The organism is Candidatus Fusobacterium pullicola, from assembly GCA_018883725.1.
In the GTDB taxonomy this organism is placed as follows: Bacteria; Fusobacteriota; Fusobacteriia; order Fusobacteriales; family Fusobacteriaceae; genus Fusobacterium_A; species Fusobacterium_A pullicola.
On sequence record JAHLFN010000068.1, the window covers coordinates 1 to 57671 of the forward strand.

50 protein-coding genes (1 of these 50 running past the window's edge) are annotated in these 57671 nt (G+C 29.9%); 45 read left to right on the forward strand and 5 right to left on the reverse strand.

What is annotated here, in order from left to right; translation table 11 throughout:
• Positions 1-350: septum site-determining protein MinC (locus tag IAA47_07215; GenBank protein MBU3842753.1), on the reverse strand; the 350-nt coding region annotated here is incomplete at its 3' end.
• Positions 351-489: 139 nt separating this feature from the next.
• On the opposite strand from IAA47_07215, the gene IAA47_07220 reads away from it, so the two are divergent.
• From IAA47_07220 to IAA47_07405, 38 genes are all read left to right on the forward strand, one after another.
• The gene (locus IAA47_07220) at positions 490-1155 is read left to right on the forward strand and encodes a flavin reductase family protein (GenBank protein MBU3842754.1); all 666 of its coding nucleotides are present in this window, start codon (positions 490-492) and stop codon (positions 1153-1155) included.
• Entirely contained in the window at positions 1155-1469 is a 315-nt protein-coding gene (locus tag IAA47_07225; GenBank protein MBU3842755.1) for a hypothetical protein, read from the forward strand. The genes IAA47_07220 and IAA47_07225 overlap by 1 nt, the downstream gene beginning before the upstream one ends.
• Before the next feature lie 275 nt (positions 1470-1744).
• Positions 1745-2071 (forward strand): hypothetical protein, encoded by a 327-nt coding sequence (locus tag IAA47_07230; GenBank protein MBU3842756.1) that lies wholly within the window; start codon positions 1745-1747, stop codon positions 2069-2071.
• Between the two features lie 54 nt (positions 2072-2125).
• Positions 2126-5644, forward strand: a complete 3519-nt coding sequence (gene smc / locus IAA47_07235; protein MBU3842757.1) for a chromosome segregation protein SMC — start codon at positions 2126-2128, stop codon at positions 5642-5644.
• Positions 5645-5779: 135 nt separating this feature from the next.
• Positions 5780-6802: a tetraacyldisaccharide 4'-kinase gene (gene lpxK, locus IAA47_07240; GenBank protein ID MBU3842758.1), complete on the forward strand. Its 1023-nt coding sequence runs from the start codon at positions 5780-5782 to the stop codon at positions 6800-6802.
• Positions 6792-7586, forward strand: coding sequence for a hypothetical protein (locus IAA47_07245; GenBank protein MBU3842759.1), 795 nt, complete (start codon positions 6792-6794; stop codon positions 7584-7586). The genes lpxK and IAA47_07245 overlap by 11 nt, the downstream gene beginning before the upstream one ends.
• A gap of 8 nt (positions 7587-7594) precedes the next feature.
• On the forward strand, positions 7595-8044 hold the full coding sequence (locus tag IAA47_07250; GenBank protein ID MBU3842760.1) for a PTS sugar transporter subunit IIA: 450 nt from the start codon (positions 7595-7597) through the stop codon (positions 8042-8044).
• Entirely contained in the window at positions 8041-8607 is a 567-nt protein-coding gene (gene nadD / locus IAA47_07255) for a nicotinate-nucleotide adenylyltransferase (protein MBU3842761.1), read from the forward strand. Before IAA47_07250 ends, nadD begins: the two co-directional genes overlap by 4 nt.
• 52 nt (positions 8608-8659) lie before the next feature.
• Positions 8660-9205 (forward strand): phosphodiesterase, encoded by a 546-nt coding sequence (yfcE, locus tag IAA47_07260; protein MBU3842762.1) that lies wholly within the window; start codon positions 8660-8662, stop codon positions 9203-9205.
• Positions 9206-9486: 281 nt separating this feature from the next.
• Positions 9487-11133, forward strand: coding sequence for a DEAD/DEAH box helicase (locus IAA47_07265; protein MBU3842763.1), 1647 nt, complete (start codon positions 9487-9489; stop codon positions 11131-11133).
• A 97-nt stretch (positions 11134-11230) separates the two neighbouring features.
• Positions 11231-11794, forward strand: coding sequence for a bifunctional adenosylcobinamide kinase/adenosylcobinamide-phosphate guanylyltransferase (gene cobU / locus IAA47_07270; protein ID MBU3842764.1), 564 nt, complete (start codon positions 11231-11233; stop codon positions 11792-11794).
• An 18-nt stretch (positions 11795-11812) separates the two neighbouring features.
• On the forward strand, positions 11813-12586 hold the full coding sequence (cobS, locus tag IAA47_07275; protein ID MBU3842765.1) for an adenosylcobinamide-GDP ribazoletransferase: 774 nt from the start codon (positions 11813-11815) through the stop codon (positions 12584-12586).
• Positions 12587-12593: 7 nt separating this feature from the next.
• Positions 12594-13175, forward strand: coding sequence for a histidine phosphatase family protein (locus tag IAA47_07280; protein MBU3842766.1), 582 nt, complete (start codon positions 12594-12596; stop codon positions 13173-13175).
• A gap of 5 nt (positions 13176-13180) precedes the next feature.
• A complete protein-coding gene (gene cobT, locus IAA47_07285; protein MBU3842767.1) occupies positions 13181-14233 on the forward strand; it encodes a nicotinate-nucleotide--dimethylbenzimidazole phosphoribosyltransferase in 1053 nt (350 codons plus the stop codon).
• A gap of 18 nt (positions 14234-14251) precedes the next feature.
• A complete protein-coding gene (gene radC, locus IAA47_07290) occupies positions 14252-14929 on the forward strand; it encodes a DNA repair protein RadC (GenBank protein ID MBU3842768.1) in 678 nt (225 codons plus the stop codon).
• 65 nt (positions 14930-14994) lie between these two features.
• Positions 14995-15918 carry a stage 0 sporulation family protein gene (locus IAA47_07295; protein ID MBU3842769.1) on the forward strand — a complete coding sequence of 308 codons (924 nt, stop codon included), beginning with the start codon at positions 14995-14997 and terminating at the stop codon, positions 15916-15918.
• Between the two features lie 2 nt (positions 15919-15920).
• Complete coding sequence (locus IAA47_07300; GenBank protein MBU3842770.1) at positions 15921-16601, forward strand: methyltransferase; 681 nt, start codon at positions 15921-15923, stop codon at positions 16599-16601.
• A 78-nt stretch (positions 16602-16679) separates the two neighbouring features.
• A complete protein-coding gene (locus IAA47_07305) occupies positions 16680-17105 on the forward strand; it encodes an ankyrin repeat domain-containing protein (protein MBU3842771.1) in 426 nt (141 codons plus the stop codon).
• A gap of 195 nt (positions 17106-17300) precedes the next feature.
• Positions 17301-18671 carry a PTS transporter subunit EIIC gene (locus tag IAA47_07310; GenBank protein ID MBU3842772.1) on the forward strand — a complete coding sequence of 457 codons (1371 nt, stop codon included), beginning with the start codon at positions 17301-17303 and terminating at the stop codon, positions 18669-18671.
• An 18-nt stretch (positions 18672-18689) separates the two neighbouring features.
• On the forward strand, positions 18690-20114 hold the full coding sequence (locus IAA47_07315) for a glycoside hydrolase family 1 protein (GenBank protein ID MBU3842773.1): 1425 nt from the start codon (positions 18690-18692) through the stop codon (positions 20112-20114).
• Positions 20115-20326: 212 nt separating this feature from the next.
• Positions 20327-21706 (forward strand): alkaline phosphatase, encoded by a 1380-nt coding sequence (locus IAA47_07320; GenBank protein MBU3842774.1) that lies wholly within the window; start codon positions 20327-20329, stop codon positions 21704-21706.
• A 19-nt stretch (positions 21707-21725) separates the two neighbouring features.
• On the forward strand, positions 21726-22877 hold the full coding sequence (locus IAA47_07325; GenBank protein MBU3842775.1) for a YibE/F family protein: 1152 nt from the start codon (positions 21726-21728) through the stop codon (positions 22875-22877).
• A gap of 158 nt (positions 22878-23035) precedes the next feature.
• Positions 23036-25018 carry an excinuclease ABC subunit UvrB gene (gene uvrB / locus IAA47_07330; GenBank protein MBU3842776.1) on the forward strand — a complete coding sequence of 661 codons (1983 nt, stop codon included), beginning with the start codon at positions 23036-23038 and terminating at the stop codon, positions 25016-25018.
• Between the two features lie 12 nt (positions 25019-25030).
• Positions 25031-26239, forward strand: a complete 1209-nt coding sequence (gene xseA, locus IAA47_07335) for an exodeoxyribonuclease VII large subunit (GenBank protein MBU3842777.1) — start codon at positions 25031-25033, stop codon at positions 26237-26239.
• An 18-nt stretch (positions 26240-26257) separates the two neighbouring features.
• Entirely contained in the window at positions 26258-26953 is a 696-nt protein-coding gene (locus tag IAA47_07340) for a tetratricopeptide repeat protein (protein ID MBU3842778.1), read from the forward strand.
• A gap of 48 nt (positions 26954-27001) precedes the next feature.
• Positions 27002-28063: a DNA-processing protein DprA gene (gene dprA, locus IAA47_07345; protein MBU3842779.1), complete on the forward strand. Its 1062-nt coding sequence runs from the start codon at positions 27002-27004 to the stop codon at positions 28061-28063.
• A 79-nt stretch (positions 28064-28142) separates the two neighbouring features.
• On the forward strand, positions 28143-30413 hold the full coding sequence (gene topA, locus IAA47_07350) for a type I DNA topoisomerase (protein MBU3842780.1): 2271 nt from the start codon (positions 28143-28145) through the stop codon (positions 30411-30413).
• A gap of 10 nt (positions 30414-30423) precedes the next feature.
• Entirely contained in the window at positions 30424-31737 is a 1314-nt protein-coding gene (gene trmFO / locus IAA47_07355) for a methylenetetrahydrofolate--tRNA-(uracil(54)-C(5))-methyltransferase (FADH(2)-oxidizing) TrmFO (protein MBU3842781.1), read from the forward strand.
• Between the two features lie 54 nt (positions 31738-31791).
• A complete protein-coding gene (locus IAA47_07360; protein ID MBU3842782.1) occupies positions 31792-32661 on the forward strand; it encodes a tyrosine-type recombinase/integrase in 870 nt (289 codons plus the stop codon).
• Positions 32662-32684: 23 nt separating this feature from the next.
• Entirely contained in the window at positions 32685-33215 is a 531-nt protein-coding gene (gene hslV, locus IAA47_07365; GenBank protein ID MBU3842783.1) for an ATP-dependent protease subunit HslV, read from the forward strand.
• Between the two features lie 17 nt (positions 33216-33232).
• Positions 33233-34348, forward strand: a complete 1116-nt coding sequence (yqeH, locus tag IAA47_07370) for a ribosome biogenesis GTPase YqeH (GenBank protein MBU3842784.1) — start codon at positions 33233-33235, stop codon at positions 34346-34348.
• A 1-nt stretch (position 34349) separates the two neighbouring features.
• On the forward strand, positions 34350-34835 hold the full coding sequence (locus IAA47_07375; protein ID MBU3842785.1) for a hypothetical protein: 486 nt from the start codon (positions 34350-34352) through the stop codon (positions 34833-34835).
• 36 nt (positions 34836-34871) lie between these two features.
• Positions 34872-36260 carry an FAD-binding protein gene (locus IAA47_07380; GenBank protein ID MBU3842786.1) on the forward strand — a complete coding sequence of 463 codons (1389 nt, stop codon included), beginning with the start codon at positions 34872-34874 and terminating at the stop codon, positions 36258-36260.
• 123 nt (positions 36261-36383) lie between these two features.
• Entirely contained in the window at positions 36384-37553 is a 1170-nt protein-coding gene (gene ftsY, locus IAA47_07385; protein MBU3842787.1) for a signal recognition particle-docking protein FtsY, read from the forward strand.
• Positions 37554-37699: 146 nt separating this feature from the next.
• Positions 37700-38698: a phosphate acetyltransferase gene (gene pta / locus IAA47_07390; GenBank protein MBU3842788.1), complete on the forward strand. Its 999-nt coding sequence runs from the start codon at positions 37700-37702 to the stop codon at positions 38696-38698.
• Positions 38699-38748: 50 nt separating this feature from the next.
• Entirely contained in the window at positions 38749-39951 is a 1203-nt protein-coding gene (locus tag IAA47_07395; GenBank protein ID MBU3842789.1) for an acetate kinase, read from the forward strand.
• A gap of 126 nt (positions 39952-40077) precedes the next feature.
• Positions 40078-43653 carry a pyruvate:ferredoxin (flavodoxin) oxidoreductase gene (gene nifJ, locus IAA47_07400; GenBank protein ID MBU3842790.1) on the forward strand — a complete coding sequence of 1192 codons (3576 nt, stop codon included), beginning with the start codon at positions 40078-40080 and terminating at the stop codon, positions 43651-43653.
• Positions 43654-43824: 171 nt separating this feature from the next.
• Entirely contained in the window at positions 43825-45165 is a 1341-nt protein-coding gene (locus IAA47_07405; protein ID MBU3842791.1) for a hemolysin family protein, read from the forward strand.
• Positions 45166-45213: 48 nt separating this feature from the next.
• On the opposite strand, the gene IAA47_07410 is transcribed toward IAA47_07405, so the two are convergent.
• Complete coding sequence (locus IAA47_07410; protein ID MBU3842792.1) at positions 45214-45630, reverse strand: single-stranded DNA-binding protein; 417 nt, start codon at positions 45628-45630, stop codon at positions 45214-45216.
• 158 nt (positions 45631-45788) lie between these two features.
• Here IAA47_07410 and polA point away from each other — a divergent pair, with 158 nt between their 5' ends.
• Genes polA through corA form a run of 7 tightly spaced genes read left to right on the forward strand, consistent with a single transcriptional unit; the run spans position 45789 to position 55134 of the window.
• Complete coding sequence (polA, locus tag IAA47_07415) at positions 45789-48506, forward strand: DNA polymerase I (protein MBU3842793.1); 2718 nt, start codon at positions 45789-45791, stop codon at positions 48504-48506.
• A gap of 39 nt (positions 48507-48545) precedes the next feature.
• The gene (gene whiA, locus IAA47_07420; GenBank protein ID MBU3842794.1) at positions 48546-49448 is read left to right on the forward strand and encodes a DNA-binding protein WhiA; all 903 of its coding nucleotides are present in this window, start codon (positions 48546-48548) and stop codon (positions 49446-49448) included.
• A 3-nt stretch (positions 49449-49451) separates the two neighbouring features.
• Entirely contained in the window at positions 49452-50408 is a 957-nt protein-coding gene (locus IAA47_07425) for a bifunctional riboflavin kinase/FAD synthetase (GenBank protein MBU3842795.1), read from the forward strand.
• On the forward strand, positions 50383-51060 hold the full coding sequence (locus IAA47_07430) for a segregation/condensation protein A (protein ID MBU3842796.1): 678 nt from the start codon (positions 50383-50385) through the stop codon (positions 51058-51060). Before IAA47_07425 ends, IAA47_07430 begins: the two co-directional genes overlap by 26 nt.
• Positions 51061-51069: 9 nt before the next feature.
• Entirely contained in the window at positions 51070-52530 is a 1461-nt protein-coding gene (gene murJ / locus IAA47_07435; protein MBU3842797.1) for a murein biosynthesis integral membrane protein MurJ, read from the forward strand.
• Positions 52530-54056 carry an Eco57I restriction-modification methylase domain-containing protein gene (locus IAA47_07440; GenBank protein MBU3842798.1) on the forward strand — a complete coding sequence of 509 codons (1527 nt, stop codon included), beginning with the start codon at positions 52530-52532 and terminating at the stop codon, positions 54054-54056. Before murJ ends, IAA47_07440 begins: the two co-directional genes overlap by 1 nt.
• 10 nt (positions 54057-54066) lie before the next feature.
• On the forward strand, positions 54067-55134 hold the full coding sequence (gene corA, locus IAA47_07445; protein ID MBU3842799.1) for a magnesium/cobalt transporter CorA: 1068 nt from the start codon (positions 54067-54069) through the stop codon (positions 55132-55134).
• Between the two features lie 118 nt (positions 55135-55252).
• Here the strand turns inward: corA and IAA47_07450 are convergent, their stop codons facing one another.
• The 3 genes from IAA47_07450 to sppA all read right to left on the reverse strand — a co-directional run.
• Positions 55253-56353, reverse strand: coding sequence for a choloylglycine hydrolase family protein (locus IAA47_07450; GenBank protein ID MBU3842800.1), 1101 nt, complete (start codon positions 56351-56353; stop codon positions 55253-55255).
• Positions 56354-56458: 105 nt separating this feature from the next.
• Positions 56459-56815: a YbaB/EbfC family nucleoid-associated protein gene (locus tag IAA47_07455; GenBank protein MBU3842801.1), complete on the reverse strand. Its 357-nt coding sequence runs from the start codon at positions 56813-56815 to the stop codon at positions 56459-56461.
• A 75-nt stretch (positions 56816-56890) separates the two neighbouring features.
• A protein-coding gene (sppA, locus tag IAA47_07460) for a signal peptide peptidase SppA (GenBank protein MBU3842802.1) crosses the window boundary here: on the reverse strand, positions 56891-57671 show its 3' portion. The gene runs 944 nt beyond the window's last position; the window shows 781 of its 1725 coding nt (coding positions 945-1725); the start codon falls outside the window, past its right edge; the stop codon is at positions 56891-56893.

The following is a 57671-nucleotide window of genomic DNA, read 5'->3' on the forward strand; positions in this document are numbered from 1 at the left end:
TACTCTAATTTATTTCCAGAACGTAGAGTACCTCTGTAAAATTTTGTAAATCCTTCTTCAGTAATAGCCTTTATAAACTTTATTTTTTCTGGCTCTTCACTATGTTCAGAAAACACATAAGTTATATTTAAATCACTATTAGATTTTATCAGATCAATTAGTACATTTTCTTCCAATTCACTTAATTTTCTATTAGTAAACTCAATAGCCATCTGTCCATGACCAATAAAACTTCTGGCCTCTTTAATTTTTTCAACTAAACTATCTCTTATAGCTAAAAAATCTACTTCATTATTTAGGTGAATGGATAATCTATCTTTTTTACCTTTTAAAATGACATAATTACTCATAAAGTATCACCTTTTTTTATCCTTATACAGTGAGTATACCACATGTTCAACATTTAATCAATACTATAGCTTATTATTATTGTAAGAATTATGAAAAAATGTTATAATTTTAAATGAAATAAAAAAAGGAGCTAAGAGTATGAGTAAAAATTATTTTAAAGGAAGTGTTGTTTTAAATCCTGTTCCAGTAGTTATGGTAACAAGTAGAAATAGTGAGGGAAAGGATAATGTTTTTACAGTTGCATGGACTGGAACTGTGTGTACAAAACCACCAATGTTATCAATTTCAATAAGGCCAGAAAGATTATCTTATGAGTATATAAAAGAGAGTATGGAGTTTACTATAAATCTTCCAACTAGAAGATTAACAAAAGAAACTGATTTCTGTGGAGTTCGTTCTGGGAGAGTTGTAGATAAAATAAGTGAGATGAAATTTACCATGAAAGAGGGAAAAGAGGTAAATAGCCCCTATATAGATGAGTGTCCTGTAAATATTGAATGTAAAGTAAAATCAATAATTCCATTAGGAACACATGACTTATTTATAGCAGAAGTACTTTGCTCACATATAGATAAAAAACTGATTGATGAAAATGGAAAAATCCATTTTGAATGGGCAAATCTTATAACTTATTCTCATGGGGAGTATTTTCCTGTTCCAAAGACACCAATAGGAAGTTTTGGATATTCAGTAGCTAAAAAAGCAACAGTAGAAAGAAAAAAATCTGAAATTAAAACAGAAGTGAAACCTAAAAAGAAAAAGAATAAATCAATAGAAAAATCAAAAAAGAAAGGAAAAAGATAATGTCAGATAGATTAAATGCTTTAGGACAATATATTGTTGAACAAACTAAGAAAAATTTTAATTTTAAACAGATAAAGAATGATCCTATTTACTATAATATTTTATTTACTGTAGGAACAGATGATTATTTAGTAGCAGATGATAAAGGCGAGATAGAATCTACAATTAGATTAATGGAGTTCAGAGCATATCATAAGGATTACCCACCAAAGCAACTAAAGAGATATACACATAGAAAGTTTGAAAAGGTTCATAAAAAGAAAGAGGAGTATATTACAGTAAAGGGAAAAAGATATATAATAATTAAATTATAATTTTATCAAGCTCAATTTTTATGTAATATAAATTTTATTAAAATTAAAACAATAAAATAATTTAAAGTTATAAAAAAGGGAAAAAACTTACTTTAGTTTTTAGAGTAAATTTTTTCCTTTTTATTTGCAGTAAGTTTTATGATTGTTTATTTTAAATAAAATATAAAGAGTTTTCTTTTTATGAGAATATAACTTATAATCTAATTTATATAACAAAAAAATTAAAACTGTGTTATAATTTTTAATGTTAAAGATAGATAAAGAGGAGTATAGAGATGAGTAAAGAGTTAAAAGATATAGATATAAAAGTTATAAAGTTCCTATTGTCAGCTGGAGTTTACAGTGATTTGGCAATAGTTAAAAATTTAGGAATAACTTATGAGGAATTAGAAGAGTCATACACAAGACTTTTAAAAGAGGGGTACCTAGAGAGTTATGAGGAGTATAAAAAAAGAGAGCAGGAGGATTGTCATTCAGGTTCTAATTGTGGAGAATGTTCTAAAAATGATGGAACATGTAGGGCGTGTTGCTCAAATAATAAACAGGAGTATTCAGATGTAAAAGTAATTACTTGGAAAGCAATAGATAGATTTCAAGAGTAAGAGAGTTTAAATAGTTAGAGGAGAAGAAGGTATTAAAAATTACTAGGAGGAGAAATGTTTTTAAAGGCAGTTGAGATTTTTGGTTTTAAGTCTTTTGGAGAGAGAGTATATATAGAATTTAATAGAGGATTAACTTCGATAGTGGGACCAAATGGAAGTGGAAAATCTAACATACTAGATGCTGTACTTTGGGTATTAGGAGAGCAATCATATAAAAATATTAGAGCTAAAGAGAGTGCGGATATAATATTTTCTGGAGGAAAAGATAAAAAGGCAATGAGTTTTGCTGAGGTTTCATTGTATATAGATAATGGAGATTCTTTTTTACAAATTGAAAGTGAAGAGGTAAAAATAACTAGAAAGTTATATTCATCTGGAGAAAATGAGTACTATATTAATGATTCAAAAGCTAGATTAAAAGATATTGGAAATCTTTTCTTAGATACAGGAGTGGGAAAGAGTGCATACTCTGTAATAGGACAAGGAAAGGTAGAGAGAATAATAGGTTCTTCATCAAAAGAGATAAAGGGAATAATTGAGGAAGCAGCAGGGATAAAAAAATTCCAGGGACAGAAAAATGAAGCAGTAAAGAATCTTGAAAATGTAGATGGAGAGTTAGAAAAGATAGATTTAGTACTTAGAGAGGTAGGAGAAAATAGAGAAAAAGTAGAGAAACAAGCTGAAAAAGCACAGGAGTATTTAAAACTAAAAGATAATAGAGATTCATTAGCTAAGGGGATATATCTTTGTGAGTATGAAAGTAAAGATAAAGAGTTAGAAAAGAATAGTGTAGATAAAGAGAACTTAGTTAAAGAGACAGAAGGACTTCAAAGTGAATTCAAAAGTATAGAGTTAAGATTAGAGGAGATAGATAAAAATAAAGTTGAATTAAAAACTTATATAGAAGAGAGTGGAAATAAGAATCAAGAGCTAAAGCAGGAGATTGGTGAAAAAGAAAAGGAAAAAGTGAGGGTTAGTGAAAGATGTTCTAGCTATAAAAGAGATATAATTGATAGAGAGAATAGATTGAAACAGGGAGAAATAAAGATTGAAGAGAAGAGAAAAGCTCTATCTGAATTAGAAAAAGAAGCTACGACAATAGCAGAAAAAATAGAGACTCTTTCAAAGGAAAACCAAGAGTTTGAAAAAGAGATAAAGGAACTGGAGAAAGAAAAGGAGGATTTTAATACTGCAAGAGAGATAAAGAAGAGAAAGGTTATGGAGTTAGAGATCGAAAGAATGAAGCTTATTAACGAGATTGAAAACTCTAATAGAAGGGTAAAAGGAAGTAGTAATAAAATAAACTCTTTAAAAGAAGAGTTAGAAATAACTAATAAAAAGATGATCGATGCTGAAACTGAGAGGGATAAGTCAAAGAAAGCATTAGATGAAAAAAATAAAAATCTTGAAGAGATAAAGGTAAGAGGGGAGTTTTTAGAGCAAGAGATTAGTAAATCAAGCCAAAGAATGAATAAGCTTTCTGAGATCATAAGAACTTCAGATTATGATGAAAAGAGATATTCATCAAAACTACAGGCCTTACTTAGATTAGAAGAGAATAATGAGGGATTTTTTAAAGGGGTAAAAGAGGTACTAAATAGTAAAATTGAAGGAGTTGAAGGAGTATTTATCTCCCTTGTAAACATTCCAGAGAGATATATGAAAGCAGTAGAAGCTGGAGTACCTGGAAATATTCAAGATATCATAGTATCTACAAGTGAGGTAGCTAAAAGGGCAATAAATTTATTGAAAGAGAAGAAAGTAGGAAGAGCATCTTTCTTAGCTTTAGATACAATAAAAGTAGGAGCCAAAAAAGATATCAAATTGAATATAGATGGAGTAATTGGACTTGCATCAGAGCTAGTTGAAACATCTGAGAGATATAAAATAGTAGTGGATTTTATCCTTGGAAATCTACTTGTTGTTGAAAATATGGACGTAGCTTTAAAAATTATAAAAAATTCGATGTTTTCTGGAAATGTTGTAACCTTAGGTGGAGAATTACTTAGCTCAAGAGGAAGAATTACAGGGGGAGATTCAGGAAACTCTACAGCTAGCCAACTTTTTGAAAGAAAAAGAGAGATTAAACATCTAAAGGAAAAGGTTGAAGAGTTAAAAGAGGTTATTTCAAAAGGTGTGGATGAACAAAATAGATTAAGTAAAGAGTTAGAAAACTTTGAGAATGAGATTGATAAGATAGATAGTGCAGAAGAGGAATTAAGAAAGCAGGTAAGAGTAGCCAAAGAGTATCATGAGGATAATGGAGCTAAGGTAGAGAGAATAAGTAAAGAGATAAGAACCATAAAGATAGAGTTAGAGGAAGAGATAAAATACAATGAAGAGTTTGAAAAGAAAATAAATACCTCTAATGATGAGATGGAAAAAATAGTTTTAATAGTCGAAAAATTAAAACAAGAGGAAGAGGGAGATATAGTAAAAGCTCAGGAGATAAATGGAGTTATAACTCAAAAAAGAGCAGAGTTTTCAGATAAGAAAATAGTATATCTAAATGTACAAGATAGAGTAAATCAAATAGAAAGAGAGAGAGAAAGAGAGAAAAAAGATTTTGAGATATTGAATTTTGAGAGAGAGGAGTTAACTCAAAAGATATCTTTCTTACAAAAAGAGATTGAAAAGCTAGAGAATTTAGAGCAAACTTTAATAAAAGAGATAGATGAAAAAGTTCAGAAATATGAAAGTGAAAATATAGAGATTGTTGAAAAGAAAAAACTGAACGAAGAGCTTGGAGTTGAGGAGAGAGAACTTCTTAAAAAGAGAAAAGAGGTAGAGAGCTATCTTTTACATAAAAGAGACAGTTTAAACAAAGTTGATGAATTGCTTATAAGATTGAATGGGGACCTAGAGAGATTAAAAGAGGGCTTAGAAAATCTTAAAAAGATAGAAGCAATTACTATTGAAGTGGAGAATTTAAAAGAGAGTAAAGAGAGATTTAAAACATTAGATAGTAGATTAAAAAATTTCCAAGCGGTGAATTTACTTGCTATTGAAGAGTTTAAAGAGTTAAATGAGAAATATAACTTTTTAGCAACTCAAAGAGAGGACTTAACAAAGGGAAAAAATGTACTTTTAGAACTTATAAAAGAGATTGACGAAACTATACATAGTAGATTTTTTACAGCATATAAGGCTATAGATGAAAACTTTAATAAAATGTGTATGGAAACTATAAATAATGCTGAGGGGAAATTGATACTAAATAATCCAGATAATTTTGATGAGTGTGGAGTAGAGATATTTGTTAAGTTTAAAAATAAGAAAAGACAATCTCTTTCACTACTTTCTGGTGGAGAAAAATCAATGGTTGCTATTGCATTTATAATGGGGATATTTATGTTTAAACCAAGTCCATTTACTTTCCTAGATGAGATAGAAGCGGCTTTAGATGAAAAAAATACTAGAAAGTTAATAGGAAAATTAAAGGAGTTCACAGATAAATCTCAATTTATTTTAATCACTCACAATAAGGATACTATGAGAGAATCAGAGAGTATCTTTGGAGTAACTATGAATAAAGAGATAGGAATATCAAAAATTGTACCAGTAAAATTTTAAAATGAAAGTCCTTATTAAAATATAGATATATAAAGCTTTAATAAATATAAAGAAAATTCTTTGGGAAAATTCCTTGACTTTTTACTTTTTCTAAGGTTAAAATATAAAGTAGAACATTTTATTTGAGGAGTAATAATGAGAATATTAGCATATATATATTACCTCATAACTTCCCTTAGAAATTTTCTTTATGATAAGAGAATTTTACCAATAAGGAGAGTAGAGGGAGTAGAGATTATCTGTATAGGTAATATAACTGTAGGTGGAACAGGAAAGACACCAGCTGTACAATATTTTGTAAAAAAGTTGCAAAAAATGGGAAGAAAAGTGGCTGTTGTTTCAAGAGGGTATAGAGGAAAAAGAAAAAGAGAACCTCTATTAGTGAGTGATGGTTATGAAATTTTTGCAACTGCTAGGGAGAGTGGAGATGAGCCATTCATTCATGCCTTGAATTTAAAAGTTCCTATAGTTGTCAGCTCAAATAGATACAAAGGGTGTCTTTTTGCTAAAAAACATTTTGATATAGATACTATTGTTCTAGATGATGGATTTCAACACAGAAAGCTTTATAGAGATAGAGATATAGTTTTGATAGATGCAACTAATCCATTTGGGTGGGGAGAGGTTCTACCTAAAGGTATGTTGAGAGAAGATTTTAAAAAGGGAGCTAAGAGAGCTACAGAGTTTATCATAACAAAATCAGATTTGGTAAGTGAAAGAGAAGTAGAGAGAATAAAAAAATATTTAAAAAAGAAGAGTGGAAAAGAGGTTTCTACAGCAAAGCATGGAGTAACTTCTCTATGTGATTTAAAAGGAAATCAAAAACCTCTTTTCTGGGTAAAAGGAAAGAGGGTACTTCTTTTTTCAGGATTAGCTAATCCACTAAATTTTGAAAAAACAGTAATATCTTTGGAGCCCTCATATATAGAAAGAGTTGATTTTATGGATCATCATAATTTTAAAAGAAAAGATATAGAGCTGATACAAAGACGTGCTGAAAGTATGAAGGCATCATTTATAATTATGACAGAAAAAGATCTTGTAAAATTACCTACAGATATGAATATGGAGAACTTTTTCGTTTTAAAAATAGAGTTTACTATTTTAGAGGATAATTGTTTAAAAGGAATTGGAGGAAATGTAAATAATGCAGTATAATATGCTTGATATAATAAGAGAAAAAGATGAGAAAAATCTTAGATCTTATTTAAAAGAAAGTGGAAAAATAGAAGTTTTGAGTGAAAGTGCTCAGTTTTTAGATAAAAGATCGTATTTAACTATTGATACAAAGGGAGATATAAAAAGAAAGAAGGGTAATTTTGCTTTACCTGTTTTTTCTTTTTTAAAGACAGAAGATGATTATGTAGAGGTATTATTGAACTCTTGTGATATTAAAGAGAGACAAAACTTAGATAAGATAGAGAGATATTCTAATTTAGATATTGAAAAGGTAAAGTTAAATTATATAAAGACACTTTTTAATGGTAATTTAGAGTTTTCAAAAAGATATGGAAAGGAACTATTTTTAAGAGATAGAGAAACATTCTTTAAAATTTCTTCTAACTTTGCCCTAATAGGTGATGATAATATAAAACCATTAATGGTTTTAAGCCTAAAAGAATTAATGAAAGAGTACAATGAAAATATTTTCTATATTTTTATATCATATATGACAAAATCAAGGGATAATACAGCTTTTTATGAGAATGCAGAAAGTTATTTAGGAAGTGTGGAGGAGTTAAGGTCAGAACTTTTTTTAAATAAAGAATTATTAGAAAGTTTAGAAGGGTTACAAATTCTTACTTCTTTAGCACTTATTGATGTTGTAGAGGTTGATAATAGGGAAAAGATACTTGGAAAATTAAAAGCTATGATAGAGAGTAAAAAATTATACACTCCTCTTAAAAATATAGAGAAAAGAGTTTTAAATGTTTTTTTATAGGAGGATAGATGTTGAAATATTTTAATAGTAAGCTAATTACCTATATAAAAGGAAAACATAGTAAGAATGAAGCTTTGAAAATTTTAGTTGATTTAATAAGAGAGAATAGTGATGCTCTGAAAGATGAAAACCACTTTTATGAAAATATATTAGCTAGAGAAGAATTAGGTAGTACTGGTATAGGGCAGGGAATTGCCATTCCTCATGCAAGAAGTGAAAAAATAGACAAAATAGTAGTAGCTATAGGGTTATTAGAGCATAGAGTAGATTTTAAATCTCCTGATGGTGAAGGTGTAAAGATAGTAATTTTAGTTGGTGCACCAAAGGGACAAAATAAAGAGTATCTACACTTAGTTTCTGAACTAGTTAGAACTTTTAGAGATAAGAAATTGAGAGAAGCTGTAACATGTGCAACAAATTATCAAGAACTTCTTGAGGCTATTGCGGAGTTAAAATGAGAATAGGAATATATGGTGGGAGTTTTAACCCAATACATAGAGCTCATGTGGAGATAGTAAAATTTATTCTAGAAAAGATGAACTTAGATAAGATAATAATAATTCCAGTTGGAAAAGCATCACATAGGGCAGACATTATGTTGAGTGGTGAACTAAGAAAAAAGATGTGTGAATTAGCTTTTGAAGGTGAAGATAAAATAGTAGTTTCAGATATTGAGATAAAGAGTAAAAAAACTTCTTATACAGTTGACACCTTGAAAAAAATAATCTCTTATTATGGTGGACATAATGAATTTTATGAGATAATAGGAGAGGATTCAGCATATAATTTTTCGAAATGGAAGGATTATAAAAAGATATTAGAGTTAAGTAAAGTTATTGTTTTTCGTAGAGAAGGATATGTGGGTGGAGTTGAAGATAGAAATATAATTTATCTAGATACACCACTATATAATATATCGTCGACGATGATAAGAGAAAGAATAAAAAATGGTGAAGATATATCTGAGCTAGTTCCAGAGAAAGTAGAAGAGTTTATAAAAAAAAATGAGTTATATAATTAAAAATGTAAAGGACTGTTAATCTATGACAGTCCTATTTTCAAAAGGAGGAGTTATGAGATTATTTATTATTTCTGATATTCATGGGTCACTTTATTACTTGAAAAAAGCGATAGAGATATTTGAAAAGGGAGGGTATGATAAATTAGTAATATTAGGAGATGAATTATATCATGGACCTAGAAATCCTTTACCAAAGGATTACTCTCCTAAGGATGTAATAGAGATTTTGAATAGCTATAAAGACAGGATTATAGCAATAAGAGGGAATTGTGATAGTGAAGTTGATCAAATGGTTTTAAAGTATCCGATTATGAGTGACTATACTATGATATATTTAGGTGGAAGAAGAGTCTATCTAACACATGGTCATATATATAATATGGACAATCCTCTTCATATGTCAGAAGGAGATATTATGCTATATGGTCATTTTCATATACCAATGTTAGAAAAAAAAGATGGAAAATACTTTTTAAATCCAGGTTCGATCTCATTACCTAAAAATGGAAGTAAAAATAGTTTTGCTATTTTAGATGAAGAGAAATTTGAAATTAGAGATTTAGAGGAAAATATCTTATTTCAGGGGTATTTTAATTAGTAGATAAACGGTTTTAAAACATATTTTTAATAAAAATTTTGAGAAATAAATAAAAAGACTTACAATTATTTGAAAAGTATGTTACAATATATCATACTGTATAAAAAAATATAGGATTATTCTCTGAATTATAAATTAATAAAAAATTTATTAATCTTTTTATCCGCTAAATGCTTATATAAAATTTGAACAGAGGGGATTCCTATAATAAAACAGTTATCATTATATTATAGGACACTGCGGTGTTTAATGATGAATTTTAGATTATAAGGACGTGAATAATGGAAAAATTAGAAAAGTTTAGAGAATTAGGGTTGAGTGAAAAAACATTAAAGGCTTTGGCAAAAAAGGGATATGAGCAACCAACTCCAATACAAGCTTTAACAATACCAGCTCTTTTAAATGGAGATAAAGATATAATAGGACAGGCTCAAACTGGAACAGGAAAAACAGCTGCTTTTTCTTTACCAATTTTAGAAAACTTTGAAGCTGATAAGAATATTCAAGCAATTGTATTAGCTCCAACTAGAGAGCTTGCACTACAAGTAGCAGAGGAGATGAACAGTCTAGCTCATGGTAAAAAAATAAGAATAACTCCTGTTTATGGTGGGCAATCTATAGAGTTTCAAATCAGACAATTAAAAAAGGGAACTGATATAATAGTAGGAACTCCTGGAAGAGTTATGGATTTAATGGATAGAAAGTTAATAAAACTTCGAAATCTTAAATACTTTATTCTAGACGAAGCTGATGAGATGTTAAATATGGGATTCGTAGAGGATATAGAGAAAATTTTAGAAGCTACAAATGAGGATAAGAGAATGTTATTTTTCTCAGCAACTATGCCTAATGAGATAATGAAAATAGCAAAAAATCATATGAAAGATTATGAGGTATTAGCTGTAAAAGCAAGAGAGCTAACTACAGATTTAACTGACCAGATATACTTCGAGGTACAGGAGAAAGATAAGTTTGAAGCACTATGTAGAATAATAGATTTAACTAGAGATTTCTATGGAATAGTATTCTGTCGTACAAAAAATGATGCTAATGATTTAGTTGGAAAATTAAATGATAGAGGGTATGATGCTGAAGGACTACATGGTGATATCAGCCAAAACTATAGAGAGGTTACATTAAAAAGATTTAAAGCTAAGAAGATAAATGTTCTTGTAGCTACAGATGTAGCAGCAAGAGGAATAGATGTAAACGATCTATCACATGTTATCAACTATTCTATACCACAAGAGGCTGAAAGCTATGTACATAGAATAGGAAGAACTGGAAGAGCTGGAAAAGAGGGAACAGCAATAACTTTTATAACTCCACAAGAGTATAGAAAATTACTTCAAATTCAAAGAATAGTAAAAACTGAGATAAGAAAAGAGAGAGTTCCTGAGATAAAAGATGTAATTCAAGCTAAAAAGTTTAGATTAATGGAAGAGTTAAATATGATTTTAGCTGAGGGAAATTATGATAACTTTAAAGATTTTGCAAAAGAGTTATTAAATGGAGAGCAAGCTTTAGATATAGTAGCTGCACTATTAAAACATGCTTATGATGATATATTAGATGAAAATAATTACAATGAGATAAGTGAAGTTAAATTAGAAAAATCTGGAAAAGTTAGATTATTTATAGCTTTAGGAAGAAAAAATGCAATGACTCCTAAAAAACTTGTTGATTATGTAATAAAGAGATCTAAAGTTGATGATAGAAAGATAAAAAATGTAGAGGTATTTGAAAACTTCTCATTTATGTCTGTTCCTTTTACAGAAGCTGAGATAATATTAGAAGCTTTCCAAAAAGAAAAAAATGGTAAAAAACCTCTTGTTGAAAAAGCAAAGGATAAATCTGAAGAGGGAAGTAGCAAATCAAAATCTGGAAAAGATAGAGCTAAAAAAAGAAAAAAAGATAATCAAGAGTAGTCTTAAGAACGGTTAGAAATAGCCGTTCTTTTTTCTTTAAAAAGTTTCATATTTATGCTATAATTAGAGCATTAAGAAAGTTTTGGGAAGTGAAATTATGGGAAAAGTAATATACTTCACTGGGGGAGCTAGGAGTGGGAAAAGTCTACAGGCAGAGAGATATATTCTCAATAACAATTATATCTCAAAAATATATGTAGCAACTTCTATTCCCTTTGATGAAGAGATGAGAGCAAGAGTAGAAAAACATAGAGAGCAGAGGGGAGAAGATTGGATAACTATAGAAGCTTATAGGGAATTAATTAAAAAACTTACTCCATTTTCAAAAAAAGGAGGAGTTGTATTATTAGATTGTTTAACCAATATGGTTAGTAATTTGATGATTCTAGAAAAAGAGTATGATTGGGATACAATATCTATGAGTGAGATAAAAAACATAGAGAATGGAATAGAAAAAGAGGTGAGAGAACTTCTTGAATTTGTAAAGAGAGAGCCTATAGATATGGTAATTGTATCCAATGAGATAGGAATGGGGATAATACCAGCTTATCCTTTGGGGAGATATTTTAGAGATATTTGTGGAAAGATAAATCAATTAGCAGCAGAATATTCTGATGAAGCATATATGGCTGTATCAGGATTACAATTACAATTAAAATAGAAATAATGGAGGAAATATATGAATGGAATAGCATTACTTTTTAAATTTATGACAAGATTACCAATAGGATTTGAACCAAAGTTTGAATCAGACTCACTAGGAAAAAGTATGAAGTTTTTTCCAGTAGTTGGAATGGTAATGGGAATTATACTTTTTATTTTCTTTTGGCTTTTTAGTCATTTTATATACTCTTCAATGTTAATGGCAGTACTTTTAGTTATAATAGAAGTTGTACTTACTGGAGGATTACACTTAGATGGTTTAGCTGATACCTTTGACGGAATATTTAGTTATAGAAGTAAGCAAAAGATGTTAGAAATAATGAAGGATTCTAGATTAGGAACAAATGGAGGATTAGTTTTAATTCTTTATTTTATTTTAAAAGTAGCACTTTTATACGACTTAGATGTAACATTTGGTGTACCAAGTGGAATAGTGTTTTTATTAACACCAGCTTTTGCAAGATTAAATAGTGTTGTAAACTGTTATGCCGCTCCTTATGCTAGGGCAACTGGTATGGGAAAAACTTTTGTTGATAATACAAATGGAATAAGTTTAGTGATTGCAACACTACTTACACTTATCTATGGCTTTATCATATGCAAAGTATTTTTCCTACCATATATTTTATTAGGAATTATACCTGTATTAATGATATTAGGGTATATATTTGCTAAACTTATGACAAGAAAAATCGGAGGAGTTACTGGAGATACACTTGGTGCTATAGTTGAGATATCAGAAATTTTAGTTATTTTTATGATATATCTATGTGCTTCTCTATTTGTATAGGTAAAAAATGGGAAAATTAATATTAGTAAGACATGGACAAACTGATATGAATATAGAGAACATATATTTTGGTTGGTTAGATCCAGAGCTTAATTCAAATGGAATAGAGCAGGGAAAAAGGGCTAGAGATATATTGAAAAATATACCATATGATAAAATCTATTCAAGTGATTTAAAAAGAACTAGAGAAACCGCAATATTGATTAACTATTTAGAGAGATATATAATCTTAGATAAAAGAATTAGGGAGTTAAACTTTGGAATATTTGAAGGATTAAGCTATCAGGAGATTCAAGAGAGATATCCGTTAGAGGCTAAAGAGAGTGCAGAAAATTGGAAAAACTTTAATTTTATTACTGGTGAGAGTCCAAGAGATTTACAAAAACGTGCTATTGATTTTGTAGAGAGTTTAGATCTATCAAAAGATAACTTGGTAGTAACTCATTGGGGAGTGATAAACTGTATATTGAGTTGGTATTTTTCAAATGAGTTAGATAGTTATTGGAAATATTCTGTTGAAAATGGTGGAGTCTGTATAATAGAGTTTGTAGATAATTTTCCAATATTAAAAGGCTTAAATATAGGGTGAGTGCTATGACTGAGATAAAAGATATTTTAGGGAATATAAAAGGATTAGATTTAGAGAGTATGAAGATGGCTCAAGAGGAGCTAGATAGTAAAATGAAACCCCAAGGAAGTTTAGGGATTTTAGAAAAAATAGCAAAAAATATGGCTGGAATTTACGGTTATCCAATAGAAAAAATTAGTAAGAGATGTCATATAGTAGCTTCAGCAGATAATGGGGTCATAGAGGAAGGGGTATCCTCTTGCCCTGTAGAATATACAAGAATAGTATCAGAGGCTATGTTGAATAAGATAGCTTGTATTGGTATTTTTACTCAAAGATTGGGAGTCGAGTTCAATTTGATAGATGTGGGAATGAAAACGCCTATTCCAAGAGCATATGGAAATCTTTATGAAAAAAATATAAGGCGAGGAACAGAAAACTTTTATAAAATGCCTGCCATGAACAGAGATGAGTGTATTAGAGCTATAAAAGTTGGTATAGATATAATAGCTGAAAAATCTGATGGAGTGACAGTCTTTTCTAATGGAGAGATGGGAATAGGGAATACAACTACAAGTTCTGCAATATTATACTCTTTTACAAAATTTGATTTGGATAAAATTGTTGGAAGAGGTGGAGGATTAAGTGATTTAGCTCTTATAAAGAAGAAAACGATAATTAAAGAGGCATGTAAAAGATATAATACTTTTAATATGCAACCTATAGATATAATATCCCATGTTGGAGGTTTAGATATAGCTTGTATGGTTGGAATGTATCTAGGAGCTGTTAAACATAGAAAGCTTATGTTAGTTGATGGCTTTATCTCTGCTGTTGCAGCTTTTACAGCATATAGAATAGAACCAAAAGTAAAAGATTTTATTTTATTTACCCATATGAGTGAAGAACCAGGAATGAAAGTAATTCTTGATCTTTTTGAAGAGAAAGCTTTTTTAAATCTAAATATGAGATTGGGTGAGGGAACTGGAGCTGTTTTGGCATATCCAATTTTAGATTGTGCTTTGGATATGTTAAATGGAATGAAAACTCCAACAGCTGTATATAATCTTTTTAAATAGGAATAAAGAGGGCGGAATATGGAGAAAAAGTATGAGGGACATAGAGAAAGACTTAGAAAAAAATATCTACAGGGAGGGTATTTTGCTTTTCATGAGTATGAGGTACTAGAGCTTCTTTTAACATATGTGATACCTAGAAAAGATACAAAACCAATAGCAAAAGATTTAATTGAGAAATTTGGAAGTTTAGATGAAGTTGTAACAGCTAGTATAGAGGAGTTATGTAGTATCTCTGGAATAAAAGAGAATAGTGCAATATTTGTAAAGCTTCTAGGGGATCTTTCTAAAAATCTCTATAAAGGGGAGATAAAAAAAGAGGGAATACAATTAAAAGATAAAAACTCTCTGATAAGATATTTGAGAAGTGAGATTGGATTCTCTTCAAGAGAGGAGTTTCGTGTTATATTCTTAAATAATTATAATATGCTAGTTGGAAGTGAAACTCTTTTCATAGGAACTATAGATAAAAGTGCTGTTTATCCAAGAGAGATAGTTGAAAAAGTTTTATATTATAAAGCTAAAGGTATAATTTTTGCACATAATCATCCTTCTGGAAATTTGAGACCTTCAAAGCAGGATATTCAAATAACAGAGCATATGCAAGAGGCATTAGATCTGATAGATGTAAAGTTATTAGAACATATAATTATAACACAAGATGGATATTTTAGTTTTCTAGAAGAGGGACTAATCTAAAAGCTTGTATTGAATTCAAAAGTATGATAAGATGATATAGACAGAAATAAAGTTTGGAGGAGTTAATGGAAGAGATAAATAGAGAAGAACTTGAAAATATTAACCAAGAACCAAAATTTTATAAAGTTTTAGGTGTTATGTTTGAAGTTACTAAAAAAAGATATTATTTTGAAGTTATAGATAATGAAGTATATAAAAAGGGAGATAAGGTAATAGTAGATACTGTTAGAGGAAAAGAGATAGGTGTTGTATATGGGGAAGCTAGAATGCTACCAGAATCTCAAGTTATATTACCTTTAAAACCTGTTTTAAAAAGAGCTAGTAAGGAAGAGGAAGAGAGATATTTAGAGATAAAAACTGATTCTTTAAAAGCTAAAGAGGTTTGTAGAGAGAGAATAACTCATCATAAATTACCAATGAAGTTAGTAGAGACTGAATATACTTTTGATAAAACAAAGCTTATATTCTACTTCACTGCTGAGGGAAGAATCGACTTTAGAGATCTAGTAAAGGATTTAGCTAATATTTTTAGAGTAAGAATTGAATTAAGACAGATAGGAGTTAGAGATGAAGCTAGAATTTTAGGAACTGTAGGAGTTTGTGGAAAAGAGCTTTGTTGTAGAACTTTTATAAATAAATTTGATTCTGTTTCTATAAAAATGGCTAGAGATCAAGGGTTGGTAATAAATCCAGCAAAGATTTCTGGAGTTTGTGGAAGATTACTTTGTTGTATAAATTATGAATACCATCAATATGAAGAAGCTTTAAGAAATTACCCAGCAGTAAACCAATTAGTAAAAACACCAAAGGGTGAGGGAAAAGTAATAAGTATTAGTCCACTAAATGGATATCTTTTTGTAGATATTGAAAATAAGGGAATGATGAAGTTTGGTGTCGAAGAGGTAAGATTTAATAGAAAAGAAGCAAATAAGCTTAAAAATGAAAAAACTGCTGAAGAGCTTGCACACAAGGAGCTAGAAAAGGAATAGTTATGTTACATAAAGATGAAGATATAACATTGTTAAAAGATAACTATAAACTTATTCAAAAGAAAGATGGATTTAGATTTTCAGTTGATGCTATCATATTAGCAGATTTTTTTCATTCTAATAAGATTGGAAAAATTTTAGATATTGGAACAGGAAATGGAATAATACCAGTGTTATTGTATTCTAAAGGAAAAGGAAAAGATATTATTGGTATTGATATTCAAGAGGAAAATGTATCTTTAGCAAAAAGAAATATGGAGCTAAATCAACTTGAAGAGAGTATAAAAATAGAAAGTGCAGATATCAAAGAGTATCCATATGGAAATACTTTTGATTATATAGTTTCAAATCCACCCTATATGAAAGCAGATGGTAAGAAACAAAATGACTTGAATAGTAAGGCTATAGCAAGACATGAAATAAAGTTAACTCTGAAAGAATTAATAGAGAATGCTAAAAGAGTTCTAAAACCTATTGGAAGTTTTACCTTAGTTCATAGAAGCTATAGATTTACAGAGATATCAAGAATCTTAGAGGAGAATGGTTTTTCTCTAAAGAGAGTTAGATTTGTTTATTTTTCTAAAGAGAGAAGTTCAAATCTTGTTTTAATTGAAGCTTGGAAGGGAAAAAAATTCCAGTTGGAGATAGAACCACCTCTTTTCCTTGAGGAGAGTGGTTATTAAAGGGTAAAGAAAAGTAAAGAGCTAAATAAAATTTTTTAATTGTTTAATAAAATAGAAGGAGAAAAATTAAAGAAAAAAATGGAACTTTTAAGATTTGTGGAACAAAATGATTTAGAGAAATTTAAAGAGAATTTGGATATGGATGCAATTGAAGAGTTAGATGAGAAAAAAAATACAATTCTTCATCACTGTGTGGATATGGACAAGTACGAATTTGTAGATGCCCTATTATACAATGGAGCAGATCCTAATACTAAAAATAAAGAAGGAAATACTCCACTTCACATAGCCGCTCAAAAAAATTATGGAAAAATAATGGAGCTATTATTAGAGTTTGGTGGAGATTTAGAGATAAAAAATAATCATCAAAGAACAGCTGTAAATTTAGCAATAGCTTCTAAAGCAAATAGTGTTTTAAAAACAATTGAAAACAGTGGAGCTGACTATAAAGGTTTAGGGGCTGGATTTGAAAAGATGGGACACCACAGAAAATTAGAAGATTAATAATCCAAAGTTGATAAAGATGATCATTGTTGACAAAAATACTTGCCTTTTTTCGAGATATATGTTAAGATAGAACTGAGTTAGAAAGTAAGGCACTAGTGATATATTTAGGTCGAGTTAGATAGATTTTGAAAAATTTTCAAAGTTTTTAGCTTGACCTTTTTTTATTGAAAAATTAAAGGGAGGTTGTCAAGAATGAATTATAATCTTATAGCTAGGAATATTTTAGAAGCAGTAGGAGGAAATGAGAACATAATAAATTTTTCTCATTGTTTTACAAGGCTTAGATTTACATTGAAAGAGAGTGAAAAAGCTGATAAAAAAAGAATAGAGAAATTAGAAGGAGTGATATCAGTAGTTGAAAGTGGAGGTCAGTTTCAAATTGTAATAGGAACAAAGGTAGGTAAAGTATATGAAAAACTATTAGAATTAATAGATGTTACTAAAGAGCAAAAAAAGGAAAGTAGAGAAAATATCTGGAATAAACTACTGATATCTATTTCAACGATATTTACTCCAATTGTACCAGCAATAGCAGCTTCTGGATTGCTAAAGGGATTCTTAACTATGGCTAAGATATTAGTAGCAAATAGAGGTGGAGATATAACGACAAGTAGTACATATAGTATTATGTTAGCTTCAACAGATGCAATATTTTATTTTATGCCAATCATATTAGCTTATACAAGTTCTAAGGTTTTTAAAGCTAATGAGTTTGTAGCTATGGCTTTAGGAGGAACAATGTGTTATCCTATGATAATATCTCTAATGACAGGAGTAAATAGTGTATCTATGTTTGGAATAGAGATTACAAAGGCAAGTTATACATCTTCAGTAATTCCAATAATATTAGGTGTTTTTATCTTATCCTATATACAAAAATTTTTAGAGAAGATAATACCAGAGGTTTTAAAAATCATTTTAGTACCAGGATTTTCATTATTAATTATGGTTCCAGCTACATTCATAATCTTTGGACCTATTGGTATCTATATAGGAGATCTTATAAGTTTTGCTTATAGAGGAATGATGAGTTTAAGCCCTATCTTATGCGGGGGATTTATAGGAGGAATGTGGTGTGTATTTGTAATATTTGGGGCACACAGAGCTTTGATACCTATTGGAATAAATGATGTTGCTCTATATGGTCAACAAAATCTTTTAGCATTTGCTGGAGCAGCTAATTTTTCACAAGGTGGAGCAGCTTTAGGAGTAATGTTAAAAACAAAAAATAAAAATTTAAAAACAATAGCAGCTTCAGCAAGTTTACCGGCAATACTTTGTGGAATAACAGAACCAGCTATCTATGGATGCAATCTTCGTTTAAAAAGACCGATGATATATGCTGTTATATCAGGGGCAATAGGAGGAGCTATAATGGGAGCAGCTGGAGTTTATGGAGATGCTTTTGCTAATAATGGGGTTCTAACACTTGCCACATATGCAGCTTTTGGATTAAAGAAATTTATGTTTTACCTATTAGGAATAGGGGTTTCATTTTTTGGAGCAACTATTTTGACTATTATATTTGGATTTGAAGATATAGAGGAAAAAAGTAGAATTTAATTAAATAGAGGAGGATTTATGAAAAGAGAGAGAGTAAAGTTTCCAAAGGATTTTTTATGGGGGGCATCATCTTCAGCCTTTCAGATAGAAGGTGGATGGAATGAAGATGGAAAAGGAAAAACAGTAGCAGATTTCAACTCTTTTAAACGTTCACATAAGCAAGCTGATTCAAAAATTGCAAGTGATTTTTATCATAATTGGAGAAGTGATATAGATTTAATGAAAGAGTTGGGAATGAAGGTATATAGATTTTCTATATCTTGGGCAAGAATAATTCCTACTGGTGATGGTGAAATAAATTTAAAAGGAATAGAGTTCTATAATAATGTTATAAATTATTTGTTAGAAAATGGAATAATACCTATGATAACTCTTTATCATTTTGATTTACCATATGCCTTAGTTGAAAAGTATAATGGGTGGGAGGCAAGGGAGAGTATATATGCCTTTGAACGTTATGCAAAGATATGTTTTGAGAATTTTGGGAATAGAGTAAAGTATTGGCAAGTTCATAATGAGCAAAATCTTATGGTAAGAGTGGACGAAAGGGTAAATATAGTTACAGAGGATAAATTAGAGGCAGATAGAATGAGAGCTCAAATGGATTATCATATGTTCTTAGCACATGCCTTAGCTGTAAAAGCTTTCCATGAGATAGTAAAAGATGGAAAGATAGGGCCAGCTGTTTCTTCAACTTGCTCATATCCAGCAACTAATAAACCAGAGGATGTATTAGCAGCTAAGATGAATGATTATTTTAAAACTGAGTATGCTCTTGATATACATATATATGGTGAGTATCCGGGATATTATATGCGTTATTTAAAAGAGCGTGGAATAGTACCTAAAATGGAAGGGGAAGATAAAGAGATTTTAAAAGGGGCTAAAATAGATTATATAGCTGTTAACTACTATAGAACTTTATGTGTAGAGTATCTTCCAGTTGATGAAAATCATTCAATAGGAGAGAGAGAAGCTATAATGAATGAGGTTGATTTTAATCAGTATGGATATTTTAAACACCTTAAAAATCCTAATTTAAAGGCTAGCGAATATGGAGCTCAGATAGATCCATCTGGTTTAAGATTAGTTTTAAATAATTATTACCAAAAATATCGTCTACCTCTAATAATTACAGAAAATGGATTTGGTACAGCTGATACTCTAACAGAAGATGGAAGAGTTCATGATGACTATAGAATTGACTATTTAAGACAACATATAGAGGCGTGTAGATTGGCGATAGAAGATGGAGTTGAACTATTTGGTTACTGTCCATGGTCTTTTATGGATCTATTAAGTTCACATCAAGGTTTTAAAAAGAGATATGGTTTTGTTTATGTAGACAGAGATGACTTTGATATAAAAGAGTTAAAACGTATAAAAAAAGATAGCTATTATTGGTATCAAAAAGTCATTGAGACAAATGGAGAAGAGTTATAAATATATAAAGAAATTTAATTAAAAAGAAAGAGTTTTATCTTTAGTTGGTAATTGAGAGAATAATTACCATTGGAAAAACTCTTTTTTTATTTCATCATTATAGAATTGAATATAAAATTTTACATATCTTTTACAAAAAGTAAATATTATTTTAACATAAGAGAAATATAATTAAAGTGTAAAAAGAAGTAAAAAAGTTTTGGAGGGATAAGATGTTAAGTAGAAAGAAAGTAATGTTAGCAGGAATGGCTTTAATGGCGGCAACAAGTTTTGCTCAAGCTAAGTATGTATTCTATTTTATAGGAGATGGAATGGGAGCGGGACAAAGACAGATTGCTGAAGAGTTTAAAAAAGGTGTGTTAAAAAAAGATGAGAAACTATTATTAAACTCACTACCATTTGCAGGAATAACAACTACATATTCAGCGGATACATTAATAACAGATTCGGCTGCTGCTGGAACGGCTTTAGCAACAGGATATAAAACTAATAATGGATATATAGCTAAAGATGTAAATGGAAAAAATCTTCAAACGTTATTAGAGTTAGCACAAGATAAAGGTATGGCAACAGGACTTGTTTCTACAACAAGAATAACTCATGCAACACCAGCTGTATTTGCAGCTCATAACTTAGATAGAGATGATGAAAATGGAATAGCAGAGGATTATGTAAATAGTAATGTAGATTACTTTGCTGGTGGAGGATATAGACACTTTGTTGGAAAAGATAGTGGTCTTTCAAGTAAAAGAAAAGATAATAGAGATCTAGTAAAAGAGTTTCAAAATAAAGGGTATAAAACATTTATAGGAGAAGATTCAACAAAGGCTTTTGAAAAGTGGACTCCAAAGGATGGAGAAAAGGTATTTGCAGCTTTTAGAGCCTCTCATATGCCATATACTGTAGATGATATAAATGATAAGTTACCTACTTTAAGTGAGATGACACAAAAGGGAATAGAGTTATTATCACAAGATGAGGAAGGATTCTTTATAATGGTAGAGGGTGGAAGAATAGACCACGCTTCTCATGCTCAAGATGTTGTAGGTTCAATATATGATACTCTAGCCTTTGATGAAGCAATAAAATCAGCATATGAATTTTATCAAAAACACCCACAAGATACTTTAATAGTTATTGCAGCTGACCATGAAACAGGTGGTATGGGATTAGGATTCGGAAATAACTATTTTATGAATTTAGAAAATTTAAAAGATGTAAAAATTTCAGTTGAGGATACTTTACAAAAAGCATATAAGGGAAATAGAGATGAATATTTCAAATATATAGCTAAAAATATGGGATTAAATAATTTAACAGCTAAAGAGAAAGAGCGTATCTTAAAAGCGATGGATATAGAGGATAGTGGAGCAGATACAAAAGATGAATTTGGAGGATATAGTCCAACAGCCATAGCTGTAGCTCATATAGTATCAGAGAGAGCAGGGATGCAATGGACAACTTTTGCTCACACTGGAATACAAGTACCTTTAGCAGCTGTAGGAGTAGATTCAGAAAAGTTTACAGGATTTAAAGATAATACAGATGTAGCTAGATTAATAGCTGAAAGTATGGGAAAGAAAATAAAATAACCTCAGGGGGATAATTAAGTTGAAAAAAATAGGGATTATTATATTTATAATCTTCCTAGCCCTTCTAGTTTTTTCTAAAAAACTAGAAGGGTATATTTTTAAAAAAGAAAATATAGGGAGAGTTTTAGTAGTTGATAATAGTAATACAATAGTTCAAGGAGTTTCTAAAGTAGGGAGTCAAGCTTTGACAGTTGAGATACTTACAGGAAAGAATAAAGGAAAAATATTAAAAATAAATAATCTATTAAATGGTAGTATGGAGTATGATGAGTTTTATCAAAGAAATGATAAGGTCCTCATGTATGTAATGGAAAAGGATGGAGAGTTGTTTGGAAAAGTTTTATCTTTATTGAGAGTTGATAAAATTATAGGATTAGGTCTTTTATTTGTTACATTATTATTAGTTTATGCTAGAAAAGTTGGCTTTCAATCTCTACTTTCATTTATAGGAAGTGTAGTAATAATTTGGGAATTTTTAATACCAGCTTTAAAAAATGGAGAAAATATTTTTCTGGTGACAATTTTAACTCTAATTTTTTTATCAGCTTTAATTATCTTTTTAGTGGCAGGTTTTACAAGAAAAGGATTTACAGCGTTTTTGGGGACAATGTTTGGACTGTTTGTAACAGCAAGTCTAACATTTATATTTGGGGATATATTTAGAATAGATGGAATGAGTCAGCCCTTTGCTCAAAGTGTTGTTTTTTCAAGTGCTATGAGATTGGATATTTTAAAGATATTTTATGCAGCTATTGTGATTGGTGCCAGTGGGGCAGCTATGGATATAGCAATGGATATGTCAGCAACAATAGAGGAATTAAAATATCATAATCCAGCTTTGAATGGAAAAGAGTTGATAAAATCTGGATTCAATGTGGGGAGATCTGTTATAGGAACTATGACTACAACTCTTTTATTGGCTTATTCTGGGGGCTTTTTAACTTTATTAATACTTTTTTTAGAAAGAGATATGACATTGCTACAGATCTTGAATATGAAAATGATTACTTCTGAGATTATAAAGATAATAATAGGAAGTATAGGATTAGTTGTGGTAGCACCAATGACTACATATATAGGTGCAATAATATATTCTTTAGATGATGAGAAGGTAAGAAAAATAAATAGTAATTTTCAACTAAAAAGAATTATCAATATGATTTTAAAATAAAAATTTATTCTAAGAAAAATAGTTTAATTAAAGAAGAGTATAGAGATTATTTTAGTAATATTTACTCTTCTTTTTATTTTGCCAAAAGAAAAATATTATATATAGAAAAATTATGTTATAATGAAAGTGTAATTTTAATTATGTAAATAGGTGATTTAATGTTTAAACTACATTCAAAATATACTCCGATGGGAGATCAACCAGAAGCGATAAAAAAAATTGTTGAAAATATCAATGATGGAATAGCAGATCAAGTGTTATTGGGAGTAACGGGATCTGGAAAAACTTTTACAATAGCAAATATTATAAAAGAGACAAATAGACCAGCTTTGATATTAGCTCCAAATAAGACTTTAGCAGCTCAACTTTATAGTGAGTATAAAAGTTTTTTTCCGGAGAATGCTGTAGAGTATTTCGTTTCATACTATGATTATTATCAACCGGAAGCTTATATTGCTGTAACAGACACTTATATAGAGAAGGATTCATCTGTTAATGATGAGATAGAGAAATTAAGACAAGCAGCTACAGCTGCCTTAATTAATAGAAGAGATGTTATTATTGTGGCATCAGTTTCAGCTATATATGGATTAGGATCAGCTGAAACATATAAGAAGATGACTATTCCTATAGATAAAAAGACTGGGATAGGGAGAAAAGAGTTAATTCAAAGGTTGATAAGTATAAGATATGAGAGAAATGATATGGCTTTTGAAAGAGGAAAGTTTAGAATAAAGGGAGATGTAATAGATATATATCCTTCATATATGGAGACAGGTTATAGATTAGAGTTTTGGGATGAAGATTTAGAGGAGATTTCCGAGATAAATACTCTAACAGGGCAGAAAATAAGAAAAAATTTAGAAAGAATAATGATATATCCAGCTACTCAATATTTAACTGAAGATGGAGATGTAGAAAGAATAATAGGTGAAATTCAAAAGGATAAAATAGAAGAGGTAAAGGCTTTTGAAGATAAAGGAAAACTTTTAGAAGCTCAAAGATTGAAGCAAAGAACAGAATATGATATTGAGATGATAAGAGAGATAGGATATTGTAAAGGAATAGAAAATTATTCAAGATACTTATCTGGGAAAAAACCAGGAGAAACTCCAGATACGTTATTAGAGTATTTTCCAAAAGATTTTGTGACATATATAGACGAATCTCATATCTCAATACCACAGATAAGAGGAATGTATAATGGAGATAGAGCTAGAAAAGAGGCCTTAGTAGAAAATGGTTTTAGATTAAAAGCTGCCCTTGATAATAGACCACTGAAATTTGAAGAGTTTAGAAATATAACTGGGCAAACAGTATTTGTTTCAGCAACACCAGGAGATTTTGAGGTACAAGAGGCAAACGGTCATATAGCAGAACAATTAATTCGCCCAACAGGTATACTTGATCCTATTATAGAGGTAAGGGAGACTAAAAATCAAGTTGATGATTTGATGGAAGAGATAAGATTAAGAGTAGAAAAAAATCAGAGAGTATTGGTAACAACACTAACGAAAAAAATGGCTGAGGAATTAACAGAGTATTACTTAGGTTTTGGACTCAGAGTAAAATATATGCATTCAGATATTGATACTTTAGAAAGAATAGAAATAATAAGAGGATTGCGTAAGGGAGAATTTGATGTTCTAGTAGGAATAAATCTACTTAGAGAGGGATTAGATATTCCAGAAGTATCTTTAGTTGCTATTTTAGAGGCTGATAAGGAGGGATTTTTAAGAAGTAGACGTTCTTTAGTGCAGACAATAGGAAGAGCAGCTAGAAATGTAGATGGGAGAGTAATTCTTTATGGAGATATAATGACAGATTCTATGAAAGAAGCTATTGACGAGACTAATAGAAGAAGGAAAATACAACATCAATATAATATAGATAATGGAATAGATCCTAAAACTGTAATAAGAGAGATAAGTGAAGATATAATAAACCTTGATTATGGTTTACCAGAAGATATGATAAAAGAGAGGGAGAAAAAGTTATTCACTTCAAAAGAGGATATTGAAAAAGAGATATCTAAACTTCAAAAAGAGATTACAAAGCTTTCAAAGGAGTTAGATTTTGAAAATGCTATTACAAAAAGAGATGAGATGATGAAATTAAAAAAATTACTATTAGAGTTTTAATAGAGGAGAGTTATGTTTGAAGAGAGAACTTATACAGTAAGTGATTTTAACAGAATGATAAAGGGATATATAGAAGAAAATCCTAATCTGAGAGAATTTTTCTTAGAAGGAGAGTTATCAGGGGTTACTTATTATAAGAGTGGACACCTATATTTTAACTTAAAAGATAATGAGGCTCAAATAAAATGTGTAGCTTTTAAATATAAATTCAAAAGAATAGCTGAGGATTTGAAAGATGGAGATTCAGTAAAACTATTTGGAGATGTAGGTTTTTATGAAAATAAGGGTGATTTTCAAGTTTTAGTAAGACATATAGAAAAAAAGAATAAACTTGGGGATATGTTTGCTAAGCTAGAAGAGTTAAAAAAGATGATGGAAAAGAGGGGATATTTTTCCTCTTTATATAAGAAAGAGTTACCTAGATATCCAAGAAATATAGGTGTAGTAACAGCTATTACTGGGGCAGCAGTACAAGATATAATAAAGACCATAAAAAAAAGAGATAATACTATAAATATATATGTATATCCTGCTAAAGTTCAAGGTAGTGGAGCTAGTGATGAGATAGTTAGAGGTATAGAAAAATTAAACGAAATTCCAGAAATTGATTTGATAATAGCTGGAAGAGGTGGAGGAAGTATTGAAGATTTATGGGCTTTCAATGAAGAGAAAACAGCAATGGCATTTTTTAACTCTAAAAAGCCAATAATATCTGCAGTAGGGCATGAGATAGATAATCTTTTAACAGATTTAGTAGCAGATGTAAGAGCGGCAACTCCTACTCAAGCAGTAGAAATTTCAGTGCCAGAGAGAAAAAAAACGCTTGAAAGTCTTGAAGATAGAGAAAGATATATTGTGGCACTAATGAAAAATATACTTTCAAATAAAAAAAAGGAGTTGGAAGTCAGAAAGGAAAGTTATTATCTAAAAAATTTCTCTAAACTAATAGAGGAAAAAAATAGATTGCTAATGGAAAGAGAGAGTAGATTACTAAGAGCTATTGATTACTATTTAAATACTAAAAAAAATCAATTAGAAAATAAAATACAGAGACTAATTACTTTAAATCCATTAAAAATATTAGAGAGAGGTTATTCTGTAGTAACTAAAGAGGGAATGGGGGTAAAAACTATATCTGATATCAATATAGGAGATGAGATAGAGGTTAGAATTAATGATGGAAAAATTATAAGTAAGGTAGAAAAAATAGTTAAGAATTAAGAGGATAAGGAGAAGTTAATGAAAAGAATATTGGGAGTATTTATATTAATTACAAGTTTAGTATATGGAGAAGGGTTATTATTTTGGAATGAAAATTCAGAAGAGAAGGCTCAAATAGAGGCTAAAAAACAAGAAATGGCTTTGAGGTGGAAAAAAATAAAAGAATTAGATAAAAAGATATCTTTTGATAAAAATAAAGAAAACTTAGAAAAAAACTATAAAAAGTATGTAGAGGAATTCAATATATATTTGGAATATATCAAACAAGATAGCGAAGAATTATTTAAAGTAGGAGATTATTATTTTAAAGATGGTAGATATGAGAAAGCTTATGAAGTTTTTTCTCAAGATAATACAAACTTAAAAAATGTATTTGGAGCTGCTACAACAGCTAGATTTCTAAGTGAGTATGATAAATCATTAAAGTTATATACTCAAGCAATAAATATGGCACCAGATTTTTATGAGTCATATTTAGGAAGAGGAATAGTCAATAGAAATATAAAAAATTATTCAGAAGCTATAGAAGATTTTAAAAAATATATGGAATATAAAAAAGATGAAGCTGTATATACTGGACTTGGAGATCTTTATATGGTAACAGAGAATTACCAAGAGGCTAAAAAAGTATTAGAAGTAGCAAGAAATAGATATCCAAATTCTAAGGTAATAAAAGATATGTTAATTAGGGTTTATGCAGAGCTAAAAAGTTAAAACAGATTCAACATATGAATAAAAAATCACAAAAAAGAGGGTGGGATCTTGGAGTGGTATAGATTAGTAGTTGTAAAATTAAAAGATAGTAGTTTTAGAAGTATAATAAAAAAATTTGAAAAATATGAGGACATTTTTTTGTTAGATAAAGTATATTTAAAAAAATATTGTAACTTAGATGAAAGTGAAATAGAAAAAATATATGCTTCTAAAAATATTGATTTAGAGAGTGAGTTAGAAAAATTAAAAAAACAGAGAGTTTTTTTACTATTTATAAGAGATGAAGGATATCCAGAGGAATTAAGAAATATAGCAAAACCTCCTATATTTTTATATTATCGTGGAGATATAACTTTATTAAGCAAAAGAAAAATAGCTATAGTTGGAACTAGAAGAGCAACTTCTTATGGAAGAATTACTTGTGATAAATTAGTTAGAGATTTGGTAGAGAATGATATTGTCACAGTGAGTGGATTAGCTACAGGTATAGATAGTATCTGTCATCAAAAAACATTGGAGTATGGAGGAAAAACTATAGCTATAGTAGGAAGTGGCTTAGATGTAGTTTATCCCAAAGAAAATGAAAAAATATGGAAATTGATAGAGATAAAGGGGTTAATTATGAGTGAATATCCCTTAGGTACAGAACCATTTCAGTATAATTTTCCGATGAGAAATAGAATAATAGTTGAGATTTCTCAAGGGGTGGTTGTAATAGAGAGTCGTTCAAAAGGTGGAAGTTTAATAACAGCAGAGCTAGCTCTAGAAGAGGGGAGAGAGGTGTTTGCTATTCCTGGAGAAATTTCTTCTCCAGCTTCAGAAGGGTGTAATAATTTAATAAAAAATTCAAGTGCAAAATTAATAACAAATGTAGATGATATCTTAGATGAGTTTGGTTGGAATAAGATTAAAATTAATAGTAGAGATAAATTAAATTTGACAGATTATGAGAAAAAAATATACAATGTTTTAGAGAGAGAAAAAAATCTCGATGAAATAATAGAGGAAACTTCTATGAAAGCAGGTGAAATACTATCTATTTTAATGGATTTGGAGGTAAAAAAGGTAGTAGTGAGTGTGGCTGGAGGAAAGTACAGGAGAAAATTTTAAATAGAAGTATTGATTTTTTCTGGAGAATTTAGTAGAATGAAACGGAAAAGAGACAAGGAAAACAACAGAGGTGAAGAAAATGGCAAAAGCAGCAGAAAAAAAGAACTTAGTGATAGTTGAGTCACCAGCAAAGGCTAAAACCATTGAAAAAATCTTGGGAAAGACATATCAAGTAGTAGCGTCTTTTGGACATGTAAGAGATTTACCTAAAAGTAAATTAGGAGTTGATATAGAAAATAATTTTACTCCCTCATACTCTACAATAAAAGGTAAGGGAGATGTAATAAAAAATTTAAAAGCATTAGCTAAAAAATCTGATAAGGTTTATCTTGCTTCCGATCCGGATAGAGAGGGAGAAGCTATAGCTTGGCACATAGCACATGCTTTAAAATTGGATGAAAATGATAATAATAGAATAGAGTTTAATGAGATAACTGAACATGCAATAAAAGATTCTATTACTCATCCAAGAAAGATAGATATGAATAAGGTTAATGCTCAACAAGCAAGAAGAATATTAGACAGATTAGTGGGATATGGAATTAGTTCCCTTCTTTGGAAGAGTGTAGCTTCTAATACGAGTGCTGGTAGAGTTCAGTCAGTAGCTTTAAAACTTATTTGTGATTTAGAGCATGAGATAAAGAAATTTGTACCAGTTAAATTTTGGGAAGTAAAGGGAGATTTTACTAATGATTTAAAACTATCTCTATATAGAGTAGAAAATAAAAAGATAGATAGATTAACTGATGAGGATATAGTAAAAGAGATAAAAAAAATTGAGAAAAAAGAATTTACAATAGTAGAGGCTAAAGTAACTAAGAAAACTAAAAATTCACCTCTGCCATTAAAAACAAGTACTTTACAACAATTAGCCTCATCTTATTTAGGATTTTCTGCTTCAAAAACTATGAGAATAGCTCAAGGATTATATGAAGGAATAGATGTAAATGGGGTACACAAAGGGCTTATAACATATATGAGAACAGACTCTACAAGAATTTCTGAAGATGCTCAAGAGATGGCTAAGAATTATATATTAGAAAATTTCGGAAAAGAGTATTTAGGAGTGAAAAAAGAGAGTAAGAGTAAGCAAAAAATTCAAGATGCTCATGAGGCAATTCGTCCAACAGATATAACTCTTACACCAGAAATTTTAGAAAATTCCTTAGATAAAGATCAAATTAAGTTGTATAAGCTTATCTGGGATAGATTTTTAATATCACAGCTAGCTCCTATGAAGTATGAACAGTTTGAACTTGTAGCAAACTATGAAAAATTTGATTTTAGAGGAACGATAAATAAGATAATATTTGATGGGTATTATAAAATATTTAAAGAAGATGAGGATTTACCTCTTGGTGATTTTCCAGAGATAAAAGTTGGAGATAAGAGTAAACTTGAAAAGCTACATATAAAAGAGGACTTTACAAAACCACCTTCAAGATTTACAGAGTCTTCACTTGTTAAAAAACTTGAGGCTGAAGGGATTGGAAGACCATCTACCTACGCTTCTATAATAGAGACATTGAAAAAGAGAGAGTATGTAAAAATAGAGGGAAAAAGTTTTATTCCTACAGAGTTAGGGTTTGAAATAGAGGAAGCCTTAGATGAAAATTTCCCAAATATAATGAATGTTAAGTTCACAGCTGAAATGGAAACAGAGCTTGATGAAATAGCTGATGGTGAAAAAGATTGGATAAAATTATTATCTGATTTCTATAGAGAGTTAAAGAGATATATAGATAAGTATGCTCAAAAAGTTGAAGAGGAATCAAATAGAATAGTTGAATCTGATGTTCCGTGTAGTTGTGGAAAGGGAAATATGATATTAAAAACAGGAAGATTTGGAAGATATTTAGCTTGTCCACATGTAGATGATGAGAGTGGATGTCAAGAGAAAATATCCTTAAAAGGGATAGAGATTCCTGCAGAAGATATAAAAAATGGTAAAATATTTGTCAAAGATAGAGTGGAAGAGCTTGTAAAATCAAAACAAGGAAAACCAACAGATGTTAAAACGGAAAATGGAGATATCTATCTTTTAAAAACAGGAAGATTTGGAAGCTATCTTGAGAGTGAAAATTACGCTAAGGATAATTTGAGAATGCCGTTGCCACCTGAAATAAGGAAAGCTTTGGCTAATAATCAAGTGATAGAAAAAGATGGTGTTGTCCAAATTAATTCAGAATTGAGAAAACTTCTAGATGAAGATGAAAAAATATTAAAAGAGGCTGGAGTATGTGAAAAGTGTGGAAGACCATTTAAAATAGGAAGAGGAAGATGGGGGAAATTCCTAGCTTGTACAGGATATCCAGAGTGTAAAAATATAAGAAAAATAGAGAAAAAGTAAGGAGCAATTAATGATATATAATAAGGATGTAATAGTAGTAGGGGCAGGACTTGCAGGGAGTGAAGCGGCTTATCAATTAGCTAAAAGAGGAATAAAAGTAAAGCTTTACGAGATGAAAAAAGTAAAGAAAACCGAGGCTCATAAAAGTGAAAATTTTGCTGAATTAGTATGTAGTAACTCTTTAGGAGCAGATAACTTAGCAAATGCTTCTGGTCTTATGAAGGAAGAACTTAGAAGAATGGATTCTCTAGTTATAAAAAGTGCAGATAATAATAGAGTACCTGCTGGACAAGCATTAGCTGTTGATAGAGATGGTTTTTCTCAAGAGATTACAGATAAATTAAGAAATATGGAAAATATAGAGATAATAGAGGAAGAGTTAACTGAGATACCAGAGGATAAAATTGTTTTGATTGCTTCTGGTCCACTTACTTCAGATGCACTATCTAAGAAGATAGGAGAGATAACACATAGTGACTATCTATATTTCTACGATGCAGCAGCACCTATAGTAACATTGGAGTCTATAAATATGGATATAGCTTATCGTCAATCTCGTTATGGTAAAGGAGATGGAGAATATATTAACTGTCCAATGGATAAGGAGCAATATTACAATTTTTACAATGCTCTTATAACTGCTGAAAGAGCACCACTAAAAGCTTTTGAAGAGGAAAAAATATTTGATGCCTGTATGCCAGTGGAGAGAATTGCAATGACTGGAGAGAGAACATTAGTATTTGGACCTCTAAAACCAAAGGGACTTATAAATCCTAAAACTGATAAGATGGATTATGCTGTTGTTCAGTTAAGACAGGATGATAAAGAGGGGAAATTATATAATCTAGTAGGCTTCCAAACAAACTTAAAATGGGGAGAGCAAAAAAGAGTATTTTCTATGATACCAGGGCTTGAAAATGCAGAATTTATAAGATATGGAGTTATGCATAGAAATACATTTATCAATTCAACTCAATTGTTAGATGAAAGTCTAAAACTAAAGACAAAAGATAATGTTTATTTTGCTGGACAAATTACAGGGAGTGAAGGGTATGTATCTTCTATAGCTACAGGAATGATGGCTGCTATTAATATAGCTCATAGATTGGAAGGAAAAACACCGTTTATTCTAGATGATAGAAGTGCTATAGGAGCAATGGTAAAATATATAACAGAAGATAAAAAGAATTTTCAACCAATGGGACCTAACTTTGGAATAATAAGAAGTTTAGATGAAAGAATAAGAGATAAAAAAGAGAAATATAGTAAAATATCAGCAATAGCATTAGAATATTTAGAAACAAAACTAGATGAGATAAAATAAAAAAATTGCAATATTTAGAAAAATAGTATATAATGTGGAGTGGTCTTGTAAACGATGGAGAAGAAAAATATAGAAAGAGAGATTAAAGATTTTCTATATTTAGCTGAATTTGGAGAGAATAAAAGTTTAAATACAGTTAGATCGATGAAAAAAGATCTATATCAAATGGCCCAGTATCTCTATGACACCGAGAAGATAGAGAATAGTATGGAGATAGATTCAGTAATGTTAAGAAGTTTTCTTGCAAAGTTACAAGAAGATGGAATTACCAAACGAACGATAAACAGAAAACTATCTTCAATGCGTTCTTTCTTCAAATATCTTGTAAAGAATAAACTAATAAATCAAAGTCCAATAGAGGTAATAGCATCTCCAAGCTTTTATGTAGAAAAACCAGATATATTATCAATAGAAGAGATAAATAGATTAAGAGAAGCTATATCTTTAAAAAATACAAATGGATTAAGAGACAGATTGATATTAGAGCTACTTTATTCTAGCGGAATAACTTCAAATGAGATGTTAGGAGTTGGAGAAAGTGTATTTGATTTAGATAGAAGAGAACTCTATGTAGCTAATGGAAAAAATAGAAGAGTAGTATTTTTTAGTGAAAGAACAAGAGAGTTTTTTAAAAAATATGTAGAGTCTAAAAAAGAGAAATATAAAGATAGATATAATCCTGATATATTATTTGTAAATGGATCAGCAACGAGATTAAGTGATAGATCACTACGTAGAATAATTGATAGATATGCTTTAAAAGCTGGAATAGAGAGAGAGATCAGTCCATATAGCTTTAGACATACATTTGCTGTTCATATGCTATCTAATGGAATGGATATACTGTATCTAAAAGAGCTGATGGGACATGTAACATTAGAAAGTACAAAAATATATCAAGAATTAGTTAAGATAAAAGTTTAGTATGAAGCAATGAGGAGAGAGATATGATAAAAGCTACTACTATAGTTGCTGTAAAGAAAGATGGAAGAGTTGCTATGGCTGGAGATGGTCAAGTGACTTTTGGAGAAGTAGTATTTAAAAGCAATGCTAAAAAGATAAGAAAAATAGAAAAGTATGAGATAATGGCTGGATTTGCAGGAGCAGCAGCTGATGCTTTTGCTCTTATGGATAAATTTGAAAGTAAATTAGATGAATTTGGTGGAAATCTGAAAAAGTCAGCAGTAGAACTAGCTAAAGAATGGAGAAATGATAAAGCATTAAGAGTTTTAGATGCTATGTTAATAGTAGCAGATAAAAATACAATTTTAGTTCTTTCAGGAAATGGAGATGTAATAGAACCGGATGGAGATGTTGCAGCTATAGGAAGTGGTGGAAGCTATGCCTATGCAGCTGCGAGGGCAATGATTTTATATGGAAAAGAGATGCCTGTTGAGGAGATAGCAATTGGTGCTATGGCTATTGCTGGAGAAATGTGTATTTACACAAATTCAAATATTACTTATGATGTAATTTAAATAGAGGAGAAGATGCTATGAGTAAGAAAATTTGTATAGGGTGTGGAATAGAATTACAAAGTGATTACCCAGAGAAAAATGGATATCTTCCAGCAGCAAAGTTAGAGGAAGCTGGAGAGCATTATTGTCAAAGATGTTTTAAAATAAAAAATTATGGGAAGTATATGCCTGTAAGACTTACTAGAGATGACTATAGAAGAGTAGTACAAGAGGAAATGAATAATGCACAAGTTGCAATAGCTGTATTTGATATTATTGATTTTGAAGGATCATTTGACGATGAGATATTAGATGTTTTAAGAGAAATGGATTCAATAGTTGTAATTAATAAGTTAGATCTTATTCCAGATGAGAAACATCCTTCAGAGGTTGCAAATTGGGTAAAAACAAGATTAGCAGAAGAAGGAATAGCTCCATTAGATATAGCTATAGTAAGTAGTAAAAATGGATATGGAATAAATGGAATATTTAAGAAAATAAAGCATTTTTATCCAGAAGGGGTAGAAGCCTTAGTTTTGGGAGTAACAAATGTTGGAAAATCAAGTATTGTAAATAGATTACTTGGATTAAAAAAAGTAACAGTTTCTAAATACCCTGGAACAACATTAAAAAGTGTAAGAAATCAAATTCCTCATACTAAGATAACATTGATTGATACTCCTGGATTAATTCCAGAAGGAAGAATATCAGATTTAGTCTGTGAAAATTGTAACTTAAAGATGATACCTGCAAATGAGATATCTAGAAAAACTTTCAAAATGTCAAAGGGAAGAGCTTTAATTATTGGTGAATTATTATGGTTTAAGGTTTTAAATAATGATGAGACAAAACCAATTTTCTCATTATATGCAGCTAAAGATGTAACTTTCCATGAAACAAATGAAGAGAAGTTAAAAGAGCTTTTAAAGGCAGATAGAGGAGATTTATTGACACCACCTTGTGAAGAGTGTAGAGATAGATACAGAAGTTTAGAAAAAGTAAAACATAAAATTACAGTAAAAACAGGAGAAGAGCTTGTATTTAAAGGACTTGGATGGATATCTGTAAAAAGAGGACCTTTAGATATAGAGATAACAGCACCAAAAGAAGCTGGTATAGTTATAAGAGATGCTTTTATCAAGCCAAGAAGATAGTATGACTAAGATTATAAAAGAGTTTAAAGAAAAGATTATTGTAGGTTTTTTTTCAATAATTGTTATAATTGCTGTTATTGCTTTAGGAAGTTATAATGTAAAGGATTTAAAAGAGGTAAAAAAAGCAGAAGAAACATTAAATAATTTAGTAGAATTAAGAGCAGCTTTAGAGAAATATTATCAATTGACTCAAAGTTATCCTGATTTATCAAAAGAGGGAGTAAAGGATAATTTACAACTTTTAGATTATAAAGATGATAAAGGGAAAGTAATATCTTTTGCTAAAATTTATGGACATAACTCTATTCCTAAAACCTCTGGAAGTGAAGTAAGTGCAGCAAGCAATATAGTATATGACACATCAGAATTTACAAAAGGGAATAATAATGGTGGATGGAACTATGACTTTTCTGGAAAAACAGGAGAAATTCATGCCAATCTTCCATATAACGTTTATTCTCAAGGAATTAATTGGTGTGAATATTAATATAAATGTATAAGGAAAATAGAAAGGAAAGTAAGTATGAAGTACGATATTATTTTTTTAGGTGGCGGACAAGCTGGTATTTTTGGAGCTTATGAAGCAATAGAAAAGAAAGAGGATCTAAAAATACTAATAATAGATAAGGGAAGGATGTTAAAGCAAAGAGTTTGCCCTAAAGAAAAATTAGGAAAATGTGTAAACTGTCCAATTTGTTCTATAATATATGGAGTTAGTGGAGCTGGAGCTTTTTCAGATTCTAAATTTAACATGGATTATAGAGTTGGAGGAGACGTTCATACAGTAGCTGGAAAAAAATTAGTAAACGACACTATAAAGGATATAGTTGAAGTTTATAGAAAATTCGGTTTTAATGAAGAGCCTACAGGGTTAAAATATAATCCAACAATGGAAAGAATTAAGAAAAGCTGTATTGAAAATGGAGTTCAACTAGTTGATACTCCAACGATGCATTTAGGAACTGATGGTTCAAGAAAATTATATAGTCAACTAATAGATTATCTTTTAGAAAAAGGTGTTGAATTTAAAACAGAAAGAGAGATTGAAAGTTTAATTGTAGAGGATAATCAGGTAAAAGGAGTAATAGTTACACACAAAGGTGAAACTGAAGAGTATTATTCTGATAATATAGTAGCTGGAATGGGTAGAAGTGGTGCAAAAAAAATGATGGAGCTTTGCCAAAAACATAATATAAAATATGAAAATGGAGCTATAGATATAGGAGTTAGAGCAGAGATACCAGATATTATTATGAAAGAGATAAACGAAAACTTCTATGAAGCTAAGATGATATACTATTCAAGAAACTATAGAGATAAGATGAGAACTTTCTGTAGTAATCCAAGTGGATTTATTGCTGCTGAAAAATATGATGATTTCATATTAGCAAATGGACATGCATATAAGGATAGAAAATCAACAAATACTAACTTAGCTTTACTATGTACTAAAAAATTTACAGAGCCATTTAATCAACCTTTTGAATATGCTACAGCAATAGCTAAGATATCATCAATGCTTACAGGTGGAAAACTTTTAGTTCAATCATATGCTGATCTGAAAGAGGGAAGAAGATCTACAGAAGAGAGATTAGAGAGATTAAATATTGTTCCAACAACTGAAGATTATGTAGCTGGAGATATAGCTCTTGCTTGTCCTCAAAGATTATTGGATAACATAATGGAATTTATAGAAGTATTGGATAAAATAACACCAGGATTTGCTTCTAGAGATTTACTTCTTTATTTCCCAGAAATTAAATTTAGAAGTACTAGATTAGAGATAAATGAGCATATGGAAACTTCTATGAAGGGGTTATATGCAGTAGGAGATAGTTCAGGTTATGGTAGTGGATTAAATATAGCAGCGGTAATGGGAATGTTGGCAGTTAGAGATATTTTAAATAAATAATCTTAAAATGGTGTTTTGTTTTTCATTTTGTGGAGAAAAAAACACCATTTTTTATAGCTTTGAATTGAAAAAAAGAAAAAATTGTGGTAAAATCTAATTGATAAGAAAAATAGGAGGATAAAAATGGGTTTTTTTAGCAAACTGTTTGGGAAAAAGAAAGAGGAAGAAAAGGAAAGTTTTAAAGTTGCTGAAGTAGAAATTGATGAAATTTTAAATAAAAAAAATGAAAAAGAAAGCATTAATGAAAAAAAAGATATAGAATTAGAAGAAAAAATTGAAATAAAGGATGTTGAAAGTGAAAAAATAGATACACTAGAGACAAAGATAATTGAAAAGCAAAAAGAGGAAGCTGAAGAATATAAAGAAGTAAAAAAAGAAAAAAAAGGTTTTTTTACCTCTTTAAAAGAAAAACTTTTTAAATCAAGGGAAGGGTTATTTGGAACATTAAAGTCATTTATCTTAGGAAGAAATGTAATAGATGCTGAGATGTATGAGGAGTTAGAGGATATCTTAGTTCAATCTGATATAGGAATGGATATGACAATAAAAATAGTTGCTGCCCTTGAAAAAGAGGTTAAAAAGAGGGGAATTAAAGATCCTAAAGAGGTTTATCCAGTATTAAAAGAGGTAATGGAAGGATTTCTGATTAAAGAAAATAATGAAATTTATATAGAAGATGGAAAATTAAATGTTATTTTAGTTGTAGGTGTAAATGGTGTTGGAAAGACTACTACTATAGGAAAATTAGCTTCTAAGTATGTAAAAGAGGGTAAAAAAGTTATCTTAGGAGCAGGGGATACTTTTAGAGCAGCGGCTATAGAACAGTTAGAGGAATGGGCTAATAGATCGGGAGCCGAAATAGTGAAAAGTACTCAAGGTTCAGATCCAGGAGCAGTTGTTTTTGATACATTGGAAGCAGCTCAAGCTCGTAAAGCTGATATTGCTATTATTGATACTGCTGGAAGATTACACAATAAAAATAATTTAATGAAAGAGTTAGAAAAGATACATAATATTATTAAGAAAAAATTAGGAGATCAGAAGTATGAATCAATTTTAGTTATAGATGGAACTACTGGTCAAAACGCTTTGTCACAAGCAAAGGTATTTAATGAAGTTACTGATTTAACGGGATTTATTATTACTAAACTTGATGGAACTGCTAAAGGTGGTATAGTATTTAGTATATCTGAAGAGTTGAAAAAACCTATAAAATTTATTGGAGTCGGTGAAAAGATAGAAGATTTAAGAAAATTTGATGCAAAAGAATATATACAAGCTATATTTGATTAGTGTAAAATATTTATTTTGTAAATTTTTTAAAAAAATAATTGTAATTATACTTAAAATTTGTTAGTATATACTTAACAACAACAAAGTTGTTATTAATGATATATATAAAAAATTAAGATAAAATATTATTTAAGGAAGTGAGAGTTTTGAGTTTTTTAGTTAAAATTAGAGAAAAAGCAAGAGAAGTTAACAGATCAGTTGTTTTACCAGAAGGAACTGATGAAAGAGTAGTAACAGCTGCAGCTAAAGTAGTTGAATTAGGTATAGCTAGACCAATAGTTATAGGAAACAAAGAAGAAATGGAAAGAGTAGCAAATGACTTAGGTCTTAGTTTAAAAGGAGTAGAAATAGTAGAAGTAAAAAATTCTTCTAAATTAGAGGCTTATGCTGAAAAATTAGCTGAATTAAGAGCTAAAAAAGGTATGACAGTAGAAAAAGCAAGAGAGATCTTATTAAATGATCCAAACTTCTTTGGTGCTATGATGGTAAAGATGGGAGATGCTGATGCAATGGTATCTGGATCTGACTCACCTACAGCAGATGTTTTAAGAGCAGGACTACAAGTAATAGGAACTAGACCTGGAATAAAAACTGTATCTTCTGTATTTGTTATGGAATTAACAGAAAGACAAGAAACTTATGGAGACGTATTATTATTTGGAGATTGTTCAGTAATACCAGTTCCTACTGCAGAACAACTAGCAGATATAGCTGAAGCATCAGTTATTACTGCACAAAACGTAGTTGGAATGCAAGGAAAAGTAGCATTAATGACTTTCTCAACAAAAGGATCAGCTAGTCATCCAGATATAGATGTTGTAATAGAAGCTGGAAAAATCTTAGATGAAAGAAAAGTAAATTTCCAATATGAAGCTGAAGTTCAAGCAGACGCAGCTATAGTGAAATCTGTAGCAATGAAAAAATGCCCTAACTCTCAAGTTGCAGGAAGTGCAAATATTTTAATATTCCCTAACTTAGCAGCAGGAAATATAGGATATAAATTAGTACAAAGATTAGCTGGTGCAAATGCATACGGACCAATAATCCAAGGACTTGCAGCACCAATAAATGACCTATCAAGAGGATGTTCAGTAGACGATATAGTTAACTTAGTAGCAATTACTGCAGTACAAGCAGCAGAGTAATAAAAGCTATTTAAAAAATATAATAAATAATTATTTTAAGGAGATAAAGAATGAAAGTTTTAGTAATTAACTGTGGAAGCTCATCATTAAAATATCAATTAATGAATCCAGAAACAAGAGAAGTTTATGCAAAAGGATTATGTGAAAGAATAGGAATTGAAGGTTCTAAAATGGAATATGAGGTTCCAGCTAGAGATTATGAAATAAAAGTTGAGAAACCAATGCCAACTCATAAAGAAGCTTTAGAATTAGTTATCAATGCAATAACTGATAAAGAAAATGGAGTAATAGCTTCAGTAGAAGAAGTAGAAGCAATAGGACATAGAGTAGTACATGGAGGAGAAACATTTGCTAAATCTGTATTAATAACAGATGAAGTTATGAAAGCTATAGAAGCTAACAATGAATTAGCTCCTTTACATAATCCAGCTAACTTAATGGGAGTTAGAACTTGTATGTCATTAATGCCTGGGAAACCAAATGTAGCTGTATTTGATACTGCTTTCCACCAAACAATGCCAGCTGAAGCATTCATGTATGCATTACCATATGAAGATTATACAGAATTAAAAGTAAGAAAATATGGATTCCACGGAACATCTCACTTATATGTTTCAGAAACAATGAGAGAGATTATGGGAAATCCAGAGCACTCAAAAATAATAGTTTGTCACTTAGGAAACGGAGCATCTGTATCTGCAGTAATGGATGGTAAATCAGTAGATACATCAATGGGATTAACTCCATTACAAGGATTAATGATGGGAACTAGATGTGGAGATATAGATCCAGCAGCTGTATTATTTATAAAAAATAAAAGAGGATTAACTGATAGAGAAATGGATAACAGATTAAATAAAGAATCTGGAATCCTAGGAGTATTTGGAAAATCATCTGACTGTAGAGATATGGAAAATGCAGTAGCTGAAGGAGATGCAAGAGCTAAATTAGCAGAGGATATGTTTATTTATAGAATCAAATCTTATGTAGGAGCTTATGCAGCAGTAATGGGTGGAGTAGACGCTATCTGTTTTGCAGGAGGAATTGGAGAAAATGCTTCTGGAATAAGAGAGAGAGTTATTGAAAGCTTAGGATTTATAGGAGCTAAAATAGATAAAGAAGTTAACTCAGTTAGAAAGAAAGGAAATGTAAAATTATCAACTGATGATTCTAGAGTATTAGTTTATAAAATACCTACAAACGAAGAGTTAGTAATTGCTAGAGATACATATAGAATTGTAACTGGAAAATAATAAAGTAGAAAAATTTTATAAAAAATTTTTAAATAATTATTGACAAATTTTAAATATGATTTAAAATAGTATATAGAAGTAAATTAAAAAAATACTTTCATAAAAGATTTTATAGGAGGAATTGTAATGGTTAAAAAAATGCAGACAATGGATGGAAACCAAGCTGCAGCATATGCATCATATGCCTTTACTGAAGTAGCTGGAATTTATCCTATCACTCCATCATCACCAATGGCAGAGTACACAGATGAATGGGCTTCAAAAGGAATGAAAAATATATTTGGAGTACCTGTAAAAGTTGTAGAAATGCAATCAGAGGCTGGAGCAGCAGGAACTGTACACGGTTCTTTACAAGCAGGAGCTTTAACTACTACTTATACAGCTTCACAAGGATTATTATTAAAAATACCTAACATGTATAAAATAGCTGGAGAATTATTACCAGGAGTAATACACGTATCAGCTAGAGCATTATCAGCTCAAGCACTATCTATCTTTGGAGATCACCAAGATATATATGCAGCTAGACAAACTGGTTTTGCTATGTTAGCAACAAACTCAGTTCAAGAAGTTATGGACCTTGCAGGAGTAGCTCACTTAGCAGCTATCAAAACAAGAGTACCTTTCTTACACTTCTTTGATGGATTCAGAACTTCTCACGAAATTCAAAAAGTAGAAGTAATGGATTATGAAGTATTTAAAAACTTAATCGATATGGAAGCTGTTCAAGCATTCAGAGAGAGAGCTCTTAACCCAGAGCACCCAGTAACAAGAGGAACTGCAGAAAATGATGACGTTTACTTCCAAACAAGAGAAGCACAAAACAAATTCTATGATGCAGTACCAGATGTAGTAGCTCACTACATGGCAGAAATCTCTAAAGTAACTGGAAGAGATTACAAACCTTTCAATTACTATGGAGCTCCAGATGCTGAAAGAATTATAATAGCTATGGGATCAATTTGTCCTATATCAGAAGAAACAATAGATTACTTAAATGCTAAAGGGGAAAAAGTAGGAATTTTATCTGTACACTTATACAGACCATTCTCTGCTAAATACTTCTTTGATGTATTCCCATCAACAGTTAAGAAAATAGCAGTTTTAGACAGAACAAAAGAGCCTGGATCACAAGGAGAACCATTATTACTTGATATTCAATCTCTATTCTACGGAAGAGAAAATGCTCCAGTAATAATCGGAGGAAGATACGGATTATCTTCAAAAGATACTACACCAGCTCACGTAATTGCTGTATTTGATAACTTAAAATTAGACCAACCAAAAGACAGATTCACAGTAGGAATAGTAGATGACGTTACATTTACTTCATTAGAAGTAGGAGCACCTGTAACTGTAACTGGTGATGACGTAAAAGAATGCTTATTCTTCGGATTAGGAGCAGACGGAACAGTTGGAGCTAACAAAAACTCAATAAAAATCATCGGAGATAAGACAGATTTATATGCACAAGGATACTTCGCATATGACTCTAAAAAATCTGGAGGAGTTACTAGATCTCACTTAAGATTTGGAAAATCTCCAATAAAAGCAAGCTACTTAATTTCAAATCCACACTTTGTAGCATGTTCAGTTCCAGCATATTTACACCAATATGATATGACTTCTGGAATCAGAAAAGGTGGATCATTATTAGTTAACTGTATTTGGGATGCAGAAGAAGCTGTAAATCAAATACCTAACAAAGTAAAAAGAGATCTAGCTAAAAATGGAGCAAGATTATTCATAATCAATGCAACTAAATTAGCTGAAGAAATTGGATTAGGGCAAAGAACAAATACAATAATGCAAGCTGCTTTCTTTAAACTAGCTGACATTATTCCATTTGAAGAAGCTCAACAATATATGAAAGATTATGCTAAAAAATCATATGCTAAAAAAGGTGACGATATAGTTCAAATGAACTATAAAGCTATCGATAAAGGAGCAGAAGGATTAATCGAAGTACCAGTAGATCCAGCATGGGCTAACTTACCAGTTGAAGAGTTAAAAGCAGCTGAAGAGTGTTGTTCTTGTAGATGTGGACACGAAAAATCAAAAACTGAATTATTCGTAGAAAGAATTGCAAAACCTATCAACGCAATTAAAGGATATGATTTACCAGTTTCTGCATTCAACGGATATGAAGATGGAACATTTGAAAACGGAACTACTGCATATGAGAAGAGAGGAATTGCAGTTCACGTACCTGAGTGGAAAGCTGAAAACTGTATCCAATGTAACCAATGTTCATATGTATGTCCACATGCAGTAATCAGACCATTCTTAATGACTGAAGAAGAAAAAGCTGCATCTCCAGTAGAATTAACAACTATTAAACCAGTTGGAAAAGGATTAGAAGGATTACAATATAGAATGCAAGTATCTACTTTAGACTGTACAGGATGTGGATCATGTGCTAACGTATGTCCAGCTAAAGAGAAAGCATTAGTAATGGTAAGCATCGGACAATCTTTAGAAAATAAAGAAGATAAGAAAGCTGATTACTTATTCAACAAAGTTGAGTACAGAAGTGACTTAATGTCTAAAGATACTGTAAAAGGATCTCAATTCTCTCAACCATTATTCGAATTCCACGGAGCATGTCCTGGATGTGGAGAAACTCCATACTTAAAAGCTATAACTCAATTATTTGGAGAAAGAATGATGATAGCTAATGCTACTGGATGTTCTTCAATATACAGTGGATCTGCACCATCTACTCCATATACAACTAACAAAGATGGACACGGACCATCATGGGGATCTTCTCTATTCGAAGACAACGCTGAGTACGGAATGGGAATGCACGTTGCTGTAGAAACTTTAAGAGATAGACTTCAAAATATAATGGAAGAAAATATGGACAAAGTTCCAGCAGAAGTTGCTGAACTATTCAAAGAATGGATAGAAAACAGATCATTTGCTGCTAAATCAAGAGAAGTATCTGATAAGATAATCGCTGCTTTAGAAGGAAAAGACTGTGAAGTATGTAAAGAAATCTTAAGCTTAAAACAATACTTAGCTAAGAAATCTCAATGGATCTTTGGAGGAGACGGATGGGCATATGACATCGGATATGGTGGAGTAGACCACGTTCTAGCTTCTAAAGAAGATGTAAATATCGTAGTTTTAGATACAGAAGTTTACTCAAATACAGGAGGACAAGCTTCTAAATCAACTCCTACAGGAGCAATTGCAAAATTCGCAGCTGCAGGAAAAGCAGTTAAGAAGAAAGACCTTGCTGCAATAGCTATGTCTTATGGACACATCTATGTTGCACAAGTATCTATGGGAGCTAACCAACAACAATATTTAAAAGCTTTAAAAGAAGCTGAAGCTCACAACGGACCATCTTTAATCATTGCATACGCTCCATGTATCAACCACGGATTAAAGAAAGGAATGGCTAAAGTACAAAACGAAATGAAGATGGCAACTGAGTGTGGATACTGGCCAATATTCAGATATAACCCTGCATTAGAAGCAGAAGGTAAAAACCCTCTTCAAATAGATTGTAAAGAGCCTAACTGGGATAAATATGAAGAGTACTTATTAGGAGAAGTAAGATATGCTACTCTTTCTAAATCTAACCCAACAGAAGCTAAAGAACTTTATGAAAGAAATAAAGCTGAAGCTCAAAGAAGATGGAGACAATATAACAGACTTGCTGCTATGGATTTCTCTACAGAGAAAAAATAAGAGTAGGCTGTTAAAGAGTCATAAATATAGGAGACTGATAGAAATATCAGTCTCTTTTTATATTATTATAAAAATAAAAAAATTTTTAAAAATGATAAAATTAAAAATTGACTATTTATTTAAATTCATGTATAATTGATCTAAATTAAAATATATTAGGAGGAATTATTAATGGACACGGTGCCCGAATTTAATCTTTATTTAAATCTTTTATTTTTAATTTTTTTAACTCTAACAAATGCTTTTTTTGCTTGTACAGAGATAGCGATGGTTTCTATTAATAAGAATAAAATTAATTTGTTAGCTGAAAATGGGAATAAAACAGCAAAACTTATTCAGAAAGTTTTAGCTGAACCAACTAATTTTTTATCAACAATTCAAGTTGCAATTACTCTTTCTGGTTTTTTTGCTAGTGCATCTGCAGCTACAGGATTTGCAGATATTTTGAGTAAAAAACTTACAGTATTTAATATTGCGTATACCAAAGAGTTATCTATTGTAATTGTAACAATAATATTATCATATTTTACTCTTGTATTTGGAGAGCTTGTACCGAAAAGAATTGCTTTACATAAAGCAGAAGCAATAAGTATGTTTTCTATAAGACCAATATATATAATAGCAAAGTTAACATTTCCATTTATAAAGTTACTTTCTATTTCAACAAATACAATATTACGTATATTAGGTTTCAAAATTGACAATATAGAGGAACAAGTATCTGAAGAGGAGATAAAATCGCTATTAGAAGTAGGACAAATTCATGGAGTTTTCAATAAAACTGAAAAAGATATGATAACTTCTGTTCTATCTTTTGATAATAAAAATGCTAAAGAGATTATGACTCCTAGAACAGCTACATACATGATAGATATTAATTCACCGTTAGATGAGTATCTAGATGAATTATTAAATAGAAAACATTCAAGAGTTCCAGTTTATGATACCGAAGTAGATAATATAATTGGAATTTTATTTATAAAAGATTTTATTTTAGAAGCTAGAAAAAAAGGATTTGAAAAAGTAGATGTTAAAACTATAATGAGAAAACCATATTTTATACCTGAGACAAAGAAGATAGATATTCTTTTTAAGGAGATGCAACAATCTAAAATCTTCATGTCAATCATTATTGATGAATATGGGGGATTTTCAGGAATAGTTACAATGGAAGATTTAATTGAAGAGATAGTGGGTTCTATAGAAGAGGAATATCAAAATAAAGAACCAAAAATTACTCCAGTTGAAGAAAATACATATATTGTAGATGGACTTTTTTCAATAGATGCTTTAAATTATGAATTAGGATTGGATTTTTATTCAGATAACTATGATACTCTTTCAGGATTTATTACTGGTGAGCTAGAGAGAATACCAGAGGAAAAAGAGAAAATAGTATTGGAGTATACAAATGTAAGGTTAGAAGTTTTAGAGATAAAGGATAAAAGAATTACAAAAGTAAAATTAACTTTAAAACCAAAGGAATTAGATACGGAAACTATAGAGGAGTAAAACAATAAATGAGGGGATAATTGAAAAACCCCTCATTTTTAAATTTAATTAGAATGGAAATTCATCATCATCTTCATATGGAATCTCTTCTACTTCTTTAGAAATAGATTTTGGAGCAGGTGATGAATACTCAGGCTCATATCTACCCATAGAATCACTGCTTCCTTTTGCTTCTAAGAACTCAATTGCTTCTACAAGAACATCATATGAAGTTCTTTTTTCTCCGTTCATTTCATATCTATTCATTTGAAGTCTTCCATTTACTCCAACTTTTCTTCCTTTTCTTAGGTACTCTCCAATAAGTTCAGCTGTTTTTCCAAAAGCTACACAGTTTATAAAATCAGCTTCACCTTTAGAGAACGGTCTATCTACAGCTAAAGAAAATCTTGAGTAAGCTTTTCCACTTTGTCCAAATTTTAATTCAGGATCTCTAGTAAGTCTACCAACTAAAACTACTATATTCATATTAAAACCTCCTATTAAATTATATTCTTAACTAATTATAGCATATTTTCAAGAGTAGCACCAATATTTTTTAAAGGAAAACAGAAGAAAAAATTATAAGCAAAATGGTAGTATTTATGATATAATAATACAGTAAAATGTTAAGCTAGGAGGCTATAATGGAAAAGAAAAGAGCTGTACTTTTAGATGTAAGTGCCATAATGTATAGAGCATATTTTGCAAATATGAATTTTAGAACTAAAACAGAGCCAACTGGAGCAGTATATGGTTTTGTAAATACTTTGATGAGTATAATAAAAGAATTTAATCCAGATTTTATAGGAGCAGCTTTTGATGTTAAAAGAGGCTCTTTAAAGAGAAGTGAAATTTATAAGGATTATAAAGCCCAAAGAGAATCAGCACCTGAAGATTTAATCGTTCAAATTCCAAGAATAGAAGAGGTATTGGATTGTTATAATATATCGAGATTTAAAATTGAAGGATATGAGGCTGATGATGTATTAGGAACTTTAGCAAAAAAGCTTTCAGAGGAAAATATAGAGGTTTATGTTATAACTGGAGATAAGGATTTAGCTCAAATTTTAGATGAAAATATAAATATAGCTTTACTAGGAAAAGGTGAAGGTGGAGATAAATTTAAAATAATAAGAACAGATGAGGATGTTATAGAATATTTAGGAGTATCAGCTAAAAAAATTCCTGATCTTTTTGGACTTATAGGAGATTCTAGTGATGGCATTCCTGGAGTAAGAAAAATTGGACCTAAAAAAGCTATTCCTATGTTGAAGAAATATGAAACTTTAGAGGGAATATATGAAAATATAGATTCATTAACAGAGATACCCGGGATAGGAAAGTCTCTTGTGAGTAATTTAAAAGAGGATAAAGATATTGCTTTTATGAGTAGAGAGTTGGCTATAATTTGTCAGGAGGTTCCTCTAGAATTTAATTTAGAAAAATTATCTTATGAGCAGGATAAAGAAAAACTTTTAGAGTTATTTAAGATATTAGAGTTTAAAGCTCTTATTAAAAAAATGGGGCTTGAGATTGTAGAAGGGAAAGAAGAAGAGTTAGAAAAACAAAGTAGAAGTAGAGAGAATAGAGATTTTAAAATTTTATCTAAAAAAGATGATATTAAGGATATGATTAAAACTTTAAAAAAAGAGGAGCTAGTCTCTATTTTTTATACTGATTATGGAATAGCTTTAAGTTCATATGGTAAAGATTTTTATTATCCTTTTGATAAAAAATGTGAAAATAAAATAGGGGCTAATATCTCATTATTTGATGTTGAGCCAGCACTAGAAACGCAGAAAAAAGATTATCCAGAGATACAGGAATTTTTTGATAATTATACTGGAAATATAATAACATATAATTTAAAAAATTTATTAAATAAGAGTTTTGATATAAAAAATTGTGGAATGGATATAATGATAGCTCATCATTTAGTTACTTCTCAAACAAAGGAAAATGTAGAGCTACCTATTGAGCAATTCACAGGAATAGAGTTAGAGGATTATACGGAGAAGTTTGGAAAAGAGAAACCAGAAAATTTAAGTGCAGAAGAGTATGGAAAATATATTTGTCAAAGGACAAGAGGACTTTTAGAGTGTTTTGATATCTTAAAAGAGGAATTAACGGATAGAAATTTAATGAAAGTTCTAAATGAGATAGAGATGCCACTGATAGAGATACTTTCATCTATGGAAAAAAAGGGAATAATGATAGACCCAGATTATTTTTCAAAATATGGAAAAGAATTAGAGAGAGCAATAGATGAACTTCAAGAAAAAATATATGAAGAAGCTGGAGAAAATTTTAATATCAACTCTCCAAAACAGCTAGCCGAGATACTTTTCTTTAAATTAAATCTTCCACCAGTTAAGAAAACTAAAACAGGTTTATCTACAGATGAAGAGGTATTGGAGAAGTTAAAGGAAGATGGAGCAGAGATAGCAAAGGCTATATTAGAGTATAGAAAACTAGCTAAATTAAAAAATACATATGTAGACGCTATTCCTAAATTAAGAGATGAAAATAATAGAGTTCATACTACATTTAATCAAATAGGAACTACTACAGGAAGACTTTCATCTTCTGATCCAAATTTACAAAATATTCCAGTTAAAACAGATGAAGGTATAAAGATAAGACAAGGGTTTGTAGCGGAAAAAGGATCAATTTTAATGGGAATTGACTATTCACAAATAGAATTGAGAGTTTTAGCTCAATTATCGGGAGATGAAAATTTAAGAGCAGCTTATCAAAATAATATGGATCTACATAGTTTAACAGCCAGAAAGATTTTTGAACTTTCTGAAAACGATGAGGTAACAAGGGAACAAAGGATAATTGCTAAGACAATAAACTTTAGTATAATCTATGGAAAAACAGCCTTTGGTTTAGCAAAAGAGCTTGGAATTACTCAAAGAGAAGCGAGTGAATATATAGAGAGATACTTCAATCAATATCCAAGAGTAAAAGAGTTTGAAAAAGAGATAGTTGAATTTACAGAGAAAAACGGATATACAGAGACTTTATTTGGAAGAAGAAGAATTATAGAGGGAATAAATTCTAAAAATAAAAATATAAAGAGTCAGGCAGAAAGAATGGCTGTGAACAGTGTTATTCAAGGAACAGCAGCTGAAGTTTTAAAGCAAGTTATGATAGAGATATATAGATATATTAAGGATAAAGCTGGAGTATCATTATTACTTCAAGTACATGATGAGCTTATTTTTGAAATATCTCAGGATAGATTAGAAGAATATAGAGAAAATATAGAAAAAATAATGAGAGAGTGTGTAAAATTTGATAGTGTACCACTTGAAATTAATACTAATATAGGAGTTAACTGGGCTGAAACAAAATAGAAGAGGTAGAAAAGGTAATATGTTTTAATAGGAGGTAAGATGTCTTATACATATAGTGTTAAAGAGGAGATACTAAGTAATGATATGGTAACAGCAATTGAAAAAACTGCTGAATTATCTGCTATATTTCTGAGCAAAAATGCTTTTTATAATGATAGAATTGAACTTAGATTAGAAAATTTACCTTTAGCTAAAAGAGTATATAAATTTATAAAAGATACAACAGATTTAAAAATAGAGATAAAGTATTCAATATCTAAAAGGTTGGGAGAGCATAATGTATACATAATTGTTATTCCCAAGCAAAAGGGATATAGAGACTTTATTGAAAAGATGAAGAGTTTAAATGTAGATTTGATACTTACAAGTGAAGAAATTTTAAAAGGATTTATTAGAGGAATATTTCTTTCTTGTGGGTATATAAAGGATCCAGAAAAAGAGTATGCCCTTGATTTTTTCATGGATAATGAAGAGGCGGCAGATAAATTGTATACCCTGCTTTTATCTAAAGGAAAGAAAGTTTTTAAAACTTTAAAAAGAAATAAACCATTAGTTTATCTTAGAAATTCAGAAAATATTATGGATATAATTGTTCTGATAGGATCAATTCAATCTTTCTTTAAATATGAAGAAACTACAATGATAAAAGATTTGAAAAATAAAACAATTAGAGAGATGAACTGGGAAGTAGCTAATGAAACTAAGACTTTGAATACAGGTAATAATCAAATTAAAATGATAAATCATATAGATAGAGAGATTGGACTTAATTCATTAAGTCCAGTCCTTGAAGAGATAGCTCATATGAGACTTAATAATCCTGAGAGTACACTTCAAGAGATAGCAGAGATGATTGGAATTTCAAAGTCTGGAGTTAGAAATAGGTTTAGAAGAATAGAAGAGATTTATAATAATCTAATAAAAGATGAGATAGAGGAATAAAGTATGAGAATAATAAGAGATATCTTGAATTTTAATGAGTGTCTAAGAAATAGTTATGTAGCAATAGGAACATTTGATGGAGTTCATTATGGACATCAAAAGCTTATAAAACAGGCTATAGAAGCAGCAAAAAAAAATAGTGGTTATTCAGTTGTTTTTACATTTTCAAATCATCCAATGGAATTAATAAAGGGAGAGGCAGCTCCAAAAGTTATAAATACTATAGAAGAAAAACTTTATTTGTTAGAACAATTAGGAGTAGATTGTGTTATTGTACAAGAGTTTTCCCAAGAGTTTGCCAATTTAACTGCAGAGGAGTTTGTAGATATTTTAGAAAAGAAATTGGGAAGTAAGGAGTTATTTGTAGGATTTAATTTCTCTTTTGGAGTGGGAGGAAAATCTACTGCCAAGGATCTGGTTAGATTAGGGGAAGTTAGAGGAATAGTTGTTAATGAACTTTCTCCAATATATTTAGAAGGAAAACTAGTAAGTTCAACACTTTTAAGAGATAAAGTATTACATAAAGATATAGAAACAATAAATAGATATTTGGGGCATAATTTTGTTATTATGGGTGAAGTTGTACATGGGAAAAAAATAGCAAGAGAGTTAGGATTTCCAACTGCAAATATAAAAATGTCTACAAGATTATATCCTAAAAATGGAATATATGGAGCTAAAGTAAAGATAGAAGGAGAGGATTTCTATCGTTATGGAGTTGTTAATATAGGAGTTAATCCAACTTTAAAACCGGGAGAAAAAACAGTTGAAGTAAATATACTAAATTTTAATGAATTTATATATGGAAAAACTGTAGCTATTGAATTGGAAGAGTATTTAAGAGAAGAGAAAAAATTCTCATCAATAGATGAACTAAAAAGAGTGATTGGAAATGATATAGAAACTTGGAGAAGGGTAGTAGAAGAGAGAAAAAATGGATATAGTACTAAAGATAGATAATTTTGAAGGACCACTTGATTTACTTCTTCATTTAATAGAAAAGAAAAAATTAAAAATTTCAGAGATAAAAATTTCACAAATAATAGATGAATATCTAGGTGTTTTAAAGGAAGCTCAAGAGGAAAATTTACATATCAAAGTAGAATTTTTAGTTACAGCTTCAGAATTATTGGAAATAAAAGCTTCAACGCTTTTAGCTATCAATGAGGAAGAGAATAAAGAAAAAGAGTTAAAAAGAAGATTAGAAGACTATAAAATCTTTAAAGAGGTAGCATTAAAGATAGGTGAGATGGAAAAAGAGTACAACATCTCCTATACACGTGGTGAAGGAAGAAAGATTATAAAAAAGGCAGCTAAAGAGTATGATATTTCAAAGTTAAAAGCTAGTGATCTATATTTAGCTTATAAAAAATATATTGGAAAGAGTGAAAAAGAGTATTTAGAATTAGAGCTAGGAAAAAAATACACTTTAAAAGATGAGATGGATAAATTATATATAAAATTATACTCTCAAAGAAGAACTTTTGATTCAATATTTAGTGAAGCTGAAGGAAGAATGCATCTAGTATATATATTTTTAGCTATCTTAGAACTCTATAAAGAGGGACTTATAGAGATAGAAGAAGATACAGTATCAAGAATAAATAGATAAGGAGTTTTTATGTTTAGAAGTGGACTTCTAGTAATGATAATAACAATGATAAGCAGAGTATTAGGCTTAGTAAGAGCTGGAATAATAGCTTATTACTTTGGAGCATCTGCTATGACAGATGCTTTTTTCAGTGCTTTTAAAATAAGTAATTTTTTTAGGCAACTTTTAGGAGAGGGAGCTTTAGGTAGCTCATTTATCCCACTTTATAATGAAAGAGTAGAAATAGAGGGAGAAGAGAGAAGTAAGGAGTTTATATATTCAATACTAAATTTACTCTTTGTTTTTAGTACGATAATTACAATATTGATGATAATATTTTCACAGGGAATAATAGATGGAATAGTAAGTGGATTTTCGGCAGAAACTAAATTACTAGCTTCAAGACTATTAAAGATAATGTCAGTATATTTTATCTTTATAAGTTTATCAGGAATGATATGTGCTATTTTAAATAATTTTAAACAATTTGCTGTTCCAGCTTCTACATCAATATTTTTTAATTTAGCAATAATTTTAGCCTCTATGTATTTTGGAAAAAGCTATGGAATAGATGCCTTAGCTTATGGAGTTGTAATTGGAGGAGTTCTTCAATTTTTAGTAGTTTTACCAGCGTTTTTTAAAATAGTAAAGGGATATTCTTTCAAAATAGATTGGAAGGATCCTTATTTAAAAAGAATATTTATAATGATATGTCCAATGCTTATAGGGATAGTAGCTAGACAGGTAAACACCATTGTAGATCAGATGTTTGCTTCATATTTAGCCGCTGGAGGGGTATCAGCCCTTGAAAATGCTACAAGGTTATATTTATTACCAGTAGGAGTTTTTGGAGTATCAATATCTACAGTAATATTTCCAGGATTGTCAAAGGCGATGTCAAGAAATAATTATAAAGAGGCAACGGATAATATAGTAAAAGGATTAAACATACTACTATTTTTAATAATTCCATCAACTGCTGTACTGACTTTTTATGCTCCAGAAGTTATTAGATTAACACTATCTTATGGAAAATTTGATGAGGAAGCAGTAAAAGTAACAGCTCAAGTTTTACTATATTACTCTTTAGGATTATATTTTTATACGGCTATATACTTAATGACAAGAGCTTTTTATAGTGTAAAAGATAGTAGACATCCAGTAAAGTTTTCTATAGTATCTATAGTAGTTAATATAGTTTTAAATTTTCTATTGATAGAAAAATTAGAGTATAGAGGAATTGCACTGTCTACTTCAGTAGCTGCCGCAGTTAACTTTATTTTACTTTTAATAGTTTTCAGAAAAAAATATATTAATTTTAGTTTGAAAAAAAGTTATATTTTCTTTGCTAAAACACTAATAGTTACAAGTTTTGCTCTATTAGCAAGTTTTAAAGTAGAAAATACAATTTTAAAACTGATAGTTTTTTCTGCTGTATATATGTTATTTTGGACAAGAAGCTTAATAAAAAATAAAATGGAAGTATTCTAATGGAAGAGAAGGTATATAATTATAAGATTTATACTCCAAATAAGATTGCTGATAAAATTACTAAAATTGCAATTGATAATTATTTTAATGGTGAAATGAGTAAAGAGAAATTAGATAAAATAAGGGTTTGTGATCTTTCTTGTGGAAGTGGAAATCTATTACTTCCATTTTTAGAAGCTCTTATTATAATTTCAAAAGAGATTACAGGAGAGTATTATTATAATTCTAATTGGATAAAGGGTTATGATATTGATAATGAGGCAGTAAAGCTAACTAAGGAGAAGGGAAGAGAGCTATTAACAAGCTACTCTTTAGATGGAATACTAAATATCGAAAATAGTGATGGATTGCTTTTAGAAGAGAGTGGATATAATATCATTTTAGGAAATCCACCATATCTTGGTGAAAAAAATAATAAAGAGATATTTCAACAGGTAAAAAATACGAATTTTGGAAAAAAGTATTATGAAGCGAGAATGGATTATTTTTACTTTTTTATTGAGAAAGCTATTGAAATATTAGATGAAAATGGTATCCTTGTTTATCTAACTACAAACTATTGGCTTAAGGCAGATAGTGGAAAGAAATTAAGAAATACCTTAAAAGAAAATGGCTTGTTTTCTGAAATTATATTCTATGATAACTCACTTTTTTCAAAGGCAAAAGGTCAGCATAATATTATTTTTAGTTGGATAAAATCTACTAAAGAAAAAAAAAGTGTAAATATAGAGCTACCAGAAAAAAGTTTTAAGATAGAAAATTCTTTATTATATGATGAAAATGATAAAATAATCTTGGCAGATGAAGAGAGTAGAGAGTATAATAGAAGAGTGATCAGTATCTCAAATTATAAATTGGGAGATTTGGTAAATATAAATCAAGGAATAGTTTCTGGTTATGATAAAGCTTTTATTTTCAATAGCTTTCAAAATGAGTTTTCAAAGTATTTAAAACCTTTTTATAAAAATAAGGATATAGGAAAATATACTAATAGTAAGAATCAGTTTTGGATACTTTATTTAGATAGAGAAACTGAATTAGATGAGGAGTTAGAGCTATATTTAAAAAATTATTATGAAGAGCTTTCAAAAAGAAGAGAGGTATTGACTGGTCAGATAAAATGGTGGCAACTTCAATGGGCTAGAGATAGAGAGATATTTTGCAAACCTAAGATTCTTGTAAGACAAAGATGTAAGACAAATCAATTCTCTTACGATGAAAGTGAATTTTATGGAAGTGCTGATATTTACTTTATAACAACTAAGAGTAATGAGATAGATATTTTTTATATTTTAGGATATATGAATTCTACTTCATTTTTAGAATGGTTTAAGTATAATGGAAAATCAAAAGGAAAAAATTATGAATTTTATTCTACACCATTAAAAGAAACACCAATATATTATCCAAAAGTTAAAGAAGATATAGAGTATATATCTTCTCTTGTAAAGAAGCAGATAGATAAATATGATTTAGAGATTCAGAGAGAGATTGATAATTATTTTGAAAAAATTTTTAGTAAGTGAGGTGAATTAGATGAATGATTCATCAAATAGAGTAAAAAAAGTTGGACTTCCCCCAGGAAGTATAATATATACTGGTGAAAATCCACAACATAAGATACATATAGATATACTTGCTTACAATGATAGTATAACTAAAAGAGAACTTTTTGATGAGAATAGTGATTTGAGTGAGATAAAAAAAGACTTTAAAGGGATTACTTGGATAAATATAGATGGAATACACAATATTCCACTGATAAAAAGGATAGGAGAGCTTTTTAATCTTGATAATCTAGTAATGGAGGATTTAGTTAATAGTACTCAAAGAGCTAAAGTAGAAGAACGGGAAGATTATCTATTCATAGTTATGAAGATGCTAAATTTAAATCTTATATCCAAGGATATAGCTTATGAGCAAGTTTCCTTTATTGTAAAAGAGGATTATCTTATTACATTTCAAGAAACTCCAGGGGATGCTTTTGATTCAATTAGAGCTAGAATAGAAGCTCCAAATTCAAGAATGAGAAAGAAGAGTGTAGGTTATTTAACTTATGTAATATTAGATAGTATAGTAGATAACTATTTTATGATACTAGATGAAGTAGAGATAGAGATAGATAGATTAGAATCTAAAGTTATTAATAATCCTGAAAGAGAGGATTTACAAACTATTATTACATTAAAACAAAAAGTTACTACATTAAAAAGAACGATAGGACCTATTAGAGAGTTAATCAGTAGACTACAGACGAATAGTGTAGCAGAATATTTGAATGATGATATTAAAATTTATCTGACAGACTTATCAGATCATGGAATTATAGTACATGATACTCTAGATATATTAAATAGTAGAGTAACGGAATTAATTCAACTATATCATTCTACAATTAGTAATGGAATGAACGAGGTTATGCAAATATTAGCAATAATCTCTACAATATTTATGCCACTTAGTTTCTTAGCAAGCTTGTATGGAATGAACTTTGAATATATGCCAGAGTTACAGAGCAGATATGGATATTTTGTAATATTAGGAATAATGTTTGTACTTGTACTAGCTATGATTGCATATTTTAAGAAGAAGAAGTGGATTTAAGAAAACTCTGTATAAATATTAAAGTATTATAAAAAATGGGAATAAAAAACTCAAGAGAAGAAAGTTAGCTCTTGAGTTTTTTATCAAAATATAGTTAAATAACTACTAGAACATCAATTTAAAATGTTAATTCTTGTATATTTTCTTGAGGTTTTTCATCTAAAGGAATAGATGTAAATTTAACAGTTGAAAAATTTATCTTCTTTAAATCAACTTTTCTTATTTGACTATTATACATAGTTTTGTAATAAAACTCTCTATCACTTAAATTACTTATAGCTGTCCATTGAGTAGCACTAGGTAAATCTTTTGGAATATATGCTTGTTGATCAGCAGGATATTCAACACCTATAGGCAAATCAAAATTATTAAGAATATGAATAGCTTCATCTACGGCTTCTTTAGTAGTAGCAGCAGGTTTCATAGCTGTAAGAAGATAAAAAGCTCTGATAAATCTCGATGGAGGAGTGATATCTCCAGGTAATCCTAAAGCTCCTGTTCCTACTCCAAAAGAGAATATCTCTTCACCATTTACGTTATAGTTTTTAGCATTTCCAGAATAAAGATTTATATAGTTATTAAGATTTTTTACGTGCCAATCAAAATCTGGAGCATTAGTTAGAACTCCTACTTTGTTATCATAGATTTTAACTTCACCATTATTAATAATTTCAATAACTATATTTCCACCCTTTGCATCTGCAACTCTCCAGTGAGCTGTAGGAAGAGGGTTTCCATTTTTATCATAACCAACATTGACAACTTTAATATTTTTAATTCCTTCTTTTACCTCTTCGACAGTTGAGAAGTTAGATAAGATCCAACTCACAAATTGCATATCAACAACAGATTTTTTTGATATTTTTGGAGTATATTTTGTAAGACTACCATAATGAGGGAAATAAAAAAGACCAGCATTAAGCCCAGCTTCATTGATCCCTTCTCCGATGAATAAATCATTTATGACAGAGGCTCCAACATAACCATACTTAGCTTTCCATTTGTGCCCCTCCATCTTTCCATCAGGAGTTAAAGATTGATACTCTTTTCCTCTTGGAGATACTACTAATTTACTATTCAGATTACTTTCACCATACTCTATCGTTCTACCTTGAATCATTTGGTTATCTATTGTTCTAATAGTAATACCAGTACATGCAAGAGCAACACCAGAGAAAATTAAAAATAAACTAAGTGACAATTTAAAAATTTTTTTCATGAAACCCCTCCTAAAATTATTTGATAATACATTATACCATATAAAAACTGTAGAGCAATAAAAAAAGAGAAGAAAAACATCTTCTCTTAAATTTCTTTCTATAGATTAGAAAAGTCCAGGGATATTGATACCACCAGTTATTTTTCCCATTTCAGCTTCAGCTAATTCATCAGCTTGTCTCATAGCTTCTTTTACTGCAGAAAGAACTAAATCTTCTAACATCTCTTTATCTTGTGCAGCTTCTTTAACTATTTCATCAGTTAATTTAACTTCTAATAGTTCTTTTTGCCCATTAACTTTTACAGTTACAGCTCCTCCACCAACAGAAGAAGTTAACTCTTTTTCTTTAAGTCCTTCTTGAACTAATAACATTTGTTGTTGCATAGCTTGAGCTTGTTTTAATATATTCATTTGGCTTCCTGCACCTTGAGATGTTTTTCCACCTTTTAATTTTCTTACCATTATAATTCTCCTCCTGATATTTTTCTCACTAACAGTGATTATATCATATAACTATATAAAGTTTCAATAGTTTTCTTATAGATTATATGGGAAAAAATAGCTAGGTTTGAAGAATAATTCATTATTTTCATCTAAAGATGAAAAATTTTGAATTAAAGTTTTAAAAGGTAGATATTGTTTAAGAATAGTTTCAAAACTATCACTTTCAACAATTTCAATAACTTCATAATTACTTAATTTTAAATCTTTAGCCAGAGTATTTATAGTCAGCTCTAAGCCACCAATTTCATCTATAAGTTTAAGATTTTTTGCCTCTTCTCCCAACCAAACTTTTCCTTGAGCAATAGAGTGTACATAATCTCTATCTAACTCTCTTCCTTGTGCTACAATATCTAAAAACTCACTATATACCTTAAAGCTAGAAGCATAAATTTTTTCTTCATCTTCCTCAGTAAAATCTTTAGTCAAAGAGAATAGATCAGAATATTTACCTTTTTTAACAGTTTCAATATTAATATCTAATTTTTTCATAAGACCGTTGAAGTTTGGAATAAGGGAAACAACTCCAATAGAGCCAGTAATACTTTCTTTATCAGCAAAAATCTTGTTTCCAGAAACAGCAATATAGTATCCTCCAGAAGCAGCAACTCCACCTACAGATATGTAGATAGGTTTCTGCTTATTAGCTTCTTTTAATTTATGATGAATGATATTAGAAGCAAGTGCAGAACCACCAGGGGAATTAAGTCTTAAAACAATTCCTTTTATCTCTGGATTTTCCAAAGCTTTATCAATTTCATTTGATATTTTATCAGGAGTTATAGAGTTACCGATACTACCTTTTTCACTGCTAAGA

Coding starts and splice junctions, on each gene's coding strand:
- hslV (MBU3842783.1), top strand. CDS start 32,685: ATGATAAAAGCTACTACTATAGTTGCTGTAAAGAAAGATGGAAGAGTT.
- IAA47_07375 (MBU3842785.1), top strand. CDS start 34,350: ATGACTAAGATTATAAAAGAGTTTAAAGAAAAGATTATTGTAGGTTTT.
- xseA (MBU3842777.1), top strand. CDS start 25,031: ATGTTTGAAGAGAGAACTTATACAGTAAGTGATTTTAACAGAATGATA.
- IAA47_07280 (MBU3842766.1), top strand. CDS start 12,594: ATGGGAAAATTAATATTAGTAAGACATGGACAAACTGATATGAATATA.
- IAA47_07230 (MBU3842756.1), top strand. CDS start 1,745: ATGAGTAAAGAGTTAAAAGATATAGATATAAAAGTTATAAAGTTCCTA.
- IAA47_07295 (MBU3842769.1), top strand. CDS start 14,995: ATGGAAGAGATAAATAGAGAAGAACTTGAAAATATTAACCAAGAACCA.
- cobS (MBU3842765.1), top strand. CDS start 11,813: ATGAATGGAATAGCATTACTTTTTAAATTTATGACAAGATTACCAATA.
- IAA47_07440 (MBU3842798.1), top strand. CDS start 52,530: ATGGAAGAGAAGGTATATAATTATAAGATTTATACTCCAAATAAGATT.
- IAA47_07340 (MBU3842778.1), top strand. CDS start 26,258: ATGAAAAGAATATTGGGAGTATTTATATTAATTACAAGTTTAGTATAT.
- IAA47_07395 (MBU3842789.1), top strand. CDS start 38,749: ATGAAAGTTTTAGTAATTAACTGTGGAAGCTCATCATTAAAATATCAA.
- yfcE (MBU3842762.1), top strand. CDS start 8,660: ATGAGATTATTTATTATTTCTGATATTCATGGGTCACTTTATTACTTG.
- ftsY (MBU3842787.1), top strand. CDS start 36,384: ATGGGTTTTTTTAGCAAACTGTTTGGGAAAAAGAAAGAGGAAGAAAAG.
- IAA47_07320 (MBU3842774.1), top strand. CDS start 20,327: ATGTTAAGTAGAAAGAAAGTAATGTTAGCAGGAATGGCTTTAATGGCG.
- IAA47_07245 (MBU3842759.1), top strand. CDS start 6,792: ATGCAGTATAATATGCTTGATATAATAAGAGAAAAAGATGAGAAAAAT.
- trmFO (MBU3842781.1), top strand. CDS start 30,424: ATGATATATAATAAGGATGTAATAGTAGTAGGGGCAGGACTTGCAGGG.
- nadD (MBU3842761.1), top strand. CDS start 8,041: ATGAGAATAGGAATATATGGTGGGAGTTTTAACCCAATACATAGAGCT.
- lpxK (MBU3842758.1), top strand. CDS start 5,780: ATGAGAATATTAGCATATATATATTACCTCATAACTTCCCTTAGAAAT.
- topA (MBU3842780.1), top strand. CDS start 28,143: ATGGCAAAAGCAGCAGAAAAAAAGAACTTAGTGATAGTTGAGTCACCA.
- cobU (MBU3842764.1), top strand. CDS start 11,231: ATGGGAAAAGTAATATACTTCACTGGGGGAGCTAGGAGTGGGAAAAGT.
- IAA47_07360 (MBU3842782.1), top strand. CDS start 31,792: ATGGAGAAGAAAAATATAGAAAGAGAGATTAAAGATTTTCTATATTTA.
- uvrB (MBU3842776.1), top strand. CDS start 23,036: ATGTTTAAACTACATTCAAAATATACTCCGATGGGAGATCAACCAGAA.
- IAA47_07300 (MBU3842770.1), top strand. CDS start 15,921: ATGTTACATAAAGATGAAGATATAACATTGTTAAAAGATAACTATAAA.
- IAA47_07315 (MBU3842773.1), top strand. CDS start 18,690: ATGAAAAGAGAGAGAGTAAAGTTTCCAAAGGATTTTTTATGGGGGGCA.
- murJ (MBU3842797.1), top strand. CDS start 51,070: ATGTTTAGAAGTGGACTTCTAGTAATGATAATAACAATGATAAGCAGA.
- IAA47_07225 (MBU3842755.1), top strand. CDS start 1,155: ATGTCAGATAGATTAAATGCTTTAGGACAATATATTGTTGAACAAACT.
- IAA47_07310 (MBU3842772.1), top strand. CDS start 17,301: ATGAATTATAATCTTATAGCTAGGAATATTTTAGAAGCAGTAGGAGGA.
- IAA47_07250 (MBU3842760.1), top strand. CDS start 7,595: ATGTTGAAATATTTTAATAGTAAGCTAATTACCTATATAAAAGGAAAA.
- radC (MBU3842768.1), top strand. CDS start 14,252: ATGGAGAAAAAGTATGAGGGACATAGAGAAAGACTTAGAAAAAAATAT.
- cobT (MBU3842767.1), top strand. CDS start 13,181: ATGACTGAGATAAAAGATATTTTAGGGAATATAAAAGGATTAGATTTA.
- IAA47_07380 (MBU3842786.1), top strand. CDS start 34,872: ATGAAGTACGATATTATTTTTTTAGGTGGCGGACAAGCTGGTATTTTT.
- IAA47_07405 (MBU3842791.1), top strand. CDS start 43,825: ATGGACACGGTGCCCGAATTTAATCTTTATTTAAATCTTTTATTTTTA.
- IAA47_07220 (MBU3842754.1), top strand. CDS start 490: ATGAGTAAAAATTATTTTAAAGGAAGTGTTGTTTTAAATCCTGTTCCA.
- IAA47_07450 (MBU3842800.1), bottom strand. CDS start 56,353: ATGAAAAAAATTTTTAAATTGTCACTTAGTTTATTTTTAATTTTCTCT.
- whiA (MBU3842794.1), top strand. CDS start 48,546: ATGTCTTATACATATAGTGTTAAAGAGGAGATACTAAGTAATGATATG.
- nifJ (MBU3842790.1), top strand. CDS start 40,078: ATGGTTAAAAAAATGCAGACAATGGATGGAAACCAAGCTGCAGCATAT.
- yqeH (MBU3842784.1), top strand. CDS start 33,233: ATGAGTAAGAAAATTTGTATAGGGTGTGGAATAGAATTACAAAGTGAT.
- smc (MBU3842757.1), top strand. CDS start 2,126: ATGTTTTTAAAGGCAGTTGAGATTTTTGGTTTTAAGTCTTTTGGAGAG.
- corA (MBU3842799.1), top strand. CDS start 54,067: ATGAATGATTCATCAAATAGAGTAAAAAAAGTTGGACTTCCCCCAGGA.
- IAA47_07265 (MBU3842763.1), top strand. CDS start 9,487: ATGGAAAAATTAGAAAAGTTTAGAGAATTAGGGTTGAGTGAAAAAACA.
- IAA47_07305 (MBU3842771.1), top strand. CDS start 16,680: ATGGAACTTTTAAGATTTGTGGAACAAAATGATTTAGAGAAATTTAAA.
- polA (MBU3842793.1), top strand. CDS start 45,789: ATGGAAAAGAAAAGAGCTGTACTTTTAGATGTAAGTGCCATAATGTAT.
- IAA47_07425 (MBU3842795.1), top strand. CDS start 49,452: ATGAGAATAATAAGAGATATCTTGAATTTTAATGAGTGTCTAAGAAAT.
- IAA47_07410 (MBU3842792.1), bottom strand. CDS start 45,630: ATGAATATAGTAGTTTTAGTTGGTAGACTTACTAGAGATCCTGAATTA.
- IAA47_07430 (MBU3842796.1), top strand. CDS start 50,383: ATGGATATAGTACTAAAGATAGATAATTTTGAAGGACCACTTGATTTA.
- IAA47_07455 (MBU3842801.1), bottom strand. CDS start 56,815: ATGGTAAGAAAATTAAAAGGTGGAAAAACATCTCAAGGTGCAGGAAGC.